Annotated in this window: 52 protein-coding genes (1 of these 52 running past the window's edge); 37 read left to right on the top strand and 15 right to left on the bottom strand. The window is 58.3% G+C overall.

Annotated features, from left to right (window positions below; translation table 11 throughout):
- The 3 genes from JSY17_RS20875 to JSY17_RS20885 all read left to right on the top strand — a co-directional run.
- The coding region (locus tag JSY17_RS20875; protein WP_206402855.1) for a hypothetical protein at positions 1 to 231 on the top strand (231 nt) is incomplete at its 5' end.
- Between the two features lie 238 nt (positions 232 to 469).
- On the top strand, positions 470 to 1,354 hold the full coding sequence (gene rhtA, locus JSY17_RS20880) for a threonine/homoserine exporter RhtA (protein ID WP_206402856.1): 885 nt from the start codon (positions 470 to 472) through the stop codon (positions 1,352 to 1,354).
- Between the two features lie 194 nt (positions 1,355 to 1,548).
- Positions 1,549 to 1,863 carry a hypothetical protein gene (locus JSY17_RS20885; RefSeq protein WP_025259460.1) on the top strand — a complete coding sequence of 105 codons (315 nt, stop codon included), beginning with the start codon at positions 1,549 to 1,551 and terminating at the stop codon, positions 1,861 to 1,863.
- 24 nt (positions 1,864 to 1,887) lie between these two features.
- Here the strand turns inward: JSY17_RS20885 and JSY17_RS20890 are convergent, their stop codons facing one another.
- Together JSY17_RS20890 and JSY17_RS20895 are read right to left on the bottom strand one after the other, a co-directional pair.
- Entirely contained in the window at positions 1,888 to 3,687 is a 1,800-nt protein-coding gene (locus tag JSY17_RS20890; protein ID WP_206402857.1) for an aminopeptidase P family protein, read from the bottom strand.
- A 54-nt stretch (positions 3,688 to 3,741) separates the two neighbouring features.
- Positions 3,742 to 4,920, bottom strand: a complete 1,179-nt coding sequence (locus JSY17_RS20895) for a cysteine desulfurase family protein (protein ID WP_122370683.1) — start codon at positions 4,918 to 4,920, stop codon at positions 3,742 to 3,744.
- Between the two features lie 827 nt (positions 4,921 to 5,747).
- Here JSY17_RS20895 and JSY17_RS20900 point away from each other — a divergent pair.
- The 16 genes from JSY17_RS20900 (at position 5,748) to ssuE (ending at position 23,866) form a co-directional block, all read left to right on the top strand.
- Positions 5,748 to 6,533, top strand: a complete 786-nt coding sequence (locus tag JSY17_RS20900) for a hypothetical protein (RefSeq protein WP_117186331.1) — start codon at positions 5,748 to 5,750, stop codon at positions 6,531 to 6,533.
- A 62-nt stretch (positions 6,534 to 6,595) separates the two neighbouring features.
- On the top strand, positions 6,596 to 7,720 hold the full coding sequence (locus JSY17_RS20905) for a DegT/DnrJ/EryC1/StrS family aminotransferase (protein ID WP_117186330.1): 1,125 nt from the start codon (positions 6,596 to 6,598) through the stop codon (positions 7,718 to 7,720).
- Between the two features lie 5 nt (positions 7,721 to 7,725).
- Positions 7,726 to 9,240, top strand: coding sequence for a lipopolysaccharide biosynthesis protein (locus JSY17_RS20910; protein WP_117186352.1), 1,515 nt, complete (start codon positions 7,726 to 7,728; stop codon positions 9,238 to 9,240).
- A 3-nt stretch (positions 9,241 to 9,243) separates the two neighbouring features.
- Positions 9,244 to 10,176, top strand: coding sequence for a glycosyltransferase family 2 protein (locus JSY17_RS20915; protein WP_117186329.1), 933 nt, complete (start codon positions 9,244 to 9,246; stop codon positions 10,174 to 10,176).
- Positions 10,166 to 10,618: a low molecular weight protein-tyrosine-phosphatase gene (locus tag JSY17_RS20920; protein ID WP_117166190.1), complete on the top strand. Its 453-nt coding sequence runs from the start codon at positions 10,166 to 10,168 to the stop codon at positions 10,616 to 10,618. The genes JSY17_RS20915 and JSY17_RS20920 overlap by 11 nt, the downstream gene beginning before the upstream one ends.
- Entirely contained in the window at positions 10,619 to 12,835 is a 2,217-nt protein-coding gene (locus JSY17_RS20925; RefSeq protein WP_206402858.1) for a polysaccharide biosynthesis tyrosine autokinase, read from the top strand.
- 47 nt (positions 12,836 to 12,882) lie between these two features.
- Entirely contained in the window at positions 12,883 to 13,671 is a 789-nt protein-coding gene (locus JSY17_RS20930) for a WbqC family protein (RefSeq protein ID WP_206402859.1), read from the top strand.
- Between the two features lie 4 nt (positions 13,672 to 13,675).
- Entirely contained in the window at positions 13,676 to 14,185 is a 510-nt protein-coding gene (gene rfaH / locus JSY17_RS20935) for a transcription/translation regulatory transformer protein RfaH (protein ID WP_122372207.1), read from the top strand.
- Between the two features lie 87 nt (positions 14,186 to 14,272).
- Complete coding sequence (locus JSY17_RS20940; protein ID WP_206402860.1) at positions 14,273 to 15,274, top strand: glycosyltransferase; 1,002 nt, start codon at positions 14,273 to 14,275, stop codon at positions 15,272 to 15,274.
- Positions 15,271 to 16,506 carry a glycosyltransferase family 4 protein gene (locus JSY17_RS20945; RefSeq protein ID WP_206402861.1) on the top strand — a complete coding sequence of 412 codons (1,236 nt, stop codon included), beginning with the start codon at positions 15,271 to 15,273 and terminating at the stop codon, positions 16,504 to 16,506. Before JSY17_RS20940 ends, JSY17_RS20945 begins: the two co-directional genes overlap by 4 nt.
- Positions 16,507 to 16,573: 67 nt before the next feature.
- A complete protein-coding gene (locus tag JSY17_RS20950; RefSeq protein ID WP_117183733.1) occupies positions 16,574 to 17,896 on the top strand; it encodes a hypothetical protein in 1,323 nt (440 codons plus the stop codon).
- Between the two features lie 61 nt (positions 17,897 to 17,957).
- Positions 17,958 to 19,073 (top strand): glycosyltransferase family 4 protein, encoded by a 1,116-nt coding sequence (locus JSY17_RS20955; protein ID WP_117183734.1) that lies wholly within the window; start codon positions 17,958 to 17,960, stop codon positions 19,071 to 19,073.
- Positions 19,074 to 19,150: 77 nt separating this feature from the next.
- A complete protein-coding gene (locus tag JSY17_RS20960) occupies positions 19,151 to 20,377 on the top strand; it encodes a glycosyltransferase family 4 protein (RefSeq protein ID WP_206402862.1) in 1,227 nt (408 codons plus the stop codon).
- A 12-nt stretch (positions 20,378 to 20,389) separates the two neighbouring features.
- Positions 20,390 to 21,802, top strand: coding sequence for an undecaprenyl-phosphate glucose phosphotransferase (locus JSY17_RS20965; RefSeq protein ID WP_206402863.1), 1,413 nt, complete (start codon positions 20,390 to 20,392; stop codon positions 21,800 to 21,802).
- A 163-nt stretch (positions 21,803 to 21,965) separates the two neighbouring features.
- Complete coding sequence (locus JSY17_RS20970) at positions 21,966 to 23,054, top strand: polysaccharide biosynthesis/export family protein (RefSeq protein ID WP_201013440.1); 1,089 nt, start codon at positions 21,966 to 21,968, stop codon at positions 23,052 to 23,054.
- Between the two features lie 230 nt (positions 23,055 to 23,284).
- On the top strand, positions 23,285 to 23,866 hold the full coding sequence (gene ssuE, locus JSY17_RS20975; protein WP_117166268.1) for an NADPH-dependent FMN reductase: 582 nt from the start codon (positions 23,285 to 23,287) through the stop codon (positions 23,864 to 23,866).
- A 638-nt stretch (positions 23,867 to 24,504) separates the two neighbouring features.
- Here the strand turns inward: ssuE and JSY17_RS20980 are convergent.
- From JSY17_RS20980 to JSY17_RS20990, 3 genes are all read right to left on the bottom strand, one after another.
- Positions 24,505 to 25,113: a LysE family translocator gene (locus JSY17_RS20980; protein ID WP_117183739.1), complete on the bottom strand. Its 609-nt coding sequence runs from the start codon at positions 25,111 to 25,113 to the stop codon at positions 24,505 to 24,507.
- A gap of 135 nt (positions 25,114 to 25,248) precedes the next feature.
- Positions 25,249 to 25,530: a hypothetical protein gene (locus tag JSY17_RS20985; RefSeq protein ID WP_206402865.1), complete on the bottom strand. Its 282-nt coding sequence runs from the start codon at positions 25,528 to 25,530 to the stop codon at positions 25,249 to 25,251.
- Between the two features lie 68 nt (positions 25,531 to 25,598).
- Positions 25,599 to 26,507: a LysR family transcriptional regulator gene (locus JSY17_RS20990; RefSeq protein WP_206402867.1), complete on the bottom strand. Its 909-nt coding sequence runs from the start codon at positions 26,505 to 26,507 to the stop codon at positions 25,599 to 25,601.
- A gap of 115 nt (positions 26,508 to 26,622) precedes the next feature.
- Between JSY17_RS20990 and JSY17_RS20995 the strand changes: the two genes are divergently transcribed.
- The 8 genes from JSY17_RS20995 to ribD all read left to right on the top strand — a co-directional run bounded on the left by JSY17_RS20995 (position 26,623) and on the right by ribD (position 34,326).
- On the top strand, positions 26,623 to 27,324 hold the full coding sequence (locus tag JSY17_RS20995) for a CoA transferase subunit A (protein ID WP_206402869.1): 702 nt from the start codon (positions 26,623 to 26,625) through the stop codon (positions 27,322 to 27,324).
- Positions 27,325 to 27,392: 68 nt separating this feature from the next.
- Entirely contained in the window at positions 27,393 to 28,058 is a 666-nt protein-coding gene (locus JSY17_RS21000; protein WP_117183742.1) for a CoA transferase subunit B, read from the top strand.
- Positions 28,059 to 28,461: 403 nt separating this feature from the next.
- Positions 28,462 to 28,908, top strand: coding sequence for a DMT family transporter (locus JSY17_RS21005; protein ID WP_117183743.1), 447 nt, complete (start codon positions 28,462 to 28,464; stop codon positions 28,906 to 28,908).
- A 40-nt stretch (positions 28,909 to 28,948) separates the two neighbouring features.
- Positions 28,949 to 29,695 (top strand): class I SAM-dependent methyltransferase, encoded by a 747-nt coding sequence (locus tag JSY17_RS21010; protein ID WP_117183744.1) that lies wholly within the window; start codon positions 28,949 to 28,951, stop codon positions 29,693 to 29,695.
- Positions 29,696 to 29,764: 69 nt separating this feature from the next.
- Complete coding sequence (locus tag JSY17_RS21015; protein ID WP_117183745.1) at positions 29,765 to 30,781, top strand: formylglycine-generating enzyme family protein; 1,017 nt, start codon at positions 29,765 to 29,767, stop codon at positions 30,779 to 30,781.
- A gap of 59 nt (positions 30,782 to 30,840) precedes the next feature.
- Positions 30,841 to 31,440: a GTP cyclohydrolase II gene (locus JSY17_RS21020; RefSeq protein WP_206402870.1), complete on the top strand. Its 600-nt coding sequence runs from the start codon at positions 30,841 to 30,843 to the stop codon at positions 31,438 to 31,440.
- A gap of 88 nt (positions 31,441 to 31,528) precedes the next feature.
- Positions 31,529 to 33,217 carry a WD40 repeat domain-containing protein gene (locus tag JSY17_RS21025; protein WP_206402871.1) on the top strand — a complete coding sequence of 563 codons (1,689 nt, stop codon included), beginning with the start codon at positions 31,529 to 31,531 and terminating at the stop codon, positions 33,215 to 33,217.
- Entirely contained in the window at positions 33,214 to 34,326 is a 1,113-nt protein-coding gene (ribD, locus tag JSY17_RS21030; protein WP_206402872.1) for a bifunctional diaminohydroxyphosphoribosylaminopyrimidine deaminase/5-amino-6-(5-phosphoribosylamino)uracil reductase RibD, read from the top strand. The genes JSY17_RS21025 and ribD overlap by 4 nt, the downstream gene beginning before the upstream one ends.
- On the opposite strand, the gene JSY17_RS21035 is transcribed toward ribD, so the two are convergent.
- Positions 34,305 to 35,228 carry a LysR family transcriptional regulator gene (locus JSY17_RS21035; protein WP_117183749.1) on the bottom strand — a complete coding sequence of 308 codons (924 nt, stop codon included), beginning with the start codon at positions 35,226 to 35,228 and terminating at the stop codon, positions 34,305 to 34,307. The two genes, ribD and JSY17_RS21035, sit on opposite strands and share 22 nt — an antisense overlap.
- A 60-nt stretch (positions 35,229 to 35,288) precedes the next feature.
- Here JSY17_RS21035 and JSY17_RS21040 point away from each other — a divergent pair, with 60 nt between their 5' ends.
- From JSY17_RS21040 to JSY17_RS21055, 4 genes are all read left to right on the top strand, one after another.
- A complete protein-coding gene (locus JSY17_RS21040) occupies positions 35,289 to 35,702 on the top strand; it encodes a VOC family protein (RefSeq protein ID WP_117183750.1) in 414 nt (137 codons plus the stop codon).
- A gap of 22 nt (positions 35,703 to 35,724) precedes the next feature.
- Positions 35,725 to 36,867: an efflux RND transporter periplasmic adaptor subunit gene (locus tag JSY17_RS21045; protein ID WP_117183751.1), complete on the top strand. Its 1,143-nt coding sequence runs from the start codon at positions 35,725 to 35,727 to the stop codon at positions 36,865 to 36,867.
- Positions 36,864 to 39,932 (top strand): MexW/MexI family multidrug efflux RND transporter permease subunit, encoded by a 3,069-nt coding sequence (locus JSY17_RS21050; protein ID WP_206402873.1) that lies wholly within the window; start codon positions 36,864 to 36,866, stop codon positions 39,930 to 39,932. The genes JSY17_RS21045 and JSY17_RS21050 overlap by 4 nt, the downstream gene beginning before the upstream one ends.
- Before the next feature lie 196 nt (positions 39,933 to 40,128).
- Positions 40,129 to 41,553 (top strand): short-chain fatty acid transporter, encoded by a 1,425-nt coding sequence (locus JSY17_RS21055; protein ID WP_117166217.1) that lies wholly within the window; start codon positions 40,129 to 40,131, stop codon positions 41,551 to 41,553.
- Here JSY17_RS21055 and JSY17_RS21060 read toward each other — a convergent pair.
- The 4 genes from JSY17_RS21060 to JSY17_RS21075 all read right to left on the bottom strand — a co-directional run bounded on the left by JSY17_RS21060 (position 41,523) and on the right by JSY17_RS21075 (position 44,246).
- Positions 41,523 to 42,023 carry a MarR family winged helix-turn-helix transcriptional regulator gene (locus JSY17_RS21060; protein WP_206402874.1) on the bottom strand — a complete coding sequence of 167 codons (501 nt, stop codon included), beginning with the start codon at positions 42,021 to 42,023 and terminating at the stop codon, positions 41,523 to 41,525. The two genes, JSY17_RS21055 and JSY17_RS21060, sit on opposite strands and share 31 nt — an antisense overlap.
- A gap of 95 nt (positions 42,024 to 42,118) precedes the next feature.
- A complete protein-coding gene (locus JSY17_RS21065) occupies positions 42,119 to 42,454 on the bottom strand; it encodes an antibiotic biosynthesis monooxygenase family protein (protein WP_117186313.1) in 336 nt (111 codons plus the stop codon).
- Complete coding sequence (locus tag JSY17_RS21070; protein ID WP_206402875.1) at positions 42,451 to 43,185, bottom strand: CTP synthase C-terminal region-related (seleno)protein; 735 nt, start codon at positions 43,183 to 43,185, stop codon at positions 42,451 to 42,453. The genes JSY17_RS21065 and JSY17_RS21070 overlap by 4 nt, the downstream gene beginning before the upstream one ends.
- A 128-nt stretch (positions 43,186 to 43,313) precedes the next feature.
- Positions 43,314 to 44,246: a 2-hydroxyacid dehydrogenase gene (locus JSY17_RS21075; protein WP_117166221.1), complete on the bottom strand. Its 933-nt coding sequence runs from the start codon at positions 44,244 to 44,246 to the stop codon at positions 43,314 to 43,316.
- A gap of 176 nt (positions 44,247 to 44,422) precedes the next feature.
- Here JSY17_RS21075 and JSY17_RS21080 point away from each other — a divergent pair, with 176 nt between their 5' ends.
- Complete coding sequence (locus JSY17_RS21080; RefSeq protein WP_200999500.1) at positions 44,423 to 45,577, top strand: glycerophosphodiester phosphodiesterase; 1,155 nt, start codon at positions 44,423 to 44,425, stop codon at positions 45,575 to 45,577.
- Between the two features lie 134 nt (positions 45,578 to 45,711).
- Positions 45,712 to 47,055, top strand: coding sequence for a CDP-diacylglycerol--serine O-phosphatidyltransferase (gene pssA / locus JSY17_RS21085; RefSeq protein WP_206402876.1), 1,344 nt, complete (start codon positions 45,712 to 45,714; stop codon positions 47,053 to 47,055).
- A 59-nt stretch (positions 47,056 to 47,114) separates the two neighbouring features.
- Here pssA and JSY17_RS21090 read toward each other — a convergent pair whose 3' ends face one another.
- Genes JSY17_RS21090 through ku form a run of 3 tightly spaced genes read right to left on the bottom strand, consistent with a single transcriptional unit; the run spans position 47,115 to position 51,505 of the window.
- A complete protein-coding gene (locus JSY17_RS21090) occupies positions 47,115 to 48,089 on the bottom strand; it encodes an aldo/keto reductase (protein ID WP_117186309.1) in 975 nt (324 codons plus the stop codon).
- A complete protein-coding gene (gene ligD / locus JSY17_RS21095; RefSeq protein ID WP_201013448.1) occupies positions 48,086 to 50,599 on the bottom strand; it encodes a DNA ligase D in 2,514 nt (837 codons plus the stop codon). The genes JSY17_RS21090 and ligD overlap by 4 nt, the downstream gene beginning before the upstream one ends.
- 21 nt (positions 50,600 to 50,620) lie before the next feature.
- The gene (gene ku, locus JSY17_RS21100; RefSeq protein WP_117186308.1) at positions 50,621 to 51,505 is read right to left on the bottom strand and encodes a non-homologous end joining protein Ku; all 885 of its coding nucleotides are present in this window, start codon (positions 51,503 to 51,505) and stop codon (positions 50,621 to 50,623) included.
- 239 nt (positions 51,506 to 51,744) lie between these two features.
- Here ku and JSY17_RS21105 point away from each other — a divergent pair, with 239 nt between their 5' ends.
- The 3 genes from JSY17_RS21105 to JSY17_RS21115 all read left to right on the top strand — a co-directional run bounded on the left by JSY17_RS21105 (position 51,745) and on the right by JSY17_RS21115 (position 55,210).
- Positions 51,745 to 52,545 carry a hypothetical protein gene (locus tag JSY17_RS21105; protein ID WP_206402877.1) on the top strand — a complete coding sequence of 267 codons (801 nt, stop codon included), beginning with the start codon at positions 51,745 to 51,747 and terminating at the stop codon, positions 52,543 to 52,545.
- Between the two features lie 419 nt (positions 52,546 to 52,964).
- Positions 52,965 to 54,104, top strand: a complete 1,140-nt coding sequence (gene ssuD / locus JSY17_RS21110) for an FMNH2-dependent alkanesulfonate monooxygenase (RefSeq protein WP_117183762.1) — start codon at positions 52,965 to 52,967, stop codon at positions 54,102 to 54,104.
- On the top strand, positions 54,104 to 55,210 hold the full coding sequence (locus tag JSY17_RS21115) for a sigma-54 interaction domain-containing protein (RefSeq protein WP_122370489.1): 1,107 nt from the start codon (positions 54,104 to 54,106) through the stop codon (positions 55,208 to 55,210). Before ssuD ends, JSY17_RS21115 begins: the two co-directional genes overlap by 1 nt.
- On the opposite strand, the gene JSY17_RS21120 is transcribed toward JSY17_RS21115, so the two are convergent.
- Positions 55,199 to 56,626 carry an FAD/NAD(P)-binding protein gene (locus tag JSY17_RS21120; protein ID WP_117186306.1) on the bottom strand — a complete coding sequence of 476 codons (1,428 nt, stop codon included), beginning with the start codon at positions 56,624 to 56,626 and terminating at the stop codon, positions 55,199 to 55,201. The genes JSY17_RS21115 and JSY17_RS21120 overlap by 12 nt on opposite strands.
- 38 nt (positions 56,627 to 56,664) lie before the next feature.
- Complete coding sequence (locus JSY17_RS21125) at positions 56,665 to 57,234, bottom strand: helix-turn-helix domain-containing protein (protein WP_117186350.1); 570 nt, start codon at positions 57,232 to 57,234, stop codon at positions 56,665 to 56,667.
- Between the two features lie 108 nt (positions 57,235 to 57,342).
- On the opposite strand from JSY17_RS21125, the gene JSY17_RS21130 reads away from it, so the two are divergent.
- Positions 57,343 to 57,671, top strand: partial view of a DMT family transporter gene (locus JSY17_RS21130; protein ID WP_200980477.1) — the beginning only. Its footprint extends 598 nt past the window's final position; 329 of the gene's 927 nt are visible here — the first part of the coding sequence; the start codon lies at positions 57,343 to 57,345; its stop codon lies off the right edge, out of view.

Genomic DNA, 57,671 nt, shown 5'->3' on the forward strand with positions numbered 1-57,671 from the left:
TCAACCGAGGCGCGCATTCTACAGCGACCTCAGAATCTGTCAAGCGGTTATTTCAACAAGTTTCAAAGTTTCCTTTGTAACTTCAACCACTTGCGCTTCGATCAACTTAGCATTGCTCGTCAGCGGGAGGCGAATTCTACAGCACCCGAAGATGGTGTCAAACCCTTTCTCGCACCGCTGTCGATCCAACCGCGACCGAAGCCCTTCCAACCCGACTCAACGAACCGTTAAACGCTTGCAAACTATTGATTTACAAGGTTTTTTCAGTTCCGTCTGCGCCGGAAGTGGGGCGAATTATAGAGAGATTAAATCGCCCGTCAACCGTTAATTTTGATTTCAGTAAAACAACCTTCCCAAACCCTCCCCCTATATAGAAAGGCCTCTCAACTGCGCAATATATTGCGCACCCCCTGATTATTAAGCATCATATCGACCTCACCACCCCGCTCATCCTGGATACACACCTGAAATGACCGATAAACCCCGCCTCGCGTCCATCATCTTTCCGCTCGGATTGCTGATGATTGCGATGGCTTCGATTCAAAGCGGCGCATCGCTGGCCAAAAGCCTTTTCCCTGCCGTAGGCGCACAGGGGACGACAACGTTGCGACTGATATTTGCCAGCCTGATCATGCTGGTGATACTGCGCCCCTGGCGAGCGCGCCTCACTGCCAGCTCATTACGTACGGTGGTCATTTACGGAATCGCTCTGGGCGGGATGAACTTCCTCTTCTATATGTCCCTGCAAACCATTCCGCTGGGTATTGCCGTAGCCCTTGAATTCACCGGACCATTGGCCGTCGCCCTGCTATCTTCACGAAAAGCCATCGACTTTCTCTGGGTGGTACTGGCCGTTGTCGGTCTGTTGCTGCTCATCCCGGTCGGCCAGTCGAGTTCCAGCATCGATCTTCTCGGTGCAGCCTACGCCCTGGGTGCCGGAGTGTGCTGGGCGCTTTATATCCTCTTCGGTCAGAAAGCCGGTGCAGATAACGGGGTTCAGACCGCAGCGCTGGGGGTCATCATTGCCGCGATCTTCATCGCTCCGATTGGAGCGGTACACGCTGGCTCGGCACTGCTCGACATTTCCCTCCTCCCTGCGGCTCTGGGTGTCGCGATTCTTTCCACTGCATTGCCTTACAGTCTGGAAATGGTCGCTCTGACCCGCATGCCCGCACGAACCTTCGGAATGCTGGCCAGCCTGGAGCCGGTGTTCGCGGCCTTGTCAGGCATTATCTTTCTGGGCGAGCGCCTGACACTGATCCAGTGGCTGGCAATTTCAGCAATCATAATGGCATCCATTGGTGCCACATTGAGCTCGACGCCAGGCAAACCACAACTCGTGCCTGCAGATTGAGCTTCAGGAAAGCGGATATGCTTTTGCGCGACAGAGCACTAGCATTTGTCACGCGCATGAGCCATGTTTATGCCTTTGTGATATCTCACTTTGCAGACATTGCCATCGAGATACCACGTCACAAACGTCATTATGTGATCACAAGAACCAAAGCCAGACACTGGCTTCGATAATGACCAGCTTTAAGGAAGGGCATGAAATACATCTTTATCGTACTGGCGTTACTCGCCGTGGCCGGATGTGCGACAACGTCCAACCCTGTCAAGCAAGGCAAGCGCGGTATCCACATCAATTGTTCGGGCCTGTCTTCATCCTGGGAAAAATGCAACGAACTGGCTACCAACGCCTGTGAGTCCAGGAGCTACAAGGTCATCGCCAAGTCCGGCGATGTCGTGGAGGACCCGGGCGATTACCCGTTCGGCCTGAACCCGGCAGGCTATACCAGCCGCAGCATGATCATTGTTTGCCGCAAAAGCTCGCCTATAGGCCAGGCAGCGTCGAAGCCCTGAGGCTTCGACGTTTCAACACAGGTATCAGACCGCCGCAGTGCGGATCTGCAACCACTTCAGCGCAGCCCCCTGCAGCAGCGGGCTCAGGCGTTCATTGACATGAGCATGATAGTCATTGAGCCACTTGCGCTCATCCGAGCTCAGCATTGAAGTTTCCAGACAGCGCGTATCGATCGGACACAGCGTAAGCGTCTCGAACCTGAGGAACTCACCGAACTCGGTCTTGCCCGCCTCCTGGTTGATAACCAGATTCTCGATTCGCACTCCCCAGCGCCCCGGCCGATAAGTACCCGGCTCGATAGACGTGATCATCCCCGGCAACATTGCCGTCTGTGGCGTAGCTGCCGCCTGATAGGCAATAACCTGCGGCCCTTCATGCACATTCAGGAAATAGCCGACACCATGCCCGGTGCCATGGCCGTAATTGACTTCGTCGGCCCATATCGGTGCCCGGGCAATGGAATCCAGCAATGGCGACAGAATCCCCTTCGGAAAGCGAGCTCGTGACAGAGCAATCACCCCCTTGAGCACTCGGGTACAGTCCTGCTTCTGCTCGGAGCTGGGCGTGCCCACAGGAACCATGCGAGTAATATCGGTGGTGCCGCCCAGATATTGCCCGCCGGAATCGATCAGCAGCAGGCCGTCCCCCTCGATCTGCGCATGCTCTTCTTCACTGGCACGGTAATGCGGCATTGCCCCGTTGGCGTTGAATGCGGCGATGGTAGAAAAGCTTGGCGACACATAACCTGGACGTCTCTGACGAGCTTCTGTGAGTTTTTCGTCAATGGTCAGCTCACTGATGGGCTCACGCCCCGAGGCCGCGTCAAGCCAGGCAAAGAATTCGCACAGCGCAGCACCGTCCTGCTCCATGACCTGACGAATGTGCCGTTTATCCGCTTCGGTTTTCCGGGATTTGAACAGAGTGCTCGGATTCAGCCCTTCGACCAGCGTCACTTCACTGTCCAGATAATCGAGCAGGCCACAGGTCACCCGCGCCGGGTCCACCAGCAGGCGCGCATCCCTGGGCACTTCACGCAATGCTGCGCCGATCTGTGTGTACTCCAGCATATTGATACCGTCGCGCACGAGGCTCAGGCGCACATCATCGCCCACCTTGTCCGAAGCTACGAACAAGGTGACGCTCTGAGGTCCGATCAGCGCAAAAGAGATGAAGACAGGGTTATAGGGAACATCGGTGCCACGCAGATTGAACAGCCAGGCGATGTCATCCAGAGTCGCGATGAAATGCCAGTCGGCCCCACGCTCAACCATGGTCTGGCGCACCTGGGCCAGTTTCTCGCTCCGTTCCAGGGTGGCGTGTGGCGGCAGATGTTCGAAGACGGGATTGGCCGGCAAGGCAGGACGGTCTTGCCATAGCTCATTGAGCAAGTCCATGTCCGTGCGCAATCTGGCTCCACGGGCATACAGCTTGCTGGCCAGGCTGCGGGAAGAAGCTACCGCCAGCACAGCACCGTCGACGGCAACCACACTCTCGGCCTCGGCCTGTTCCGCCAGCCATTCCAGAGGTCCTTGCTGACCGGGAAGCAGCTTGACCAGCTCGATGCCGCTGCCCGCCAGTTCCTTGGTCGCCTGCTCCCAGTAACGACTGTCGGCCCAGACACCGGCGAAATCCTGAGTAATGACCAGCGTTCCCACAGAGCCATGGAAACCGGAGAGCCATTGCCGACCTTGCCAATAGCCAGGCAGATATTCGGAGAGATGAGGATCTGCCGATGGCACCAGATAGGCATCGATCCGTTCCCGACTCATCAAGGCGCGCGTCTGCGCCAGACGTTCTGCCACTCCCGTGGATTGCGTACTCATTGACTCTCCTGACCCGATTTAATCGCTATATCGGGTCAGATAATGGAGCACCAATCAAGACTGAGCAACCGCCCAGAACGCAGGCTGGATCAATGAGGCGCGAATCAACTCGACGGCACGGTCGATATCCTCTTCACGGGTGAAACGCCCCAGACTCAGGCGAATGGTCTGACTCGCTGCCTGCGGGCTGTGTCCCAGCGCCAGCAGCACGTGCGAAGGCGTATTCTTCGCAGAGTTGCAGGCCGAAGTGGATGAGAAAGCCAGACCGTTGCCAAGGGCAGCGATATTGAGGTCGCTCTTGCCGAAAGTCAGGCTCAGGGTATGTGCAATGCGCTGATCAGGACTGCCATTGATTCGCACACCTGGAATATCCGCAAGATGCTCACGAAGACGAAGATTCAGACGCTCGATATGGGCGATTTCCTGCTCCAGCGAATCGGCAGCCAGGGCGAAGGCTGCGCCCATTCCGGCAATCTGGTGGGTCGCAAGGGTTCCTGAACGCAGACCGCATTCATGACCACCGCCGTGGATCTGGGCCAGAACACGCTGCTCGGCACGCGGACCGACATACAGGGCGCCAATCCCCTTGGGACCATAGGTCTTGTGCGCCGAAAACGACATCAGGTCCACGGCCAGTTCCGCAAGGTTGATGGCCAGCTTGCCAGCCCCCTGGGCGGCATCCACATGAAACAGCGCGCCGTGTGCGCGTACCCGCTCGCCGATCGAGGCGATGTCGCTGACGGTTCCCAGTTCGTTGTTGACCAGCATCAGCGACACCAGAAAGGTGTCGTCGCGCAGGGCTGCACTCACAGCCTCGGGAGTGATCAGGCCATCGGCGTCGGGTGCCAGGTAGGTCACCTCGTAGCCACCGGCCTCCAGTTGCTGGGCAGTGTCGAGAATGGCCTTGTGTTCGATCTGGCTGGTGATGATGTGCCCGCCGGATTTTCCTGTACGCAAGGCATGTTCCTGTGCAACGCCCTTGAGCGCCAGGTTATTGGACTCGGTCGCACCGGACGTCCAGATAATCTGCCCGGCCTGGGCACCCACCAGTCCGGCCACCTGCTCGCGTGCATATTCGACTGTCAGGCGCGCCTGCTGGCCATATGAATGAGAACTGGAGGCGGGATTGCCGAAATTGCCCGTTACCCCCAGACACTTGACCATCACCTGAATCACGCGTTCATCCACGGGCGTGGTGGCAGCGTAGTCGAAATACAGCGCAGAATTTTGCATGTACAGCCCTCTGAATTGCCCAGCCCGGCATCCCGAACTGCTTACATGATCGATATATCCCTTCGATCCGGTTCAAACCCTGAGACGGTCCTCAAAGCCCGCTACGTTACAGATCACATCGGCAATATTGCATGAAATCACATAGAACCAAAAATTATATATTATTATTTATATATTTCTATTTAGAATATAAGGGTGTGAGCCACGACCTGCAAACATCCCGAGAACGCCTATGCTCAGCGCTCCGGCTCTTCTTGTACAAATTTTACACCCCGTGCTCTGTAAACATGCCCAAAAAATGACACTGCCCTCTTGTGAGGCACGAGTTATATTTTTGACACTCTTTGGAATCAATGACTTATTTATTTCATGAAACGGTTTATCAAGTTTTTAACAGAAAGCTGACGAAATAATTTGACAGATTGGCTGACGCTACCAATATATAGGACTGTCAGCCCCATCCTGGACTGTACGTAAATACCACAGAGCACAACGCAGGATCGGGTCAAGCCGTAGCTTTCTTGTTCTGCCCACGATGTTAGTTGTTTCCACGGAGCCTTGCCCTCGCCCCGCTGGATGTCTGTTGACTCATGAACCCCCTTGAAATTACTGAACACGTTCGGTGTGGCGGTAGCTTTGTCTGAAGCAATGCTCAACCGCAGCGGATTCGTTCAATCAGGCTGGCGTGGGTGTCATTTGAATGAATGCAAGATCCGGACCCCGAGGATTCGGGCGGTAGCGTGCCCGGACACCCGGTAAATCCAATAACCAGGCCAGCAGTTTCGCTTTTGGTTTTTCGCCTCCACCTGCCCAAAGGTGTAATTGAAATGCCACTGATCCCCGCTCTCGACGCCCAACAGATTCAATCCCTGGCCAGTGATATAGATGCAAATGGATTCACCACGCTCAAGAACATAGTGAGCAGCTCCGACCTGGAGCAGTTGCGGGCCTTCACCGACAGCCGGGCGTCGAAGCATCCGGGCGAATACTTTGCCTACCATGGTGAAAAGAATCTGAGCGAAAGCCTGCTGGCCAGTTTCTGGTCAGACCCGGCATTCAAACAACTCATGGCCAGCCTCTATCGGCATGCCGCTCTGCAGGAAAGCCCCAGCGAACAGATATTCCCTGTACTGCGCTGCATCCAGGGCTCCCGGGGGGTGCGCGAGTCCAACTGCTTTCACTTCGATGCCAGCCTGGTCACCGCATTGATTCCGATCTACATCCCGGTCGATGGCGAACAATGCGGCGATCTGATGTTGTTCCCCAACATACGCAAGCTGCGCAGCAACGTCGTGCGTAATGTCCTGGAAAAGACCCTGCTGCAAAACCGCTTCAGTCGCTGGCTGACCTGTGTCGCCATCAATCGTGGCTGGCTCACTCCGACAGTCCTGAAACTGCAGCCCGGTGATATCTATCTGTTCTGGGGCTATCGCTCCTTGCACGCCAACCAGCCATGCAGTCCAGGCCTGAAAAGGGCCACCGCCATCCTGCATTTCGGCGATCCCCACAGCGGCAGCACAGCCACTCGCCTGATTCTGGGCATGAATCAGGGCCGGGCGGCACGTGTCAGCGCGCAAACCCGCTCTTCGCCTCCAGAACCGACCTCTCCCTAGCTCCGGCAAGGAACAGGCGCCCACTGCAACAGAACGATCCGACGACCGACATGGAGGTTTCGATGATTAACGTAACCAAGACTTACCTTGGTGATATCGACAAGTTCAAGACATATGTCGAAGGCATCTACGCACGAGGCTGGCTGACCAATCACGGGCCACTGGTAGGCGAGCTGGAAAGCCGGCTCAAGGAATACCTGGGGGTCAGGCACATCATCCTGACCAACAATGGCACCCTGGCATTGCAAGTCGCCTATCGCGCCCTGGGTCTGAGCGGCAGCGCCGTGACCACGCCCTTCAGCTTCGTGGCGACCACCAGTTCCCTGCAATGGGAAGGTATCCGGCCGATCTTCGCGGATATCGATCCCCATACCTGGAACATCTCGCCACAGCACATCGAAAGTGCGATCGCCGAAGACACCAGTGCGATTGTCGGGACCCATGTGTTCGGCAACCCTTGCGCCGTCGACGCCATCGAGCAGATTGCGCGCAAGCACCGGCTCAAGGTGGTCTACGACGGCGCTCACGCATTCGCAGTGCGTCATGGCGGTCAGTCCGTACTCAACCGGGGCGATATCAGCACCCTGAGTTTCCACGCGACCAAGCTGTTCCATACCATCGAAGGCGGCGCGATCATCACCAACGATGACGAACTGGCCAGGCGTATCTACCTGCTGTGCAACTTCGGTATCGCCGATGTGGACAAGATCGACGGTATTGGCATCAACGCCAAACTCAACGAATTCTCGGCCGCCATGGGGCTGTGCATTCTGGACAATATCGAGAATATCCTCGAAGAACGCGCCGAAATCGCCCATCGCTACAGCTCGCGCCTGGAAAGCTATCTGGATCTGCAGCAACCCGAGCCCGACAGTGAACTGAATCACAGCTATTTCCCGGTCGCCCTGCAGGACGAGCAGCATCTGTTCAGGGTGCGTGCCGCACTCAACGCCCGCAGCATCAACCCGCGCCGCTACTTCTACCCTTCTCTGGACACCCTCGAATACCTCCAGCCGCAGCCGGGACAAACCGTGTCACGGGCCTTGAGCGAGCGGGTACTGTGCCTGCCCATTTATCCGGGCCTGTCCCATGAGGATCAGGATCGGGTCATTCATACCCTGATCGAAGAATGCAGCCTGGGCAGTGCCAGCTATCAAAGCCCTGTCATTGCTGCTCAGGTCATCTGATGCCCATGTTCAGCAAACGCTCCGTGATCGCCAATACCGCGCTGAATTATGCCGGGCAGGCTTATGTGATGCTGGTGGGCATCGTGATCATGCCGTTCTACCTCAGCCATCTGGGTGCAGAGGCTTACGGCCTGATCGGGTTCTTCACCGTCATGCAGGCCTGGCTGCAATTGCTCGATGCCGGCATGTCACCCAGCCTGGTGCGTGCCGTGGCCCGGCATCAGGGCTCGCCAACCGGCGAAAGGCATCAGGGACGGATCCTGCGCTCGTTCGAGATCATGTTTCTGCCGATGGCGCTGCTCAGTGCCCTGGGGGTCTATGCCGCCAGCACCTGGATTGCCGTGCAATGGCTCAATGCCCAGGAGTTGGCACCTCAGACGCTCGTCAACTGCATCGACCTGATGGGCGTGGTCATCGCCCTGCGCCTGTATTCGACACTGTACAAGAGCGGCATTCAGGGGCTTGAACAGCACGCCTGGCTCAATGCGGTCAACATCCTCATCGCAACCCTGCGCTACTTCGGCGGGCTGGTGCTGGTGAGCAGTCTTTCTCAGGACCCACAGGATTTCTTTGAATTCCAGATTGCCGTCGCCCTGCTCGAAACCCTGATATTCGCCACCCGGGCCTGGCGTCAGATGCCTGTCGCCCACTGGTACACCGGGATCGACTGGCAACTGGTCAAACCCATCCTGCCGTTCGCCGCCAGCATCTCGTTGAGCAGCGTGCTGTGGATCGTGCTGACTCAGGTCGACAAGGTACTGCTTTCGGAAATACTGCCGCTGGATCAATACGGGTATTTCTCGCTGGTCGCGCTGATCACCACCGGCATCATGATGCTGACCAACCCGCTGGTGCAGGCCCTGCTGCCACGCCTGACGGTCCTGGTGGCCGAAGATCGTCAGCAGGACATGCAGAACCTGTTTCTGGCAGCCAACCGCTTTGTCTGCACCTTTCTGTTTCCACTGGCCGCCATTGTCGCCCTGCACGCCGAGCCACTGCTCTACGCCTGGACCGGCGATCAGGCCGCAGCCCAGTGGGGACGCTCAATCCTGTGCTGGTATGCCCTGGGCAGCGCCATCATGGCGGCCAGCGCCTTCCAGTTCTATCTGCAATACGCCTACGGGCAGATGCGGCTGCATATCTGGTACAGCGTCATTTCTGCCGTGATCACGGTGCCGGTGATGTTTCTGGCGATTCAATACCAGGGAGCCTATGGCGCTGCCCTGGCGTTCTTTTCCCTGCGGGCAGTGTCGTTCGCGATCTGGCCGATGATCGTGCATCAACGCCTGGCACCGGGCATTCACGGGCAATGGCTGCGCGACATTCTACGGATCAGCGCCATGACCGCCGTGGGGCTGGTCTGCAGCGAGCCGGTGTTTCGCATGATCGAGCAACAGAACCGCACGACTGTGCTTCTGGCCCTCGCCGCCAGTGGCCTCATCACCCTGGCGCTGGTGGCAGCAAGCTACAAACCCTTGGCGATGAAGATCTACGTCCTGTTCAGCAAACCGAGTACATGAGCCATGGATGCCACTGTGAAAAATACGCGCCCTGACAACGCCGAACCGTTATTGAGCATCGTTTGCCCGGCCTACAACCAGGAGGCGTTCATCACCCAGACACTGGATGGCTTTCTGTCCCAGCAGACCAGCTTCAGCTACGAAATCCTGATCCATGACGATGCCTCCACCGACAGTACGGCACAGATCATTGCGCAATACGCCAAGCGCCATCCGACGATCATTCGCCCCTTTTATCAGGAAGAGAATCAGTATCGCCAAGGCAAGCCCTGCGTCCCGGCACTGTTCGGCAAGGCCCGCGGCCGCTACATCGCCTATTGCGAAGCCGACGACTACTGGACCGATCCGCGCAAACTGCAGTTGCAGGTGGACTTTCTGGAGAGTCACCCCGATTACGTCATCACCTATCACGACGCTATTGCCTTCGACGAGCACGGCCAGTATGGCGTCCAGTTGCAAGGCAAGTTACGCGCCGACGCCACGGCCCTCGAACTGCAGATGGCCAGGCCGCTTTCCACCCTGACGGTCTGTTTTCGCAACCTGTTCTCCAGCATGCCGCCGGAGCTCAAGCCACCGATCGCGCCGCTCAACGACCTGTGCTGGTGGTCGCTGCTGGGCGCCTTCGGCAAGGGCAAGTTCATTGCCGAGATAAAACCCGCTGCTTACCGGCTGCACCCCGGCGGGATCTTTTCCATGCGCAGCAACAAACGAAAGATCCACATGAGTCTGCTGACCTTTTCAAGCCTGGCCAATTATTACAACCGGCTGGGCAATCAGCAGTTGTATGAGCACTTCCTGATGCAGGTGGTCAGCCTGTCGCTGGCGGCACTGGTGCCGCGCAACAAGTTCCAGGCACTGCTGATGGTGGCGCGCAACGTCATCGTCAATCTGGGCAAGAGGCTGATGCCTGCAAGCGGCAAGCACCATGTTCAGTAATGTGCTCATCGTCTGTGTCGGCAATATCTGCCGCAGTCCCATGGCCGAAGCCCTGCTGCGCCATCGCCTGCCGTCATCCGCAGTGCAGATTCATTCGGCAGGGATCGGCACGATGCCGGGTTCATCCATCGACCCGCTGGCCAGGGCCGTATTGCAGATCCATGGCGTCCCGACACGCCGCCATGAAGCTCGTCAGGTGAATCGGCAACTGCTGCGTCAGGCAGACCTGATCCTGCTGATGGAGCAGCCCCACATTCTCAACATTCTGAAACTGGCACCGGAAGTCCGTGGCAAGACGTTTCTGATCGGCAAGTGGCAACACCAGCAGGAAATAGCCGACCCCTACCGGGGGCCCCAGTCAGCCTTTGAAAAGACCTATGAGCATCTTTCGCGATGCGTTGACGACTGGCTTCCTTACCTTCAGTCAGGAGAAACAAGATAAATGACCGTCATGAACCGTTCTTCCCTGGATTACTACCAGGACACCCGGGTCGATTTGGCAACTATCTTGCGCATGCTGTTCGACCACAAGGGTCTGATCATCTGGATCGTCAGCCTTTTCTTCATGGTCGGCCTGGCCTACGCGATTCTTGCCACGCCGGTTTTCCAGGCCAATGCCATGATCCAGATCGAACCCAAGAAAGTGGGGATCGAAGGCACCCCCGAAGTCAGCAACAAACCCATGTCGGTTTCCCAGGCCATGACCGAGATCGAACTGATCAAGTCACGGGCTCTGCTGGGCAAGGTCGTCGACGACCTGAAGCTCAATATCATCCAGAAACCCAAGGTCCTGCCGGTCATTGGTCCTTACATTTATCGAACCTTCAAACCGGAATACGAAGGCGCCCTGGCCGAGCCGATGTTCGGGCTGGAGCAATACGCCTGGGGCGGCGAGAAGATCGATATCTTTCAACTGGAAGTCCCCGAAGACCTTCTGGGTGAAGACCTGACACTGGTGGCAGGCAAGCCGGGCACCTTTGCTCTTTATGACAAGGACCATGCCCTGCTGCTCAGCGGCGCCACCCACCGGACGGTCGAGGGTCACGGCGTCAAGATCCAGGTCGCGGATCTGCAGGCCCGCCCGGGGACCGAATTCACCGTCTCGCGGCTGCGCACCCTGAGCGCGGCACTGATTTACCAGAAACGCCTGAAGATCACCGAAGCCGGCAAGGATTCGGGAATCATCTACCTGTCCATCGAAGACGAGGACGCAAAACAGGCCAACGAAATACTCAATGAAATAAGCCGTCTTTATGTCCGGCAGAACGTCGAACGCAGCTCCGCCGAAGCGGCTCAGCGCCTGGAGTTCCTGCGTTCGCAATTGCCGATGGTGCGCAAGCAACTGGAAGAATCGGAAGTGGCCCTGAACAACTTCCAGACCAGCGCCAAGTCGGTAGACCTGAGCATCGAAACCAAAGGCGTGCTCGATCAGGTGGTCAAGCTCGACTCCATGCTTTCGGAACTCAAACTCAAGCGTGTCGAGCTGGAACGGCTCTATACCCGTGAGCACCCGACCTACCGCAGCCTGATGAACCAGATGACCCAGCTGGAACAACAGAAACAGGGCCTGCTGAAAAAGATCGAAGCCTTGCCGCTCACCCAGCAGGAATTGCTGCGCCTGACCCGCGACATGCAGGTCACCAGCCAGACCTACACCCTGATGCTCAACAAGAGCCAGGAGCAGGACATTCTGCGCGCCGGCAGCATCGGTAACGTGCGGGTGATCGACAACGCCGATACCAACGTCGAAAAACCGGTCAAGCCGATGAAAACACTGACGGTGCTGATCGCCACGCTGCTTGGGGGACTGGTGGCCATTTCCATCATCTTTTTACGCCAGGCGTTCTATCGCGGCGTGGAAAGTGCCGAGTTCATCGAAAACATCGGCATGCCGGTCTACGCCTCGCTGCCCTACTCCCGTCAGCAGGAACGCTTGGAGAAGACACTGCAAAGCCGCGTCGCCAGCAAGGACTCGAAACTGCTGAGCATCGCCGCGCCAACCGAGCTGGCCATAGAGTCCCTGCGCAGCCTGCGTACCAGCCTGCACTTTGCCATGCTCGAAGCCCGCAACAATGTGCTGATGATTTCCAGTCCATCCCCCGGAGTCGGCAAGTCGTTTGTCTCCAGCAATCTGGCAGCCATCATCGCTCAGACCGGCAAGCGGGTGCTGTTGATCGACGCCGATATGCGCAAGGGTTATCTGCACCGGGTATTGGGGTTGCAGCCCAAGCACGGCCTGTCCGACACGCTGGCCGCCCGCCTGCACTGCACCGAAGTCATCAACCATACGCAGATTCGTCACCTGGACTTCATTTCATGCGGTTTCGCAGCGCCCAACCCTTCAGAACTCTTGATGCATGACAACTTCAACAAAATGCTCAACGAGCTTTCACCGCTCTACGACCTGATCCTGATCGACACCCCGCCCATCCTTGCCGTGACCGATGCGACCCTGGTGGGCCGTCAGGCGGGCACGTGCCTGCTGGTCGCTCGCTTCGGCGTGACCACCATCAAGGAAATCGAAGCCTGCAAGCGTCGACTGGGGCAGAACGGGATTCTGATCAAGGGCGCCATTTTCAATGCCGTGGTGCGCAAGGCATCGAGTTCCGATTACGACTGTGCAGCCTATGGATACAGCTACAACCCCGTTCACAAATAACCCGAGCCCCAACGCCTACTCACGCCATCCACTTAAAGGAGTTACACATGGCCAGGACCATAGCAATGATGCAACCATACCTGTTCCCTTATCTGGGTTACTTTCAGCTCATCGCTGCCGCAGATGTCTTCGTCCTGGGTGACGATCTGCAATATATCCGTGCAGGCTGGGTCAACCGGAACCGGATCCTGTGCAACGGCGAAGCCCGACTGATTACCTTTCCACTGAAAAAGGATCACTTCGCGCTGCCGATCATGCAGCGTCAGTTGGCGGACAACTTCAGCGAGGAAGCCAGCCGTGTCATCAACCTGATGACCCAGTGCTATCGCAAGGCGCCTTATTTCGCTCAGGTCATGCCATTGATCGAACGCCTGATTCGTTTCCCGCAGCAGAACCTTGCCCTGTACGTCGAACATTCGATTCGCGAGTTGTGCTCATACCTGCAGATCATCACGCCGATCCTGCGCGGTTCCGATGTGAAACTGGCGTCCTGCACGGACAAGCAGGACCGGGTCATCAATATTGCCCATACCTTCTCGGCGACGACCGTTCTCAACCCCATCGGTGGCATGACGTTGTACGACCGCGATCACTTCGCCCACAACGGCCTGCTGCTGCGCTTTTTCAAGATGGACCCGATCGTCTATCCGCAGTATGCCGATCCTTTCGTGGCCAATCTGTCGATCATCGATGTGCTGATGTTCAACAGCCTGGAACGCGTTCAGGAACTGCTGACCCGTTACAGTGACAATGAAAGTGTTGCCGCCAACGATGCCTATATCCAGATCGGGGCGGAAGCGGTATCGACCCTGTCTCCACAACTTGCAGTGGAGTGAGATCATGTCCGATTCCCATGGCAGCGCCCGCTGGTATCTGATCCAGACCAAGCCCCGACAGGAAGGCCGTGCCCAGGAGCACTTGCAACGCCAGCATTTCGAGTGCTACCGGCCACTGACCGTCAGTGACAACAGAAAGCGCATCGGCAAGGCCGAAGAAGAATTGTTTCCCGGCTACCTGTTCATTCGCATGCATCAGGTTCATGACAACTGGTACCCGATTCGTTCGACCCGTGGTGTGGCGCGCATCGTGACATTCGGTGGGCACCCGGTGCCCGTTCAGGATCATCTGATCGAACAGATCCGCCAGCGCCTGATGCAGCCCAGGCCCAGAACGACGTATACCCAGGGTGAACATGTACGGGTGACGGCGGGTGGTTTCTGCGATGTCGAAGCGATTTTCCTGGCAGCCGACGGGACCGAGCGCGCAGTGATCCTGCTCAACCTGCTGCAGCGTCAGCAGAAAGTGGTGATCCCCCTCAGCAGCCTGTCACCGATGCAGGCCCGAGCCTGAATCCAACAATTCCAGGAGCGGACTTATCCGCGAATGAAGTCTGTTCGCGAATGAATTCGCTCCTGCACAGTCGCCTGGAACCTCACCATGATCAACCGAACCACGCTGGTGACGCTCACCTATGGTGATCGTTTCAAATACCTGCACACCCTGGTCAGCCGCTCGCTGGAAAGCCCGCAGATAGAACGCGTCATCATCGTCAGCAATGCTTCAGTAGCACCTCTGCAATCCTTGAGCGAGAAATGGCCAGGCCAGGTACAGGTGATCTATCTGCCCGACAACACCGGCTCGGCCAATGGCTATGCAGTGGGTATCCAGGCGGCGCTGGATGCCGGGGCCGAATATATCTGGCTGATGGACGATGACAACGCGCCGACCATCAATGCCATTGCGGTCCTGCACAAATACCTGCACCAACAAGAGCAGATCCACGGCAAGGACCAGACCGCCATGCTGGGCTTTCGTCCGACCCACCAGGCCGATATCGCTTCAGGCGTACCGCAGCGTTTCGCCATTCAGCGGCGTTCGAGCTTTTTCGGTTTTCATATCGCGCAACTGCCCTACAAGATCTGGCGACGCCTGCCCTGGGGACGGCCTCAAGCCCTGCAAGGCGCGCCGCATATGGTGCAATTGCCCTTTGCAACCTACGGCGGCCTGCTGGCCCATCGCAGCCTGTACCAGAAGATCGGACTGCCACTCGATGCCCTGAAACTGTACACCGACGACAGCGAATACACCTGGCGTATCACGGCGGGCGGCGGGCGGATCTTTCTGGTGCCCGAAGCCTTGCTCGACGATCTGGAAGACTCCTGGAACATCAAGGCCCGCAGCAGCAATGTCTATGAAAATTACCTGCTGGGCGGCTCGGATCTGCGTGCCTATTACGGTGCCCGCAACCAGGCCTGGTTCGACAAGAATGTCTGGGCTTCGTCATCGCTGCTCTATCGGCTCAACCGCTGGATATTTTTCTGCCTGCTGCGGCTGATCGCCCGCCGCTGCGATGCAGAGCAACGCCTGAACCTGATCGAAAAAGCCATACGTGACGGAGAAGCCGGCGTGCTGGGCCTGAACAGGAGGTATCCACTATGAAAATCCTGTTTATCAGCAGTCTCTATGCCCCCGACATCGGTGGTGGTGCCGAGATCATCCTGCAACGCATGGTCGAAGGCCTGCAGCAGCGCGGCCACGGCGTGACGGTACTGTGCACCAGCGCCAGGGCCGGGTTGCACATGGACGCAGTCAACCAGATCAAGGTCTATCGTGCCGGCCTGCACAACACCTACTGGCATTTCACGGCACAGCGGCCGGGACGCCTGGCCCGGCTCGGCTGGCACCTGCGCGATCGCTACAACCCCGGCATGCGCGGCCATGTAAAGCGCGTGCTGGCCCTGGAGCAGCCCGATCTGGTGATGTGTCACAACCTCACCGGCTGGTCCGTCTCGGCCTGGGATGAGATCAGTCAGGCCAGCATTCCCGTCGTGCAGGTCCTGCATGACATGTACCTGCTTTGCCCCAGCAGCACCATGTTCAAGAAAGGCCATAGCTGCCGGAAACAGTGCGGACTCTGCACGCGGTTTCGCACAGGCCACGACGAACGCTCTTCGCAAGTGGACGCCGTGGTGGGTGTCAGCCGTTTTCTGCTCAATAGCCTGCAGGAAAAGGGTTATTTCAAGGGAGCGAAAAGCCACGTCGTCTATAACGCCAGCCCGTGCCCGGCCAATGATTCTCATACCCGTGCAACCGAGCCCGATGCACATCTGCGCTTCGGCTACATCGGCACCTTGTCGGACCCCAAGGGCGTGGGCTGGCTGATCGATCAGTTCCAGCATCTGCCGTTCAACGCCACCCTGCAGATCGCCGGGCGCGGGCAGATCGATGACGAACAGCGATTCAAGGCAATGGCCACCTCACCGAATATCAGCTTTGTCGGTTACCAGAACCCCGAGACGTTCTATGACCGGATCGACGTCGCCATCGTGCCCTCCCTGTGGAACGAACCGTTCGGCATGGTCGCGGTAGAAGCCTGTGCCCATTCACGCCCGGTCATCGCCAGCCGCATGGGCGGTCTGACCGAGATCATCAAGGATCATGTCAACGGCCTGCTTTGCAGCCCCGACGACCCGGACTCGCTGGGACTGGCCATGCTCAAGCTGTATCAGCAACCCAGGCTGATGGCACGTCTTGGCGCTCAGGCACGCAACAGTGTTGCCGACTTCCTGAACCTGGAACTGATGCTGGATCAGTATGAAAACATTCTGCTCCAGACCCTTCAGGAGCGGATCGCAATGCCCCGGCTGCATTCCCTGCCCGATACCGCGTAGTGACATCCATCGGCCCGTGCCCCACTGAGCAAGCGCTCCGGACCGTGCCTCTTCATTGAGACAACCCATGCCCAGAACACCTGCATCCTGTTGGCGAAAACTGTTGATGGTTTTCCTGCCGTGGTTGCTTTCGATCCGTATCGCACAGGGAGAAGAGCCATTCATCATCGGCGTCGACACCCAGTTGATGAACGACAATGGCACTTCGGCCAAGGTCTTGAGATTACTGGAGGAGGCAGGCGTCAGTTCGGTTCGCGACGATGCCTACTGGACCACTGTCGAACCCCGGCGCGGCCTGATGCGTATCGACCCTGCCTGGCGCGAGTATTTGAGCAAGGCTCAGGAACACCGCTTGCGCCCTCTGCTGGTGCTCGGCTACGGCAATCCGTATTACGAAAACTATGCCAAACCACGGCATCCTCCTGTCAGCCTTGCATTCGGCAACTACGTCAGCTTTGTCAGCCGGGAACTGGCCGACAGCGTCGACCTCTACGAAATCTGGAATGAGTGGGACCGGGACAACCCCGTCGATGCATGGGCTACCAAGGACTACAACAACCTGGTCGAGGACAGCGTCGCCCGCATCCGTAAACAGAAGCAGCCAGTGACCATACTGGCAGGCGCGGTGACCAGCCTGGGCATGGACCTCGGGTTTGCCGACAGACTGATCCAGAACGGCATCCTGAATCAGGTCGACGGCTTGTCGCTGCATCCTTACGTGCATTGCCGTCACGAAGAACGCCACACACCCGAACGCTGGATCACCTGGCTGCGCTGGATCGATGCCGACCTGCGCACTCTGGCCGCACGCCCCGTGCCTCTGTACCTGACGGAAATGGGCTGGCCCACCAATACGGGCAAATGCGGCATCAGTGAACAGACCCAGGCGGCCTTCCTGGCCCGCAGTTTTTTCCTGGCCCAGACCGTGCCGGATATCAAGGGCCTGTGGTGGTACGGCCTGATCGACAGTGGTCGGGACGGCAATGATCCTCAGCAGAACTTCGGTCTGCTCAAGTACGACCTGAGCCTGAAGCCGGCCTACCTGACGCTCAAGGCCATCAGCAGCACGATTCAGGAATACCGCTATGACGCTGAAAAAAGCCGCGAGCTGGACAGCACTTACCTGCTGAGATTCGCCAAGGGTGCAGAACAGATACTGGTGGCCTGGACTACCGGTGTACCGAGGCTGACGCATGTGGAAGCCAGCAGCATGCAACACGGCACGGTACGCATCATCGACAGTGGCCAGCCCGAAAGAGGTCAGTTCGACACCGATATTCCCTGGAGCTGCAATGACGCGCGCTGTTCGGCACAGGTTCCGATCAATGAATTTCCAAAAATAATCAGCCTGGGCACAAGACCCGCGCTATTCGCTCACGACGCGCACTGAAACGACAACCCGTGCGTTAAGCGAACACACACATCACCCACTACCTTGCAGGATGCACTTAATGATTTTTATCAATGCCCGGTTTCTTACCCAGGAAATAGGCGGGGTCCAGCGCTTCGCAGAACAGTTGTGTCTTGCACTCAAGGAGATACGCAACGATCTGGTTTTTGTCGCCCCCCACGGGATCAAGCGCCATGAAAGCGCCAAGGCACTGGGGGTGCGTTGCATCGGGCGCAACAGCGGTCACCTGTGGGAACAACTCGATCTGCCCCTGTACCTGCGTCGCCAGGGCAGCCCCCTGTTGCTGTCGACCTGCAGCACCGGGCCGGTTCTTTACAGCAATCAGATTGCGACCCATCACGACATTACCTATGCACGTTTCCCGCAGAGTTACACACGAACCTTCAGGACCGTCTACCGGATCATCACGCCGATCCTGCTCTCGCGAATCAAGACCCTGGTGACCAGCAGCAGTTTTTCCAGGGGCGAGATTTCCCGGTTCTACGGTTTTCCGGAAAAGAAGGTTCTGGTCCTGCCCGCTGCCGTCAGCGATGCCTTCATGCCCCAGCCGCCTGCCGAAGAATCCGGGAAATACCTGTTGGCGGTGTCATCGCCCAGCGCGCACAAGAATTTCCACCGGATGATTCAGGCCTTCATGAGCCTGCGCGGCCATGAAGATGTGCAGTTGCACATCGTCGGCGGTGCCCACGGAGTCTTTGCCGACCCGGACCTGCAACGCCTGGCCTGCCGGGACCCACGGATCCGCTTTCTGGGGCGACTCAGCGATGCCGAACTGATCAGGCAATACCAGGGTGCAACGGCCTTCGTGTTCCCTTCGCTGTACGAAGGCTTCGGCATTCCACCGCTGGAAGCCCAGGCCTGCGGTTGCCCGGTGCTGGCGGCCAATGCGGCATCGATCCCCGAAGTGCTGCAATCCAGCGCCCTGTATTTCGATCCTCTGGATGTCAGCCACATGGCTGCCGCCATGCAGCGGGTGCTGATCGATGAGCCGTTGCGCAAGGCATTGCGTACCCATGGCCTGAACAACGTGACGCGCTTTTCATGGGAAGGCTCGGCCAAGCGCCTGTCACAACGCATCGATGCCCTGCTGGGCTCATGCCCTCAAAGCGCTGCCAGTGTTCGTCCCGTACCGGAAACCCCTTCGGGAAAAAGCTGAATCCCAATAAAACTGCCACGCCAAGACGCGATCAGCCTGCGCCTGAAGTAGAGCGAGCTCCAGAGCAAGGAATCTCCATGAAAATCGCTATCGTCCACGACTGGCTGGTGACTTACGCCGGTGCCGAGCGCGTGCTGGCTTCTCTGATCAATATCTGGCCCCAGGCCGACCTGTTTGCAGTCATCGACTTTCTCGGCGACGAAGATCGCGTCCATCTGGGCGGCAAGGTCGCCACGACCACCTTTATCCAGAACCTGCCGGGGGCCAGAACCCGCTATCAGCGCTATCTGCCGTTGATGCCACTGGCCATCGAGCAACTGGATCTGTCCGGCTATGACCTGATCATCAGCAGTAGCCATGCCGTGGCCAAGGGCGTACTCACCGGTCCCGATCAGTTGCATGTCAGCTATATCCATTCACCTATCCGCTATGCCTGGGACCTGCAGCATCAATACTTGCGCGAGTCGGGTCTGGACAAGGGCTTCAAGGGCAAGCTGGCACGGCTGGTGTTGCATTACATGCGTATGTGGGATCAACGCACGTCTACCGGCGTCGATGATTTCATCGCCAACTCGCGCTTCATTGGCGCAAGGATCTGCAAGGCTTACCGCCGTGAATCCACCGTGATCTACCCGCCGGTGGACACCCAGAACTTCACCTTTGAGGAAGGGCCGCGACAGGACTATTACTTCACCGCCTCACGCATGGTGCCTTACAAGCGTTTGCCGATGATCATCGAAGCCTTCGCCGCCATGCCGGACAAACAACTGGTGGTGGTAGGCGATGGCCCGGACATGGCCAAGGCCCGGGCCATCGCCAGCCAGGCATCCAACGTCCGGCTGCTGGGCTTTCAACCGGCAGCAGTGCTGCTCGAACACATGCGCGCCGCCAAGGCGTTCGTGTTTGCGGCCGAAGAGGATTTCGGCATCAGCCCCGTGGAGGCACAGGCCTGCGGCACGCCGGTGATTGCCTTCGGCAAGGGGGGCGTGCTGGAAACCGTTCGCGGGCTGGATCATCCGCAGCCCACCGGTGTGTTCTACAGGCAGCAGAACGTGGCCTCGCTGATCGCTGCCATCAGCGAGTTCGAGTCTGCGCAGTCGCTTATCAGCGCCCAGGCCTGCCGGACCAATGCCGAACGGTTTTCGGTGCGGCGCTTCGAGCAGGAAATCCGCTCCTTCGTCGAGAACCGCATGAACGCAGCGCAGCTGAGCCGAATGCCGCCCCGGCAGTGGCTGGGTCCGGGCAGCTCGAGCCTGATCAACAGCGAAGTGTCATCCCGAGTCGTTCCAACCGAATCCGTTTGAGCGAGCCCCTCAATGCGCACCCCAGTCCGCGGCATCCTGCACGCCCATCAATCAGCCCTGTCAGTGGCCCATCGTCTGCTGGACCTGACCATCATTGTGTCGACCGGCTATTGGCAGAGTCAGCATCAACCGGCAGCCAGTACCGCCGAAATCTGGTTTCAGATCATTCTTGCCGTACTGGTTTTCCATTGGGTGAGCGAATTCCATCAGCTCTATGGCTCATGGCGTGGCGAACGCATCCTGCGCGAGCTGACCAAGGTCTTCAATTACTGGGCCCTGACGTTCGTCATTCTGCTGTGTGTGGACTACCTGCTGTTCAGCAGTTTCCGGATGCCCGATAACAGCCATATGACCTGGTTCGCCCTGGTACTGGCAGCCCTGTGTGGCTATCGGCTGCTGATTCGCAGGGTCCTGCATGGTTTGCGGCGTCACGGTTTCAACACCCGGCGCGTTGCGATTGTCGGCACCGGCCAGGTCGGTGCCCGGCTGGCACAGTCCATTTCCAGCGCGCCGTGGATGGGCTTGAATCTGCTGGGCTTCTACGACTCGCAACCCAGGCAGATGGAGCTCAACAGCAACGGCCATCATGTGCCGGTGCTGGGCAATCTCGAACAATTGATCGAGGACGCCCGTGCAGGCAAGGTCGACAAGGTCTATATCACTCTGGCCTTCAGTGGCGAACCCTACCTGCGCGAACTGATCACCGGGCTCAGCGACACCACGGCGTCGGTGTACCTGATCCCGGACATTTTCATGTTCGAACTGCTGCATGCCCGCAGCGAAAGCATCAATGGCCTGGCCAGCATCAGCATTTTCGATTCCCCCATGGACGGTGCATGGAGCCTGGTCAAACGGGCCGAGGACATCGTACTGTCGATCCTGATTCTGCTGCTTATCGCCTTGCCCATGCTGCTGATCGCCATTGCGATCAAGCTGACGTCGCATGGTCCGATCCTGTTTCGCCAACGACGCTACGGCCTGGACGGACGGCCGATCATGGTCTGGAAGTTTCGCAGCATGAATGTCCAGGAAAACGGCTCCGTCGTGCGACAGGCTACACGCAACGATGCGCGCATCACCCCTCTGGGTGCGTTTCTGCGCCGGACATCCCTGGACGAACTGCCGCAGTTTCTGAATGTGCTGCGCGGCGACATGTCCATCGTCGGCCCTCGCCCTCATGCCGTGGCGCACAACGAGCAATACCGCAAGCAGGTCAGCGGTTACATGCTGCGACACAAGGTCAAGCCGGGCATTACCGGCTGGGCACAGATCAATGGCTGGCGTGGCGAAACCGACACGCTGGACAAGATGCAGAAGCGTGTCGAATTCGACCTTGAATACATCGAGCACTGGTCGGTCTGGCTGGATCTCAAAATCATCCTGTTGACCCTGTTCAAAGGCTTTCTCAACAAGAACGCCTTCTGACTGACTCGACAGACCTCACCCCAAACCAAACGAAGGATTCCGGGCACCCGACGCCGGAGGGAGGTATGTGCGCGCACACGACATCAAGCCGCAGCGACATGTGGAACAGGGAAGCAATGAAATCATCGTGGTGCCAGATGCACCGTCAGCAAGGAACTCTCATATGAATAGAAACCTGGTTGTTATGATGCTCTGCGGTCTGATACTGCAGGGATGTGTGTTTGCCCCCGGCCAGCACATGACTTCAGAGGACGTCACGGCGGATGACCCGGATGGTCCCAAGGCTCAATTGGTGAACATCACCCCCCAGAGCCTGCAACAACAGCAACAACGCATCGCTTCCAATGCAGTGGCTCTACCCCCTGAACTGCTGAATTACAAAACCCCTGAATATACGGTCGGCCCGGGCGACACCCTGCTGGTGACGGTCTTCGAGCATCCTGAACTGACAGCACCGGGCTCACAGGACCAGCTGGACGCCAACACCCGGGAAGTGTTGAGCGACGGCACGCTGTTCTTTCCCTATGTCGGCAGGATCAGGGCGGGAGGCAAGACGGTCAGCCAGATTCGCGAACAACTGCGCATGGGGCTGGCACCGCAATACACCGAGGTCAAGGTGGACGTGAAAGTGCTGCGCTACAACAGCCAGCGCGTCCTGCTCTCGGGTTCGTTCAAGACGCCAGGCCCGCAATCGATCACCAATATTCCGTTGAGTCTGGTGCAGGCAGTCAGTACCGCTGGTATCGATCTGACCGATGCCAACCTGGCGGGACTGAGCCTCAGACGCGACGGTCGGGACTACCTGATCGATATCGACTCACTCAACCGTCAGGGCTCGCAACTGAGCAAGATATTCCTCAAGGACGGCGACTACCTGCACCTCAACAGCAACTCCAAGAACAAGATCTATGTGCTGGGAGAAGTGCGTAACCCACAGGTCATTTCCTTCGGCACCACCAGCGTGACATTGCTCGAAGCCTTGGGCAGCTCAGGCGGCCTGAGCCCGGAAAGCGCCGATGGCGACGCGGTGTATGTGATTCGTGGTGCCGAGAACCAGGCCAATGCGATGTCCACGGTCTACCACCTCAATGCCGAAAAACCCACCGCCTACCTGCTGGCCGGCCAGTTTGAACTCCGGGCTCAGGACGTGGTGTTCGTCGGACCTGCCAACATCACACGCTGGAGCCGGTTCATCAGTCAACTGCTCGGCTCGGCCAGTGTGGTCCAGACAGGGGCAGCATTCACAAACTGAACCTGCCAACAGAAAATCCCTGCACCGACCCGTGCAGGGATTTTTTTTTGCCCGCAGCAAGTGTCTGTCCAGCAACAGTGGATCAGCACTTGCCTGCCGATTCAGCATCGAGTGTCTGTGTGCCGATTGGCCAATCAAAAACAAACCCTTTAATTTCAATGCCTTGAGAAAAACACGAGGCTGGCACACATGCTGCTTTGCAGGTTTACGCTTATCGCAAGGAATTCAGCATGTTGGTCGTTTCGCTTTCAGGCAGCCCCTCCCCCAAATCCCGCTCCGGTGTAGTCCTGGCCCATGCCAGTCGCTGGCTTGAAAATCAGGGCGTCAATGTCACGACGCTGCGCATCCGTGACTTCAAGGCTGAAGAGCTGCTCTTCGCCCAGTTCGACAGCCCTCAGGTCCAGGACTTCATCGAAGCCGTCCGCCAGGCCGACGGTCTGCTGATCGGCACGCCTGTTTACAAGGCCTCGTTCTCCGGTGCCCTCAAGACCCTGCTGGACCTGCTCCCCGAACGTGCGCTGCTCGGCAAAGTGGTTCTGCCGTTGGCCACCGGCGGCAGCATCGCCCATATGCTGGCCGTGGATTACGCCCTCAAGCCGGTCCTTTCCGCACTGAAATCACAGGAAGTGCTGCACGGCATCTTTGCCATCGATAGCCAGATCAGTTACAGCGATAACGAACTGGGCGGTGAGCTGGACGAGATCCTCACCGAGCGCCTGCGTGAAGGGCTGGAACATTTCCTGCTGGGCTTGCAGCACCGGCTCCAGGCACGCAGAAAACAGCAAGGCGGGCATTTGCAGTTGGCGTTGTAAGATACCTCTTCGCGAATTCATTGGCTCTTGGTGTCTCTGTACAGCGCACTGGCAATGCCATGGGAGTTCGCCGCCGCGCTGTCGCGCAGCAAACAGTTGCCGTGTGGTTGCTGATTGAAGGTTCGGCTTGAGGCCGCCTTGCGCCTTTACGGCACCTCACGATTGCGGCAAAGAGCTTTTACGCTTGTGCTTGTCGCTTGCGCTTTTTAAAACCGAGATAGCCCAGACGCCGCCGATTGCGACGTAAGGGAAGGCCGAGTGGAGGTATTGCGTAGTGGGTTGCGAGGCAGGACGCCGAGCAAGCGCCGCAGGGCCATGGAAGGCCCTTCGGCGCGTACCCACGGAGCAATGCCGGAGCGAGGGAACCCCGGCTTGCCGGGGCCGAACCGGAGCCCATGGTTTTCCCCTTTTGCCGAAACAAAAGGGGCCGCCGTAAAGGCGGAACCAGTAGGATCAGCACATACCAACAATGGATATGTCCACCGGAGAACGGTTTTATCCCAAGAAAAATACGTTTTAATTCATGGTCTTGCGTCTTGTTTGATGAGAGGCAGCTTGCTGGAGACAACAAAAGTCGCCAGCAAGCTGCCTCCCACAGTCCTCTGACAGACTTGCAACACTAATACAGACAGAGCGAACTAGTGCTCAAGCACCAACGGATACAACGACACCACCAGCAAAACCGCCATCACGCCATTGAAGATCCGCAGCTTCAGGGGGTCGCGCAAGACGTTGCGCAGCAAGCTGCCGAATCCGGCCCAGATGCAGATGCAAGGCAGGCCAATCAGTGCAAATACCGCAGCAATGACCAGCACATTGATGAAATACCCTTCCACTGGCGTGTAGGTGCTGATCGCACCGATTGCCATGACCCACGCCTTGGGATTGACCCATTGGAATAACGCCGCAGCGAAAAAGCCCAGGGGTTCGCCACGCTGTTCATCGGAGTCGGAGGCCGGACCCGAGGTCGCGATTTTCCAGGCCAGATACAGCAGATAGGCCGCGCCCACATAACGCAGGATGGTGTAGAGCACAGGCCAGGTCTTGAACAGGCCGCCCAGACCAAAACCCACCGCCATTATCAGCACGAAAAAGCCGATACTGATCCCCGCCATATGCGGGATGCTACGTTGGAAACCGAAGTTGACGCCCGATGCCAGCAGCATCGTATTGTTGGGGCCAGGGGTCACGGAAGCGACGAACGCAAACAATGCGAAAGCCAGCAGCAGATCGAAAGAGAAGAACATCGCACTGTCCAGAAGAGGGTGAAGTCAGGCGGTCACCCTAACGGAGCATCACCTGCAAACACACGGACAGTGGGAGAAACTTTTACCAGTACAGTTTTATGAAAAATCGATTTCTGTAAAATTGTTAAGCCACTTTCAACCGCGACCACCCTCCAAAAAGGCTCCACGGTCAACGCTCGTTTCACCCGCTTTATCAAACTGGCGAATCTGCTGAATGGCAGGATCGGCCATCAGTTGCGCTTTATGCGCCTGATACTCGTCAAACGACAGGCCGCGACGGTTCAGGTCTTCAAGTGCCAGTTGATGAGTTTCCTCGGCAGTGTAGGGACGCAGTTCGACAGCGTGATGAGTGGAACAGCCGCCCAGCAGCACAGCGCTGAAGAACACGACAAGACCAAGAGCAAATATATGATTCATGGGAGCCTCCAGACTGACTCGCTTTCGGGAATGAACAAAGGTTAATCCCGGGCTCCCTGAGGCAAAAATCATCCATCGTGATAGTAGCTATCGACCTTTTCGGCGTACTGGATCAGTACCTCACGCAGCGCTTGGGCCGCCGCAGACAGTTTGTGATCGGCCAGCGTCATCAGGCCGATGCGCCGCTCGATGCGCGGTTCCACCAGAGCAATGCAACGGGCACCCAATTCCTGCATCTGCTCTATACACAAAGCAGGCACCGCACTGACGCCCAGACCATTGGCGACCATACGGCCGATGGTGGACAACTGATGACTCTCGAAAGCCACCGAAAGCTTGCCGTGCTGTGTTGCAATCGCCTCTTCCAGCAGCAGACGCACGGCCGAAGGACGTTGCAGGGCAATGAAATCCTCGCGCAACAGCTCCTGCCAGGTCAGTTGCCTGCGCCGGGCCAGTGGCGAATCCGCGGCGACCACGGCAACAAAACGGTCCATGTAGAACGGCGTGAAGAGCAGCGAATTGCCCGACTCTGGCTCGAAACCGATGCCCAGTTCGACCCGGCGATGGCGCACCATTTCCACCACCTGCTCGTTGATCACGTCATGCACCGCCACGTTGACCCGTGGATAACGCTCGCGAAAGACCTTCAATGCGCCCGGCAGCCGATTACCTGCAAACGAAGGCATCGCCGCCACCGACACTTTGCCCATCTGCAACGTGAAGCGCTGGCGCAGCAGTTCTTCGGTGTTGTCCCAATCGGCCAGCAGCTGACGCGCCAGCGGCAGCAGGGTTTCGCCTTCCGGGGTCAGACTGACCGTGCGCGTGGTACGCGTGAGCAGTTGGCCGCCAAGGTCATCCTCCAGGCTCTTGATGGTCAGGCTCAGGGCCGGCTGCGACAAATGCAGTCGCTCTCCGGCCTGGGCAAAGCTCAGGCACTGGGCGACCGCCAGAAACGCCCGAAGCTGTTTGACGTTCATATATTTGCTTTTCTTATCAATTCATCAGAAAAACAAAATTAACAAATCACTGATCGAGAGAGAAGATGCAGGTACAACGGTCCTTGACGATCAACAATAAAAAAGGCGAATCATCATGGCTGGACTCGATAAACGTGTCGCGACCTATGAAGAGGCCCTTGCCGGCCTGACCGACGACATGACGGTTTTGTGCGGCGGCTTCGGTCTGTGCGGCATCCCGGAAAACCTCATTGCGCAGATCAAGCGCATGGGCATCAAGGGCCTGACGGTGGTTTCCAACAATTGCGGCGTCGATGGCTTCGGCCTGGGCATCCTGCTGGAAGATCGTCAGATCCGGAAAATGATCTCCTCCTATGTCGGCGAAAATGCGTTGTTCGAGCGGCAGTTGCTCAGCGGCGAGCTGGAAGTCGAACTCACCCCCCAAGGCACACTGGCAGAAAAACTGCGTGCAGGCGGTGCCGGTATCCCCGCGTTCTACACCGCAACCGGCTACGGAACCCCGGTTGCCGAAGGCAAGGAAACCCGCCAGTTCAACGGGCGCAATGTCATCCTGGAAGAAGCCATCACCGGCGACTTCGCCCTGGTACGAGGCTGGAAAGCCGACCACTTCGGCAACGTGATCTATCGCCATACTGCGCAGAACTTCAATCCGGTAGTCGCCACGGCAGGCCGGATCACCGTGGTCGAAGTCGAGGAAATCGTCGAACCAGGCGTGCTGCTGCCCTCCCAGATCCATACGCCGGGCATTTATGTCGATCGGGTGATTCAGGGCACTTTCGAGAAACGCATCGAACAGCGCACAGTCAGGAAGTCCTGAGTTCGTCGCATTTACGGGCGTTTCCTCAAGACAGGAAGCAGCGCACAACAAAAAAGAGAATTCAGACCATGGCACTTTCCCGCGAACAAATGGCTCAACGTGTCGCCCGCGAATTGAAAGACGGTTACTACGTCAATCTGGGCATCGGTATCCCGACGCTGGTGGCCAACTACGTCCCCAAAGACATCGACGTGATGCTGCAATCGGAAAACGGCCTGCTGGGCATGGGCGAGTTTCCGACCGAAGAAACCATCGATGCCGACATGATCAACGCTGGCAAACAGACGGTGACCGCCCGCATCGGGGCCTCGATTTTCTCTTCGGCCGAATCCTTCGCCATGATCCGTGGCGGCCATGTGGATCTGACGGTGCTCGGAGCCTTTGAAGTGGATGTCGAGGGCAATATCGCGTCCTGGATGATCCCCGGCAAACTGGTCAAGGGCATGGGTGGCGCGATGGACCTTGTGGCAGGTGCCGAAAATATCATCGTCACCATGACCCATGCTTCCAAAGACGGCGAATCCAAACTGCTGCCCCGCTGCAGCCTGCCACTGACCGGTGCCGCTTGTATCCGCCGGGTACTCACCGATCTTGCGTATCTGGAGATCGAAAACGGGGCCTTCATTCTGCGCGAGCGTGCGCCGGGCGTCAGTGTGGAAGAGATCGTAGCCAAAACCGCAGGCAAGCTGATCGTGCCGGATGATGTGATTGAAATGTCTTTTCCATCGCCATGATTCATGGCCCTCGCCCTTAGCGGGCCGCTATTTTTACAGCGGCCCGCTACATGACATGAAATATTGAAACCTGAAAAACAGATCAACTTAATTAGTGGCGCATAGCCACTGATGTCATTTATATCCCCTCCTCGAGAATACTTGTCTAAAGTGTCATGACCGGAGCACGGAAACGTCGCCAGAGGTCTGACTGCGTTGGCTTTCAGAACAATAGACATGTACTTCCCGCTCCTCTGCTACATCGCAGGCTCAGCCGAAAACATCGTTGTCCAACCTGTTTATGGAGTTTGAATGTCAAACCGGCAGAGACTGTCATCGGCCTCACGAATACAGCCCATCAGAAACAAGAATTGGCTTATCACCATTCATAAAAGTAAAACTGACCAGAAGAGGAACCCAATTGATGAATGTATTAACCGCTATTGCTCTGAGTCTGGCCGCTGGTTTTGCAGTTCCGCTGCAGGCGGGCACAAATGCCAGGCTGGGCACATTACTGGGGCATCCCTTATGGGCTACAACTGTTTCGCTTCTGGTCAGTTTGATTGCGGTATTCGCTGTCATATTGATATTCAAAGTTGAAAAGCCGAACACCACGGCTTTACAAAGTGCGCCCTGGTGGGCCTGGCTGGGTGGAGTAGCCGGTGTTTTCTATATCACCATTGCATTGTTGATGGCCCCTCGACTGGGAACACTCAACTTCATGATGGCGGTTATTGTGGGACAACTGGTTATTTCATTATTGATCGATTACTTCGGACTGGTGGGTCTCCCACGCAGACCTGTCAACATTCAGAAGTTGTTCGGCGTTCTCGTTGTCATTATCGGCTTCTTGATTACTACACGCAGTTAATCCGAAGCCCTGGATTTTCACCACATAAAGGAAGTTAACAATGGCCGGTCAATCCGCAGCATACGATTCAATTGGCGAACGCTTCGAAGCGTTCACAGACAGCGCATCACAGCGTTCCGTCGAGACTCAAACCTTCTTTCACATGATGGGAGATGTGAAAGGCAAGTCCGTACTGGATCTGGCCTGTGGCTTCGGCTTTTTCGGCCGGGAGCTGTATCGCCAGGGAGCGAGCAAGGTAGTGGGCGTCGATATCTCCTCCTCGATGATCGAACTGGCCCGCAAGGAATCCGCGCGTAACAACGAAGCCATCGAATATATGGTTTCCAATGTTGCGGACATGGGGACATTGCCACAAGGGCCCTTTGACCGGGTCAGCGCGGCCTGGCTGTTCAACTATGCGCAATCGATCGATGAACTGGAAAAAATGTTTGCGGTGGTGGCAAAGAATCTCAAGCCCGGCGGCAGGCTGATTGCCTATACCGTTGATCCCGGCTTTCAACTGGCACAAGGGAATTTCACAAAATACGGTGTCCATGTGCTCAACGAGCAGCCTCACAAGGGCGGTTTTCGTTGTGACGCAGAGTTCGTCACCCAGCCCCCCAGCGCATTCACCTTCTATCGCTGGAGTCGCGAAGCTTACGAAACCGCACTGTCCAAGGCCGGTTTTTCTACCTTCGAGTGGCAGAAGCCGATCATCTCAAAAGCCAATCGTGACAAATTCCCCGCCGGTTACTGGGATGACTTCGAGCGCAACTGCCTGCAGACCGGCCTGGTCTGTACACGCTAGCGATCCGACTCGCAGCCCCTCAGACGGGGCTGGCGATACTCCGTGATTCCCGCAGGAGATACGTCTCAAATGGCGAAAAATCATTCATTCACCCACTGGCCGGTCTTTGAAGGGCCACTGACTCCTCAGATGACCGACAGGTATCTGATGGGACTGCCCGAGCACTTTCAGCAGACCCGCAACATGTCGCTGCCTCTGGCGACCTGGAAACTGCTGGCTCAGGAGCCCACGGATCGGCTGATCGAGCGCCTCCAGGATCCTGAAGCCACGTTGCAGGTCCGACTGGCAGCCGGCAAGTTGCTCGCGCAGACCGTGGACACGCGCATCAACGTATTCGACCCGCAGATGATTGATATCAGAGGCGGCAAGGTGTCCACAGGACTGGCGGCCGATGAGGTCGATGCGGTCATGCAGGAAATGAGCGGGCTTGGGCTTGATCGATCCTGGATCGAAAAGGAAGTACCTCGCCACGCCGTGACACTCCAGCCCTACCGTATCGGCAAGTTTCCGGTCACCAACCTGGAATACCGGGCGTTTCTGGAAGACTCGCAGCAACCCCGGATCCCGGATAACTGGCTTTTCGGGCAGTTTCCAACGGATCGGGCCAATCACCCGGTATTCGGCTTGACCGTCGAGGATGTCGAGGCCTACATCGACTGGCTCAACAGCCATACCGGACGTCAATTCCGTCTGCCACTGGAAGCGGAATGGGAATACGCCGCGGCCGGCCCCAGGAATCTGGTCTTTCCGTGGGGCAACAGCTTCCTGCCCGACCATTGCAATACGGCAGAGCTGGGGCTGTTCACCACCTCCCCCATCGGTGCATTCAGCCAGGGTGCCTCCGCGTTCGGCTGCATGGACATGGCAGGCAATGTCGAAGAATACGTCGCCGACGATTACGCCCCCTACCCCGGCGGTCAGGCGATCGAAGACGACCTGGTTACCGTTGTAGGAACTCATCGCGTCGCCAGAGGCGGGAGCTTCACCCGCTTCAGAGATCTGGCGCGTAATTGCCGACGCCACGGCAAATACCCTCGTCCCATCTATGTCATGGGGTTTCGCCTTGCAGAAACACCTTCGACTTGAACCGTTGCCCAAGTGCGCCATAAAAAAAATAGCCTCATCACACAGTAAGAAGGTTAATCATGAAAACTGTCAAAGTGCGTAATAAAGTTGATATTCCTCTTAATGAAGGTCAATGCCCTGGCACGTTTTTCACTTTTAGCGGACTCGATCCGAAACATGAACACATTTTGATCAAACTGGGACCCGACCGCCCGGAAAGTCCACTGGTACGTATCCATTCCGAATGCCTGACCGGCGATGTCTTCAGTTCCCAACGCTGCGATTGCGGACCTCAATTGACCGAGTCCATCAATCGCATGCATAAAGAAGGCGGCTATCTTATTTATTTGCGTCAGGAAGGACGCGGTATCGGCTTGTATGCAAAGCTTGAAGCCTATCGACTTCAAGATACGGGCCTGGATACATTTGAAGCCAATACACACCTCAGTTTCCCGGAAGATGATCGGGACTTTTCTCTGGCGGCCAGCATGTTGAAAGCCGTGGGCATTACTGATTGCCGTATTATTACCAACAACCCCGAAAAAGTGTCGGCTCTGGAATCAAACGGCATACATGTTTCAGACGTCATTCCTACTGGCGTCCTCATCACCGAACATAACCGAAACTATCTGCAGGCCAAGATCGACAAGAAACAACACCGTATCGCCATTACCAACTGACTGACTCTCTCTGACTGCCTGCCTTATATACAGGCCGACAGCGGCTGACTGAAATTCGGGTTTCCCAATTATCTAAAGGATATAGATCATGCGCCATTTCGGACCTATCAGTGGTATCAACGCTTTCAAGGATCGCTATGTAGCCACCGCCGGTTACGACAATCAGGTCATCCTCTGGGATGCCAAAACCAAAACCCCTATCCAGCGCGTACTGCATGACCACCTGGCCAATCAATGCGCCTTCAATGCCGACGGTACGTTACTGGTCAGTGCCAGCAGCGACTACACGGCCCGCGTCTGGGAAGTGCCCAGCCTGCGTCTCAAGGCCGTGTTGATCGGCCATGAAGATGACATCGAGATGGCCGCGTTCTCGCCGGATGGCCAGACCATCGCGACCAGTTCACGCGATCACACGCTGCGTCTGTTCGACCTGCAAGGGCATACCCGGCATATCCTCGAAGGCCATAGTGCCGATGTGATTTCGGTCAGTTGGTCTGCCGATGGCCGCACACTGGTTTCAAGCAGCGACGATGGCTCGATTCGCCGCTGGTGCGCCCAGACCGGCGTCCAGCTTGAACTCATCGATCTGGGCGGTGTGGAAACCGACACCGTTGCGCTGTCACGGGACGGAATCATTTTCGCCGGTGACGATGAAGGCAAGATTTCCCTCATCGATGCCAGCGGCACTCATCTGCATCCGGCCCATGCTGCCGGAATCAAGCGCATCATCTGGGATGACGAGCAGCGTCTGCTGGTCAGCCTGAGCTACGACCGCTGCGTCATACTCTGGCATCTGGATGAGCGCAACAACCTGGTCAAGACCGCCCAGACGTCCCTGCCCAGCATCATCTGGCCACGCAGCTGTACGCTGCTGGGAACCGACCGCATCGCCTTCGTGACCTTCGGCTCCCGCTACGCGACCTGGAACTTCAAGACACAGGTCTGGGACCTGGAGGGTATCGAGCCTGCGATCAGCCTCAATGCCGTGGCTGTCGTCAACGATGACATCTACAGCATTGGCGATGCCGGTATTCTGCAGATCAATGGTCAGGCCAGCACCCACGCCGGCAGCCTCTGCAACTTCCTGCTGCCATTCGGCGACAGCGTTCTGACAGGCGGGCAGATGGGCACCGTGTTCGACGCCCGTACCGGGGACACCCTCTATCAGCATCGCTCGCCCCTCAACTGTGGCACCACGTTCGAGAAAGACGGCCAGTTGCATGCAGCCATCGGGACCTACACCGGCGAGGCGCTGATTTTCGCTCTGGAAGCAGGACAGCCCCGCTTCGTCACCTCGGTACAACTGCATGAGAATGCCATCAAGGGTATCGCTGCCGACGAGACGTTCCTGTTCAGCGTATGCGCCACGGCCGCGGCGGCCTTTCACCGGATCAGCGACTTCGGCCTGGAGCGCTATCTGGACAAGGCTCATGCTCGTATCTCCAACGGCTGCACCCGTATTGAAGATGGTTTTGCCAGTATCGGCAGAGACCTGAAACTCCGCCTGTGGCGCAATGGTCAGGACGAGGTCTACGACACGCCTCATCAGCACTCGATCAAGTGCATCGCCATTTCCCCCGACCACACGCAGATCGCAACAGGCAGTTATGGCGGGACAGTGGCCATTTTCGATGTTGCCAAGCGTCGCTGGGTGGCTGTAGAGAAACCGACGGCCAGCGGTATCTCCTGCATCTCTCACAACATTGATGGCACAGGCTTCCTGGCCAGTGCCTATGACGGACGCATTTACCCGATCAAGGTTCAGGCGCAGGTATGAACCACTTTACTGAATGCGACTTCCAGCACATGCAGCATGCATTGTCGCTGGCCGCGCGTGGCAGTCACTCCACATGGCCCAACCCTCGGGTGGGCTGTGTGATTGCCCACGGCGCACAGGTGGTGGGAGAAGGCTGGCATCGCAGCGCTGGCGGGCCGCATGCCGAAGTCTTCGCGTTGCGTCAGGCCGGGGCACTGGCAAAAGGTGCCACGGCCTATGTAACACTGGAGCCCTGCAGTCATGTAGGGCGTACCGGTGCCTGCCATCAAGCCTTGATCGACAGTGGAATTGCCACGGTGGTCGTCGCCCATGAAGACCCTTTCGAAAAGGTCAACGGGCGGGGAATCGCGCAGCTCCGTGAAGCGGGTATCGAAGTCAAGGTGGGGTTGTTCAGGACAGCCGCCCGGGAACTCAATCGCGGCTTTCTGTCCAGTGTCGAACGACAGAGACCCTGGGTGCAGCTCAAGCTGGGGATGAGTCTGGATGGCCGGACGGCGCTGAGCAACGGTCGTTCGCAATGGATTTCCAGTCACCAGGCACGCAGCGATGTACAACTCTGGAGGGCGGCCAGTGCCGCTATCGTGACCGGCAGTGGCACTGTACTGGCTGATGACCCGCTGCTGACCGTACGCCATCTGTCTTCACCGGCAGCCTTGCCTCCGGTCAGGGTCGTACTCGACAGCAAGGCCCGGGTACCCGGCAACGCACGGGTATTCAACAGTCTGGCGCCCAGCCTGCATGTGATCGGGCTGGACGCTTCGCTGGACCCATCCACCACCACGGGCAACGAAGTACTGCGTTTGCAAAGTGACGAGAACGGAGTGGATCTTGCGCAGTTGATGCACGTGCTCAGCGAGCGTGGCCTGCACGATGTCTTCGTGGAGGCCGGTCCCACTCTGGCCGGTGCGCTGCTCATGGCCGGCCTGGTGGACGAACTGCTGGTCTACATCGCACCACGTCTGTTGGGCGACATCGCCCGGCCGATGGTCCATCTCCCGGAATTGACCAGCCTGCACGACAGTCTGAATTTCAGTCTGTATGAGGTGACCAGCATCGGACCGGACCTGCGTTTGCGGCTGCGGCCCGATCAGAACGAGACGGTGCGATGAGCGGCCGCCTGTGCGACCTGCTCGCGTAGCCATTGGTGGGCCGGGTCTTCATTGAACCGGTGATGCCAGATCTGTACGAACGGAAACGGCGGAATGGTCAACGGAGGTGTGAGTTGTATCAGCGAATCGTCAAGCAGTGCTTCATCCAGCGTGCGCGTGGCCACGGTAAGGATCAGGTCGGTATTACTGATCATGCCCGGCGCCGTACGCCAGTGCGGCACGCTGACGGCGATGCGTCGGTGCAGGCCCTGGGCACGCAACAGCGTGTCCACCTCTCCCACGCTCCCATCCATGGAAACGGAGATATGCGGACGCAACAGGTAATTCTCGAGATCGAGCGTTCCACCCGGCGGCAAGGTATTGCGGTCGAGCAGGCACGAAAAGGTTTCCTCGAACAGCGTAGCCTGGGCGATATCGGTCGGCAGGTTGGGAAACACACCAAGCGCCAGATCGATCTTGCCCTGAGCGACTTGCTCAAGCATTCCGTGGCGGCTGCTCTGAGTCACGACCAGGGTGGTATGGGGCGCTTCGCGACGAAAACGGACCAGCAGTTTGGGCAAGACGATTGCCGCACCGTAATCCGACATGGCCAGGTTGAAGGTGCGTCGGGACGTGGCTGGCTCGAAGGCAATCGAGCTGCCGAACAAGGCTTCGATCTGACTCAGCAGATTCTTGAGAGGAACCTGAATGCTGATTGCCAAAGCACTGAGAAACACCTCATTGCCCTTCCTGATCAGGATCGGGTCATCCAGCAGACTGCGCAACTTGCTCAAGGAGTGACTGATGGCTGGCTGACTCAGATGCAGTCGCTCCCCCGTACGGGTGACATGCTTTTCTGTCAGCAGAGCATCGAGAACCACCAGCAGATTCAGGTCGATATTACGCAATAAAACAGTTGCCATCCTTAGCCTTCCAACGTCGGGAGAGAGGGTGCTTCCTTGATTCCATAAGGAGAGCGAAATATGCCGCGACTCAACAGGATCATTGAGACCGCGCTTTATGTGAAAGATCTTACAGAAGCCAAGAATTTTTACTACAAGACGCTTGGGCTCGAAGTGATGGTGGAAAGCAACGTTCTGGTTGCCCTGAACGTTGGCGGAGCGAACGCCCTGCTGCTGTTCAAGCAAGGCGCCTCACTGGAGACCAAACACCTGAGCGGTGGAGAAATCCCGCCCCATGATGCCCGAGGCCGAATCCATGTCTGCTTTGCCATCGACACTGCAGACATGACGCCCTGGACCGAGCGACTCACCCAGGCAGGCATTCCCATAGAAGGCCGGACCCAATGGCCAAAGGGCGGGTCGAGCATTTATTTCCGCGACCCGGACGACCATCTTGTGGAACTGCTCACGCCGGGTTGCTGGCCGATCTACTAAAAGCCATTCAAGGAAGAACCCCATGATTGATGCAGGTGCAGCGAGGCGCCATCCCCTCATCCTTCTGCTGTTCTCGGGACTGGTCATTCTGGGCGGCCTCTGGACGTTTCGCACAAGCACGGCCCAGCCAGTGGAGGCTGCTGCGGTGAAGCCTGTGAAGGTAGCCGTTGCCCGGGTCGACAGCTCGCCTTTCACCGACTATCTGGAAGCCATCGGCGAGCTGGAAGCTTTCCAGGAGGTCAGCGTCCCTGCCGAGGTCGGTGGGCGTGTCATCGCCCTGCCCATCCATTCGGGGCAGCAGGTCGAGCGCGGCCAGGTGCTGGTGCGCCTGAACGATGCGCGCCAGCGCGCAGACCTGGTGCGCCTGCAAGGCAAGATGCAGAACAGCCAGGCACGCCTGCAACGCGCCCGCAAGCTCACCTCCCTCGACGCAATGTCACGCCAGGAAGAAGGCGATGCACAAAGCGAATACCTGGCGGCAAAGGGTGCCTTGCAGGCACTCGAAGCCGAAATCGATCAGCTCACCATCAAGGCGCCCTTTGCCGGCACCCTGGGCATTCGCCAGGTGCATCTGGGCCAATATGTCACGGCAGGACAAACCCTGATCAATCTGGTCGGCAACGAGGGTTTCTACGTCAACTTCAGCGTGCCGGAACATGCCCTGCCCCATATCCAGCCCGGTCGTCCGCTGGAAGTCGTGCTCGACGCTCTGCCGGACCAACCGATAACCGGCATGGTCACCACTCTGGACCCCATTCTTGACCGCTCGCGGATGGTCAACGTTCAGGCACGCCTGCAACACCCGCCCGAGGCTGCACTGCCGCGCATGTTTGCCCGGGTGAAAGTGCCTCAGGCACAGCCCAGGGATGTATTGACCGTACCGGAAACGGCGATCACCTATAACGCCTATGGAGAAGAAATCTATGTGCTCGAACCGGCACAGGATGACCGGCAGGCACCCAGGGTACGTCGGGTCGCCGTGAAGACCGGAGAACGCCGCGATGGCCGGGTCATCATCGAACAGGGCGTGTTGCGCGATGACCGCGTGGTGGTTTCGGGGCAGTTGAAGCTCAGTGACGGTGCCGTGATCGAACCGGTGGCCAAGAGCGTGCTCGACACCTCTGCCTCACACCTGCATGACACCTTCAAGGGAGCAGAGCTGTGAAGTTCACGGATGTCTTTGTCAAACGCCCGGTGCTGGCGCTGGTAGTCAGCCTGCTTATCGTACTGGCCGGGCTCAAGGCCTATCAGGACCTGACGGTGCGCCAGTACCCGCTTCTGGAAAGCTCGACCATTACCGTGAGCACAGAGTATCCCGGCGCTCCGGCCGAACTGATGCAGGGTTTCGTGACCCAGCCTCTGAACCAGTCCCTGGCATCGGTCCAGGGCGTCGATTACGTCAGTTCATCATCGGTCCAGGGACGCAGTCTCATCACCTTGCGCCTGGGGCTGAATCAGGACTCCGGCAAGGCCTTGAGCGAGGTGATCGCCAAGGTCAATCAGGTCAAGTATCGCTTGCCCGAACAAGCCTATGACCCGGTCATCGAACGCTCTGCCGGAGACGCCACAGCGGTGGCCTATGTGGGCTTTTCAAGCGACAGGATGGCAGTGCCCGCACTGAGCGATTACCTAGACCGGGTTGTTCAGCCGCTGTTTTCCGGCATTGACGGCGTGGCCAAAGTCCAGACATTCGGCGGCCAGCGTCTGGCCATGCGACTCTGGCTCGATCCCATACGCCTGGCCGGGCACGGTATCAGCGCCGAAGATGTCGAGCGGGCAATCAAGGCCAACAACTTCCAGGCGGCACCAGGCCAGATAAAGGGCCAGTACGTTGTCAGCTCGATCCAAGTCAATACCGACCTGAGCAGCCTGAAAGAATTTCGCGACATGGTCATCAGCAATCAGGCAGACCGTTTATTGCGTCTGCGCGATGTCGGCACCGTAGAGCTGGGTTCGGCAGCCTATGAAACTAGCGCCTTGATGGATGGCAAACCCGCCGTGCACCTGGGCCTTTATGCGACGCCGGACGGCAATCCACTGTCGATAGTCGCAGCCATCAGGCAATTGCTGCCTGAAATCGAAAAGACCTTGCCGCCGGGAGTGCATGTAGCCCTCGCCTTTGAAACCGCAAATTTCATTCACGCCTCTATCGTCGAAGTGATCGAAACGCTGATCGAAGCCACGCTGATCGTGGTTCTGATCATTTATCTGTGTCTGGGGTCCGTGCGCAGCGTGCTGATCCCCATTATCAGCATTCCGCTGTCCATGCTCGGCGCACTGGGATTGATGATGCTGTTCGGGTTCAGCATCAACCTGCTGACCCTGCTTGCCATGGTTCTGGCGATCGGGCTGGTGGTGGACGACGCCATTGTCGTCATGGAAAACATTCACCGCCATATCCGTGAAGGCCGCTCGCCCTGGGAGGCTGCGCTGATAGGTGCACGGGAAATCGCATCGGCGGTCATTGCCATGACCATCACCCTGGCGGCCGTCTACATGCCGATCGGCCTGATGGCGGGCCTTACCGGCGCACTCTTCAAGGAGTTCGCCCTGACGCTTGCCGGTTCGGTGCTGGTATCCGGGGTCATTGCGCTTACCCTGACTCCGGTTCTTTGCACCCGTCTGCTGCCCTCGGGGCAGAGCGAAGCGCGCATGAGCCAGCGCGCCGAGGCGTTTTTCCGACATCTGTCCCGACGTTACCAACGAGCGCTGATCGCCTCGCTTCGTCTGCGTGGAGCCGTCCTGGCCTTTGCTGCGCTGGTTCTGGTCAGCCTGCCCTGGCTGTATGGCATGGCCGCCAAAGAGCTGGCCCCCAACGAGGATCAGGGCAATCTGCTGCTGGCGATCAAGTCGCCACAGAACGCCAGCCTCGATTATGTGGAACGCTATGCCTACCAGTTGAGCGACATCATGAGCCAACTGGAAGAAGCATCCAGCACCTGGATCATCAACGGCACCGATGGCGTGGCCGCCAGTTTCGCAGGCGTCAACTTCGCCCCGTGGGCTGAACGCACACGCAGCGCCGTACAGATCCAGAGCGAGCTGCAACAGGCAGTGGATGCTGCCGAAGGCAATGCCGTCTTTGTATTCCAGTTGCCCGCCCTGCCGGCATCGAGCGGAGGGCTGCCCGTGCAGTGGGTCATTCGCACGACCCAGGACTATCGCGTACTGCACGAGACAATGGAGGATCTGAAGCAGCGGGCGCGGGACAGCGGCCTGTTTGCAGTTGTCGACAGTGACCTTGCATTCAATAACCCGATGGTCAGAGTACGTATCGACCGCAGCAAGGCCAACAGCCTGGGCATTCGCATGCAAGACATCGGAACCACGCTGATGGTGCTGATGGGCGAAAACTATACGAATCGCTTCGGACTGCAGGGGCGCTCCTATGACGTCATTCCCCAGACCTCGGCAGACCAGCGCCTCACACCCCAGGCCCTGAACAATATCTATGTCAGTACCGACCAGGGTCGTCAGGTCCCGCTTTCCAGTGTGGTCACGCTGGAACGTGACATTCAGCCCAATGCCCTCAAGCAGTTCAATCAGCAGAACGCTGCAACCTTCCAGGCTGTTCCGGCACCGGGCGTCAGCCTGGGCCAGGCCGTGGAGTTTCTGCAGGCCCAGGGCGAAAACCTGCCTGCCGGTTTCAGCCAAGACTGGCAGGCCGATGCCAGACAGTTCATTCATGAAGGCAACTCGCTGCTGATCGCCTTCCTGTTTGCCCTGGTGGTGATTTTCATGGTGCTGGCCGCTCAATACGAAAGCCTGATCGACCCGCTGATCATTCTGATCACCGTGCCATTGTCGATCTGTGGGGCGCTGATTCCTCTGGCCATGGGCCTGGCAAGCGTGAATATCTATACCCAGATCGGCCTCGTGACCCTGATCGGACTGATCAGCAAACACGGGATTCTGATGGTGGAATTCGCCAATGAGCTGCGGGTGCTCAGAAGTTGCACAGCGGCTACGGCGATCGTACAGGCGTCACGCATTCGACTCAGACCGATCCTGATGACTACGGCGGCAATGGTAGTGGGCCTGATCCCCTTGCTGTTCGCCAGCGGAGCCGGTGCCAACAGCCGTTTTGGTCTCGGCCTGGTGATCGTTGTCGGCATGCTGGTAGGCACCTTTTTCACCTTGTTCGTGCTGCCATCCATTTACACCGTGCTGTCACGCGCTCACACAAGCGGACTTGTTCGCGAAACAGCACCTCAAAACGCAACAGCATGAGTGAATGGAGTTCGCAGGAGATCACTTCCGCCTCGGCGTCACGCTGGCGCGCAGCAAACAGGAGCAACTGGCCTGAAAAACACAGGGATTTGCTAGCCTTGAGCGTGGACGCTCGCTGGCAAATCGACTGGCCTGATACCTGTGCGACGAATCAGAGAGCCCTCCTCCCATAACAATAATCAAAGGTACTCTCCACGTGACCACCCATATAGAAGAAAGCCGCTCTGCCCGCTTCGCCCTGCGCTGTGCCGCCTGGGCCGAACGCTGGTTTCCCGACTCCTGGGTCTTTGCCGCGCTGGCGGTAGCCATCGTCACCCTTGCGACACTGGCCATCGGTGCCAGACCGGCCGAAGCAGCCAAAGCGTTCGGTGACGGCTTCTGGAGCCTGATTCCCTTCACCATGCAAATGGCTTTCGTGGTCATCGGGGGCTATGTAGTCGCCAGTTCACCGCCTGCGGTGCGCCTGATCGACCGCCTGGCACGCATCCCGAAAAACGGTCGCTCCGCCGTGGCCTGGGTGGCGCTGATTTCCATGCTGGCTTCCTTGCTGAACTGGGGGCTCTCGCTGGTGTTCGGCGGCTTGCTGGTACGCGCCCTCGCCCGTCGTACCGACCTGCGCATGGACTACCGCGCCGCGGGTGCTGCAGCTTATCTGGGACTGGGCGCAGTCTGGGCGCTGGGGCTTTCGTCTTCAGCGGCACAACTGCAGGCCAACCCGGGCAGCCTGCCGCCGTCGATCCTGGCGATCACGGGCGTGATTCCCTTCACCGAAACCATTTTCCTCTGGCAATCGGGCGTCATGCTGGCAGCGCTGGTGGTCATTTCCCTGATCGTTGCCTACGCCACGGCACCCGGCCCCAACACCGCAAAGGATGCCAGGGACTGTGGCGTTGACCCGGCTTTCAATCTGCCGCCCTTGCCACCGCGCTCGCGGCCCGGCGAATGGCTGGAATACAGCCCGCTGCTGATTATTCTGATGGTGTTGCTGGGTGCCGGCTGGCTCTTCAACGAGTTTTCGACCAAGCCGGCGATCACTGCGATTTCAGGGCTGAACACCTATAACTTTCTGTTCATCATGCTCGGCGCACTGCTGCACTGGCGTCCCCGCAGCTTTCTGGATGCGGTGACCCGTGCCGTGCCGACCACCACGGGCGTACTGATCCAGTTTCCACTCTACGGCTCCATTGCCGCCTTGCTGACGACCGTCAAAGGCAGCGATGCCCAGACTCTGGCGCACCATATATCGACCTTTTTCACCAGCATTGCCACCCACGACACCTATGCCGTGCTGATGGGCATCTACTCGGCGGTACTGGGGTTCTTCATTCCGTCGGGTGGCGGCAAGTGGATCATCGAAGCGCCGTATGTGATGCAGGTCGCCAATGAGCTGCAATATCACCTGGGCTGGGCCGTGCAGATCTACAACGCAGCCGAGGCGCTGCCCAACCTGATCAACCCGTTCTATATGCTGCCGCTGCTGGGCGTGCTGGGATTGAAGGCCCGGGACCTGATCGGCTTCTCGTTCGTGCAACTGCTGGTGCATACACCGCTGGTGCTGGTATTGCTGTGGGCACTGGGCACAACGCTGACCTACACCCCGCCGATGATGCCATCGCCGTAATCGGCCACCGGGACCATGCCCAGCAACTGACGCAACTCATGAGCCCGCTCGGTTCCCAGAGCGGTCTCATAGCAACGCTGGGCCTGTTCCCACAGGGCCTGGGACTCAAGCAGTTTATCCACACCACTCTGGGTCAGCCGCACTCGTCGACTGCGTCGATCTTCAGGGTCCACTTCGACCAAGACCAGCCCTTCACGCTCCAGTGGCTTGAGATTCTGGGCCAGCGCCGAGCGGTCCAGCACCAGCAACATGGCCAGCTCGGTCATGCTCAGGGCCTGATTGCGAGCGATCTGCATCAGGATCGAACGCTGGGTCGAACGCAAACCGCAGGGTGCCATGATTGCGTCATACAACTGGCAGATACGCCGGCTCGCCCGGCGCAGGCTGGTGGCATGACAGATCACCTGGGCCGGGACCTGCAAGCCTTCGGGGATACGCAACACGGCAGGCTGGACCGTTTTTTCGTTCATGAGGGCTCCACACAAAAGCGGCTTTGTGGCTGAAAGAGCACAATGCTGGCATATCCCCGCAGATTCAGACAGGGCCAAAGGGCCGAATCATTGTTTCAGCATGTCTGGGCCTCGAAGGCATAGTCCCGCTCGACCTTGCAGACTCTGGTGGTACAGGCCTCATACCAGTGCGCACGTCCCAGCTCTCGCACCCGGGCATGTTCGATATGCTGCTTCCATCCCAGGATGGCCTGCTCGTCCGTCCAGTAGGAAACGGTGATTCCCAGGCCGTCAGCATCGCGAGCCGACTCCACGCCCAGAAAACCCGGTTGCTCCCTGGCCAGTTCGACCATCCTGTGGGCCGCCACTGCATAATCATGGGCACCCTGGGCCGTGCGCAACGAGGAGAAGATCACTGCGTAATAAGGCGTTGGAAAGCAGGCGGCGATCATGGACAGATACCTTCAGCACGACGGGCGCAAGCCCTGACGAAAGCCGCAACCAGCGCCGGAACCACACCCTGCAGGGCCGCCCGCTCTGGCTGGAACAGTGTGGCGACAAAAAACGGATGGCCTTGCAGCTCGATACTGCGAATATCCCCTTCCGGTCCGCGACCGCTGACCTTCAGCCCATGGCCGAACATCGAGGCCTCCAGCTCAGGACGCAGGCCGTAGCGGCATCGATAACGCTCGGCAATTTCAGACGTGCCGTAGGCTTGAGCGATCAACGAATCGGGCAGCAGTTTGATCGCCGCCGTGGTTTCAACCAGCGAACAGCTCAAGGGAGTAATGATGGTGCGAGGCGAGTCCGGTGAGGTTTCGGCATGCTCGGCGTCCTGCCAGCCCAGGCAATTGCGGGCATATTCGATCAGGGCATGCTGAAAACCGCCGCAGGTGCCCAGAAACGGTATCTGCCGCTCCCGGGCAAAACGAATGGCGGTCAACGCTCCCTGCATATCCCGATAAGGACTGGCGGGCACACACCAGATACCGTCGAAACCGGTCAGGATTTCCCCCTCCCCGATCTCCGGTGTCGGCAGCCATTGATGCTGAACTTGAGGGCTGTCTATGACGGCCCCCATGTCCAGTGCCAGTGGAATCGCCTGATGCGCAGGCACCTCTGGATCGAAATCCCCTACCAGACCGATTCGCAGCGCCTTGCCGTTACCGTCCTGCATGTCCATGTCCCTCCCATGTGTGTGGTCGGGACTATAAGCGTGCCTGAGTGCAATCAGAATTGGCGTTGCAGCAAGCATTCAATGCCTGAATGCACACTCGGTTTTACTCATTGGAGAGGACGGAGTGAATCGCCTCAACCATGAACCGGTGTCAGAACCGGCTGCCCGGAGAAGAACGCCAGCAGGTTCTTGTTGACCATCAGGACCATGTCCTTCGATGCCTCGGGAGAAAGCCCGCCCACATGGGGGGTCAGCACCACATTGTCGAGGGTCTTGAAGACATCCGGCACTTGCGGTTCGTCATCGAAGACATCCAGGCCCGCACCGGCAATCCGGCGCTGCTGCAGGGCTTCGACCAACGCCTGGGTATCGACGACGCTGGCCCGGGCGATATTCACGATATAACCCTGCGGCCCCAGGGCCTCGAGCACCCGGGCATCGATCAGATGCTGCGTGCCATTGCCGCCCGGCGTCGAAATGATCAGGAAGTCCGAAGCCGCCGCCAGTTCGAGAACGGTCGCGTACCACAGGTAATCCACATCGCTGCGGGCCTTGCGGTTGTGATACTGGATCGACATATCGAATGCCTGAGCCCGCTTGGCAATGGCCAGCCCGACCGCCCCCAGACCGACAATCCCCAGGCGCTTGCCGGCGAATGACGGGCACGTGACCTTGCGCCATTCACTGCGCCGCACAGACGCATCGTTCTGAGGGATATCGCGCACGATCGCCAGCAGCAATGCCATCGTATGATCAGCCACGGTCGGCGCATTGACCCCGGCCCCATTGGTTACGGTGATGCCGCGAGCCTGGGCAGCCGCAAGGTCGACCTTCTCATAACCGGCCCCCGACACACAGATGATCCGCAGATGAGGCAAAGCGTCCATTTCCTCGGCAAAGAAACCCAAGGGGCCGCGAGTCATCACAGCGGAAATTTCCTGACCATGTTCGGCAATGGCCTCGGCCCGCAAGGCCGCCGTGGGCGCACGGATCAAGCGAAAACCGCTGCTCTCCAGAATCGGCAAATATTCATTAACGCTCTCGACCAGTACCAGTACCGTCGTCATGCACTTTTCCTTAACGGGTCATGAAAGGACTGACAGTAACGCGACTTGGGGTGCTTGGGCAGGGGGCAATGAAAGATGCACGATTTGAATCGTCACATCACTTCCTGTAAATGTGGTCAATGCTTCATGCCGTGGCTTCGTCATGACCCTTCATGCACACAAGGAACAAGCAGATCATGCAAGGATTTTCCCGATTTCCGTTTCACAAGAACCCGTTGGCCCGTTGGTTGGCAACCGCAGTCATGGCCGGTGTGATGCTGTCCACAGGCACGGCATCGGCAGCCGACGCGCCGGGCAAGGTCATCAGTGAGAAGAACGGCCTGCCCTGGCCGGCAGTGATCGCCCATCGCGGGGCTTCGTTCGATGCACCGGAAGAAACCATTCCGGCCTATACCCTGGCACGGGATCTGGGTGCGGACTATCTGGAAATGGATATTCAACGCACCAAGGACGGGGTATTGATTGCCCTGCATGACGACACGCTCGACCGCACCACCAATATCGCCCAGGTCTATCCCAAGCGCAGCAAGGACCCGGTCAGCAGCTTCACGCTGGCCGAACTCAAGGAGCTGGATGCCGGCTCCTGGTTCAACAAGGCCTACCCGTCCCGGGCTCGCGACAGTTATGCCGGCCTGCAGATTCTGACTCTGGATGAAGTGATCGATATCGCCGAAGGTGGCGCGAACAAGCCGGGTCTGTATATCGAGACCAAGGTCCCGACCCAGTTTCCGGGCATCGAGGCCGACCTGAAGAAGGCCCTGGCCAAGCGCGGCTGGCTCAGCCCACGCCCGGCAGCAGCGGCTGGCCATGTGAACGTCGCCCAGTCACCGGGGCGCGTCGTCTTGCAGACCTTCGACAAATCCAGTCTGGTACTGCTGCAGAAGGAAATGCCCAAGGTTCCCAAAGTGCTGTTGCTGTGGATCGGTGAAGGCTCGATAGAACCCAAGTCCAATGTTCCTTTCAAGGACTCCGGATTCAAGGACAAGGCCAGCTATTACGCCGCACAGGAAATCAAATCCCAGGAAGAGTTCGTGGCCTGGATCGACTGGGCAAAGGCTCATGGCGCCATAGGTACCGGCCCATCCTCGCAGCTCACCAACGGCGGCGACCAGAGCTACATGGACCTGGTCAAACCCTGGATGAACAACATAACCCACGACAAGGGCATGGTGGTTCATCCCTATACCGTGGATGAAGCTGTGGACTTCAAACAGATCAGCGCCGCAGGTGCCGACGGTTTCTTCACCAACCGCACCACGGAACTCCTCAAGTTCTATGGCCGGCCTGCCAAAGACAGCATCGATGCGATTCTGAAACGCAACGGTTACTGATCGAACGTACAGACCGCGTTGCCTGACGCGGTCTGTACATTACAAACAGACATCATTGAGACAGACTTCAACGGCGACCTCGTGTCGAGTCTGGTGTAAGCTCGTGCGCTGCCGGTTATCCCTTCGAGAGGCTTATGCAGTCCAACTTCCGACGCTCGACCCTGGCCACGCTTCGCGGTTTTGCCTTGTCCGACGATGCCATCACCATTGTTCCCTCTGCCGCTGAATACCGACGCTGCCTGCTGGAGAAGATCGCTTCTGCCACCCGGCGCATCTACATCATCGCCCTGTATCTGCAACAGGACGAAGCCGGGCAGGAAATCCTCGACGCACTGTATGCCGCCAAGGCTGCACGTCCCGAGCTGGATGTCGTGGTGCTGGTCGACTGGTTCCGTGCCCAGCGGGGGCTGATCGGGGCGGGTCGTCAGGCAGGAAACTCGGCCTGGTATCAGGCGCAGAATCTGGAATACGACGAAGAAGTCCCGATCCATGGCGTGCCGGTGCAGACCCGCGAGCTGTTCGGCGTACTGCACCTCAAGGGCAGCATCATCGACGACTGCGTCATCTACAGTGGCGCCAGCATCAATAACGTCTATCTGCACAAGCTCGACAAATACCGTCTGGACCGTTATCACCTGATCCAGAACAGACAACTGGCCGATGCCTTCGTGGACATGGTGCAGCGCGAAATCCTGCCATCGCCAGCCGTCCACCGACTGGACCTGCAATCGCCCCCCGACTCACGCAGCCTGCGTGGCGAGATCAGGGCCTTTCGCAGCAACCTGAAACGCGCCGCCTATGAAACCAGTGCTGGCGACAAGGAAAACGGCGAGCTGCGCATCATGCCACTGCTGGGCGTCGGCCCGCGCAACCCGCTCAACCGGGCCATCTGCGACCTGATCGCTGCCAGCAAGACGCAACTGACCATCTGCACGCCCTATTTCAACATGCCGGTGGCAGTGACCCGGGAAATCAATCGCGCCCTCAAGCGCGGCGTGAAAGTCGACATCATCATCGGCGACAAGACCGCCAACGACTTCTTCATTCCTCCCGAAGAGCCGTTCAAGGTCATCTCTGCCCTGCCCTACCTGTATGAAATCAGCCTGCGTCGCTTCGCCCAGAAGCACAAGAAGGCCATCGCCCAGCACCGGCTAAACCTGCATCTGTGGAAACACGGCGACAACACGTTCCACCTCAAGGGCGTCTGGGTAGACGAGCGCTATACCTTGCTGACGGGCAACAACCTCAACCCTCGCGCCTTCAACCTCGATCTGGAAAACGGCCTGTTGATCGATGACCCGAAAGGCCAGTGGATCCAGCCGCGGGAAGCAGAGATTCAACAGTTGATGCAGAACACCCAACGGGTTGGCCAGTACGACGAGCTGGATACCCTGGCCAATTACCCCGAAGGCGTGAGCAAGTTTCTGCGCCGGGTCAGCCGGGTCAGGATCGAGCGGTTGCTGTACCGGATTCTGTAACGGGTGGCTTTCGCGACTGAAGTCGCCCCTACCGTAGGAGCGATTTCAGTCGCCAATCGTCAGCCCACCAACGCAATCAACTGCTGCCTCTGGGCATCGGTCAGCATCGGGCCGAATCCTGCACCGGCATTCTCGGCCATATAGCGCGGGTTGCCGGTGCCGGGAATCACGCAGGTCACCGCCGGATTGGCCAGCAGGAACTTGAGCGCCAGTTGCGGCCAACTGGTCACTTCCACCTGTCCGGCCCAGCCGGGCAAGGGTTTTTCCTTGAGTCGCGAGAGCAGGCCTCCGCCGCCAAACGGCCGGTTGCAGATCACCGCCACACCGCGCTCCCGGCACAGCGGCAACAGGCGCTTCTCGGCGTCGCGATCATCCAGCGCATAGTTGATCTGCAGAAAATCCAGCGGCTCGGCCTTGAGCACGGCTTCCACTTCGTCATAAGCCGACGAGGTGTAATGGCTGATACCGATGTAGCGAATCCGTCCCTGCTCCTTCCACTCCCGCAGGGTCGGCAGATGGGTTTTCCAGTCCAGCAGATTGTGAATCTGCATCAGGTCAATGCGCTCGGTCTGCAATAACCTGAAGGACTCTTCCATCTGCTCGATACCTTCCTTGCGCCCACGGGTCCAGACCTTGGTCGCCAGAAAGGCCGGAGAACGGGGTTCGTGGATAGACAGCAACTCGCCTGTCGTCTGCTCGGCACGGCCATACATGGGCGAGCTGTCGATAACGCTGCCGCCCGCCGCAAACAGCGCATCGAGTACGGCACGCAATTGCCTGTAGGCGGGGCTTGAAGTCGCCACATCAAAACCGCGATAAGTGCCTAGCCCGACGACGGGAATGGGTTCGTCACTGGAGGGGATCGCTCGGGTCAGCATAGTCTTGCCTTCCTGGGTCAGCTTCGAGGGTGAAGACGGCGAAAGAATGGTCGGTGGCTTTTCGTTCGCAGCGGCGCTGTCGAACGCCAGTGCAGCCGCCGTTCCAGCAGCCAGAGTGAGCAGCCGCCTGCGGGTGAATCCGGTCGATGAGGTCATGGCTTTCTCCTGGTTGGTTCGGCCCCCAGTTGCTTCCACATCTTTTGCGTAATGCGCTGTCTGTTCTGATACCCCGCCCAGGGATCGGCCCCGAGCTGGCGCAAGCGCTGCTCAAGATTACCAATGTGCCACTGCCGGGAGGATTGCAACCCTTCCAGCTCATCACGACGGATGGGCACCGATACCGGAAGCCCGGGCCTGGCGCGCACGGAATAAGCGGTAACCGTACTGCCGCCTCGTGTATTGCGCAAATAGTCGACGAAGATCCGGCCGACACGGTTTTTCGGTCCCATCACCGCTGTGAAGCGCTCTGGCAACTGTCGGCTGACGAATTCGGCGATGGCCCTGGCAAACGCCTTGACGCTATCCCAGTCGGCCTGCCGCGCCAGAGGCACGATGATATGCATGCCTTTGCCACCACTGGTCTTGAGAAAAGCCTCAAGCCCCAGTTCTTCGAGCACCGCCAGAAGCATTTGCGTGGCTTCGATCATGCTGCGCCAAGGCAAGGCCGGATCGGGATCGAGATCCAGAACCATATGATCCGGGGTTTCGATCCGCTCGTGGGTCGCGCCCCAGGTATGGAATTCGATGGCGCCCATCTGGATGGCACCGATCAGTGCCTGCACTGTATCGATCTCCATCAACGGAGCATGGCCGGGGTCCAGGGCCGGGTCCAGTTTATGGATGTGCGGGATGACCAGCCGCTCGGCGTGCTTCTGAAAGAACTGCTCGCCCTCGACACCTTCAGGACAACGCAGCAAGGCAACCGGGCGGCTGGCCAGATGCGGCAGAATCCAGTCGGCGATGGATTCGTAGAAATGCGCCAGATCGATCTTCTGCGCCTTGCTTTCCCGGTCGATGTCCCGCTCAGGATGGCTGATGCCGATACCTGCCACATTGACCTTTTGGGCAGTCCTGGAGGCACTGGGCGCAGTAACCTGCTGCGGATACTCGCGAACGATATCGCTGGCAGGTTTATCGCTGCGCAAACCCACGAATGTCGCCTGGCGCAGAATGCCCTCACGGGTCCACTGGGCGAACTCCACTTCACAGACCAGTTGCGGCTCGATCCACTTGACGCTACGGCTCTGCGCCGGGTTGAGCGGCCTGGTCAGAGGAGATGTATCGCGCCACAAAGCCTCCAAGCGCTTATGCAATTGCTTGAGCAGAGCCGCACTGAAACCCGTCCCGACCCGACCGGCATACACCAGCCCCGCATCTTCGTCATTGACTGCCAGGAGCAAGGCCCCAAACCCGCTGCGGCTGCCCTGGGGAGCGGTATAGCCGACAATCACGAACTCCTGACGCAACCGGCACTTGAGTTTGATCCAGTCAGCATTGCGCCTGCTGACATAGGGGCTGCCGACACGCTTGCCGATCACCCCCTCAAGCCCCATAGCGCTGGCACTTTCGATAATGTCCCGATGCCCGGAGCGAAACGCATCGGAGTAGCGCAGCAAGCGGCTGCGCTGCTTGTCGAGTACTTGCCTGAGCGCTTCGCGTCGCTCCTCCAGAGGCGTATCGCGCAGGTCCTGCCCTTTCAAAAAAGGTGCATCGAACAGGTAATAAAGAATGTCCTTGCTGCGTCCGGTCTCGAAGGCATTCTGCAGCGCCTGAAAATCCGGCAACCCCTCTGCATCGAGAACCACCACCTCACCATCAAGCCAACTGTCCTTGAGTTTCATGGCCTTGAGCGCAGCCACCAGTTCCGGCATGCGCTCGGTCCAGTCATTGCCGTTGCGAGTCAACAGCTGCACCTCACCGCCATGAAAGCGGGTGAGGATTCGATAGCCGTCGAACTTGATTTCGTAGCGCCAGTCACCTTCGGGAGGCGCCTCTACCAAAGTCGCCAATTGAGGCGAAAGCTGTTCGGGGAAGGTGGTCTGCTTCGTGGGGCGGGGCTTTTTCGCCGTTTTTTTCTCACTGACGGTCCGCGTCACGCCCACTTGATTGCCGCTGATCACGCTTTGCGGCTGTTCGCGAGTGATGTCGTATTCGGCAGCAGGCCGGGAGACGGCATCCTTTTCCTTGATCAGCAGCCATTGCTCCTTGGCACCGCTGCCTTTGAGGCGCGTACGCACCAGTGCCCAGTCGCCGGTCAGCTTCTCCCCGGTGAGGGTGAACTTGAGCTTGCCCTGGCGATAGGACTCTTGCGGATCGCCATGGGGTTGCCAGATTCCCCGATCCCAGACAATCACGTCCCCGCCACCATATTGTCCTTTGGGAATACTGCCCTCGAAGCTGGCGTAACCCAGAGGATGGTCTTCCACATGAACCGCCAGACGTTTCTGTGTCGGGTCCAGACTCGGCCCCTTGGGCACGGCCCAGCTTTTGAGGGTCCCGTCGAGTTCCAGGCGGAAATCGTAATGCAGGTTGCGCGCATCGTGTTTCTGAATCACGAAACTCAGTGCCCGTGTACGCGCCTTGCCTTTCCTTTGCGGCGTTTCAGCAGGTTCGGAGGTGATTTCAAAATTGCGCTTGCGGGTGTATTCGCTGACGGACTTGACCATGATCAATTATCTCCGGAGCGCTCAGGAAGCCTTGCTGGCTTTCCTGGTAGCCGGACGCTGCTTGGCAGGCTGCCGGGGTTTGCCTTTGCTGGCCGGTTTGCTGCTCTTCGTTGTGCTCTTGCCCGCGAGGCTGCGCCTGAGCAGATCGGTCAGATCGATAACATCGGCACTCTGACGTTCCTCTTCGGCGGTATCGGTCCCCACCTCTTCGAGGTGACCTTCCCGGGCCTTGGTTTCGACCAGGTGCATGATCTTTTCCTGAAACGTGTCGCGGTACTCGTCGGGCTGCCAATCGGCACTCATGTCCTTGACCAGACGCTTGGCCATGTCACGCTCGCTCTTGGTCAGAGAGACATCCGTCACCGCTTCGGTCAGTTCGAGTTCGTCCAGACCTCGCACATCGGCTGGCCAGCGCAGGATCACCAGCACCAGTGCCGAGTCCAGAGGCATGACCGCGGCCAGATGCTCACGGGTATGGAGCACCACATTGGCCAAGGCTACCTTTTGGGTGTCTTTCAGGGTTTCGCGCAACAAGGCATAGACCTTGCCGCCCCGCTTGTCCGGGGCCAGGTAATAAGGCGTGTCGATGTTTTGCAAGGGAATCTGCTGGCTGTCGACAAAACCGAAAATCTCGATGGTCTGTGTCGCTCGCGGGTGAGCAGAGCGGATTTCCTCTTCGCTGAGCACCACATAGCGGTCCTTCTCGTACTCCACGCCCTTGACGATGTTCTGGCCGGTCACCTCCTTGCCCGTCACCTTGTTGATGCGCTTGTAGCCAACCGGGTCCATGCTGCGCTTGTCGAGCCAGTCGAAATCGACACCCTGGGACGAAGTCGCCGATACCAGCGCCACCGGAATATGCACCAGCCCGAAACTGATTGCTCCTTTCCATATTGCCCTTGCCATTACCTGTCTCCCGTTGCTCATCGTAAAAAATGACAGGGCTGCGCAGGCAAAAGTTTCGCCTCAGTGACGGGCGTTGCGAGTCAGGGAGAAAACTCGGCCCCGACGGGTGTTCATGCCTCAAGAGAATGCAAGTACTAATGATTGCAACAGTGCAATGATGAAAGATAAAAGTTCGAACTCAAGAAATCGGGACTCAAAACGTTATATTCCGCATCAATATCCGAATGAGTAGTCATTGAATGAATCAAGGGAATACCTGGCGTGAGGACATCCTTCCGCTTGTCAAACAACTGACCAGTTGGATAGTAGGCAAACCAAGTAAAACGTTAATCATGGTGGGCATCATGTTAGTGATACCCGGAACGACAGAGCTTATTATTGCCCTGCTTTCTCAGGTTTTTCAGGCACACCTTGGGCACCCACCATCAACTACATCAGCAAATGATGTCGGTTACTCACAAATAACGGGAGGCGTTTTACTCTTGATTGGCGTTGCCATGACCCTTTACGAATGGTGGCTACCCCATTCTGACAGGCGTAATCAGAATAAAACCTCGGCTGCTGCTGCGCGTCTTCAAGATCAGAAAAATCTGCGCAACAGCTACAAAACCGACAGCAATGCCGATCTGCAGACTAATTTTCAGCAGGCTTGGGGGCCAGTCGATGCAGACCCGCAACAAATTTTCAATGTACTGGACTATAAAGCCGACCCTGGCAAAGCGGTAAGGAGATTCATCAAAGGAATGGCACTCGTAAAAACAGAAAGTAACTGGTTTGCGCTGAAGCACAAATGGATACCGGCAGCATTCTGGATCTATTTTTCATTCTGTATTCTTTCGTTGGTAGTCAGTGCGCTTAATCTGGTTATCATCGCCGCTCACTTCGCTCCAGGCATGCCTGCTCTGTCGCCCGAAAAGGAATGGACCTTGGCAGTGCTGGGGATTACTGGCGTGCTGACGCTGATCACATTCAAATCCTTTCTGGATCTGATGCTTGAGTTCGGTAGTGCTGTCAATCTTTGCAAGATGCCTCCTCCATAACATAGCCCCCTCGCAGGCGCTGTGAAACCAGACGCCTGCCAGCAATTCGCAGCCCAATCCACCCAGTGAAATGCTGCGGCGCTATCTGCGTTAAGTGTTGCAAGTCCGTCAGAGGACCGTAGGAGGCAGCTTGCTGGCGACGCCACCGTTGTCGCCAGCAAGCTGCCTCCTACAGCATCATTACCAGCGCTGTACCAGCCCCCCATAACACTTAACGAGGACAGAACCAATGCTGCCTCAGAAACAGCTCGCCCCTTTATATTCAATAAAGATATAAAAATATATATTTCAGTTCTTTTACGGAATAAATCGCAGCCTTTATAACTGGCACCACTCCCGTGCTGTGAGCCAACTGTCTGCGAGGCAACAGTAGGTACTGTCCAGCGATCAACACTGCCTGATCTTCCCAAGGAATTGTCATGAACGTTTTCTGGTTTCTTCCCACCCACGGCGATGGTCATTTTCTGGGTACGACCAAAGGCGCACGCCCGGTCACTCTCAATTATCTGAAGCAGGTGGCGCAGGCCGCCGATGACCTGGGCTATCACGGTGTGTTGATTCCTACCGGCCGTTCCTGCGAAGACTCCTGGGTCATCGCTTCGGCGCTGGTGCCGCTGACCGAACGCCTGAGGTTTCTGGTGGCGATTCGTCCGGGAATCATTTCACCGACGGTTTCAGCGCGCATGGCTGCGACACTGGATCGCCTCTCAGGCGGTCGCCTGCTGATCAACGTGGTCACCGGTGGCGACCCGGATGAAAACCGTGGCGACGGCAGCTTCCTCGATCACAGCGAGCGTTACGAAGTCAGCGACGAGTTCCTGAAAATCTGGCGTCGCGTGCTGCAGGGCGAAGCCGTGGATTTCGAGGGCAAGCATCTGCGCGTGCAGAACGCCAAGGCGTTGTATCCGCCTATCCAGAAGCCTTATCCGCCGCTGTACTTTGGTGGTTCTTCCGACGCCGCTCATGATCTGGCTGCCGATCAGGTGGATGTCTACCTGACCTGGGGGGAGCCACCCGCTGCCGTGGCCGAGAAACTGGCCGATGTCCGCGAGCGTGCAGCCCGCAAGGGCCGCACCGTCAAATTCGGTATCCGCCTGCATGTGATCGTGCGCGAAACCAGCGAAGAAGCCTGGAAAGCCGCCAGCACCCTGATCGAACACATCAGCGATGAAACCATCGCTGCCGCACAGAAGTCCTTCGCCCGCTTCGACTCCGAAGGTCAGCGCCGCATGGCTGCCCTGCATGACGGTCGTCGCGACAATCTGGAAATCGCCCCGAACCTGTGGGCAGGCGTGGGCCTGGTACGTGGTGGTGCAGGGACGGCTCTGGTGGGCAATCCGCAGGAAGTCGCGGCACGCATCAAGGAATATGCGGATCTGGGCATCGAGAGTTTTATCTTCTCCGGCTACCCGCATCTGGAAGAAGCCTATCGCTTCGCCGAGCTGGTTTTCCCGCTGCTGCCTGAGCCTTATGCCAGCCTGGCAGGACGCGGCATCACCAACCTTACCGGCCCCTTTGGCGAAATGATCGCCAATGATCTGCCACCGCAGGCCAAGTGATGTCTGTGCAACTGCTGACCCTGCCGCCCTCGCCGGCCCTGGCGACTTCGATCCGGGCCACGGCCCAGGTTTTCGAGGACCCCAAATCCCGAGACTTGCTGGCTCACGTGCAGCAAGTGGCACCCAGCGATGCCAGTGTGCTGATCATCGGGGAAACCGGCACCGGCAAGGAACTGGTGGCTCGACATCTTCACGAACTCAGTCACCGCCGCGACAAACCTTTCGTGGCGGTCAACTGCGGTGCGTTCTCGGAATCCCTGATCGAGGCCGAACTGTTCGGCCACGAGAAAGGTGCCTTTACCGGTGCCCTGAGCGCCAAGTCCGGCTGGTTTGAAGAGGCCGATGGCGGCACGCTGTTTCTGGATGAAATCGGCGACCTGTCCATGCCTCTGCAGGTCAAGTTGCTGCGTGTCTTGCAGGAACGCGAGGTAGTACGCCTGGGTTCACGCAAAAGCATTCCCATCAACGTGAGGGTGTTGGCCGCGACCAATGTGCAACTGGAAAAAGCCATCAATGCCGGACATTTCCGCGAGGATCTGTATTACCGGCTGGACGTGGTGAATCTGGAATTGAGCCCGCTGCGCGAGCGACCTGGAGATATTCTGCCGCTGGCCCGGCACTTCATCGATATCTATAGCCAGCGCCTGAACTACGGCCCGATACGCATCAGTCCGGAAGCCGAACTCAAGCTCAAGAGCTACAGTTGGCCGGGTAATATTCGCGAGCTGGAAAACGTTATCCATCACACCTTGCTGGTCTGCCGTAACGGGGTTATCCAGCATGAAGACCTGCGCCTTTCGAACCTGAGGATCGAGCGTCAGGAAGAGGTGCCAAGAGGCGATGAGTCAGCGGAAGAACTGCTCAAGCGTGCCTTCCAGAAGCTGTTTGAAGAACAGGCCGGTGCGCTGCATGAAAAAGTCGAAGATGCCCTGCTAAGAGCAGCCTATCGCTTCTGCCATCACAATCAGGTGCACACCGCCAACCTGCTGGGCCTGACCCGCAATGTCACCCGGGCGCATCTGATCCGCATCGGCGAACTGGCCGTCAACAAACGCCGCCCCGGTGAAAACCTGCAAGGCGAGCAGATGCTGCACCTATCGGTCTGAGAGCAAGGCGGTCAGGTGCAGGGCCAGGGCCTTGGACTGGATCGCCACATCGGTCACCGCGGTACTTTCCCACCACATGCCCCGCAGCGGCGGGCCCATGGCAAACAGACGCGGTGAACGTCGTCCTTTGGCATCGAGAACCGCTCCGTCGCGCTCGGCGGCAATTCCCAACGCCAGAGGCCCTGGCTGAATCAGGCCCCGGGCCAGCAGTTGACGTGGCAAGGGACGGTCTACCCGACGCCAGTCGTATTCGATACCCGTGGAGTTGATCAGGGCATCTCCGGCAACCAGTGACGACTGGCTCTGACCGCGATGCCGGATCTGAATGTGCACCCGCCCCTGAGACAGGGACTTCACCCCTTGCAAAGAGGCCGCCTGAATGGTCAGCCGCCCCTGTTGCACCAGGTCTGCAAGCAGCGCAGCACTGGGCGGCGGCGAACGATGGTGATGGCTTTCCCACCAGGGCCGAACATGCCTGACGAACTGACGGCGCTGGCGATCGGAAGCCTGGTTCCACAAACGGCCGATATTGGCCCGTACCGTATCCAGAGGTGCTTGCCAGTCGATACCGCTTTCGATGGCCAGCTCACACTGTTCGCGCACCTTGCGTACCAATTGCCGGGTGCTGCGAATACTGTGGTCCTGTTCGAGGAAGTCGGCCCACTCCGGCGGCTGACGGCGGACATGAGGCAGCAGGCCATGGCGGGAAAACACCCGGATGGGGCCACGGTGCCCGGACTGCTGCAAGGACACCACGGCATCGACCATGGTCAGCCCGGAACCGATGATCAGAACCGTGGACTGAGGATCCAGCCGGCGCATGGCCTCGACATTCCAGGGGTCGAGCGCTGCCGCATTGAGGCCATTGGAATGATGCTGAGGCGTACGTGAGGCCGCGTACATGCCCGTTGCCAGCACCGCGAAACGGCCCTGCAATTCTGTCCCGTCGGCCAGGGTGACAGTGACACCCGACTCTTTGGTCAGCAGATCGACCGCTTCCCCGCGAACATGCTCGACGCTGGAGCCGTGAACCTGTCCGGCCGCCTGAGCCTCCCGCAGACGCTGCTGCACATACAACCCGAAGACGCCCCGTGGCGGAAACATCACCGACACCGGCACCGACTGCTCCCTTGATTCAGGCCAGCCGCCGTCGGCCAGGTACTGGGTCAGCCACTGGGTCAGGTCATCAGGATTATCGGGATCGGCACTCATGCGGGCAGCATTGCCATTGAGGGTATGTCCCGGCTCAGTGGCGCTGTAGGCTTCTCCCCTGCCCAGTTCGGCCCGGGGCTCGACGATCAGGATTCGTCGCATGCCGGGCTGGCGCAACAACTGGACTGCCAGCATGGTGCCGCTCAGGCCTCCACCAATGATCAGGACATCGGCTACGGCAGGCAGGATCTTGTCATCGCGCATCGAACATCGCCTCGGGCTGATTGCTGGGAAGTCTGTATTTACAGCACCACATTGCGTACGAAACGCAGGGTAATCTCACCTTCATTGCGATAAGTGTGTGGCTGGTTGCTGGGGAACATGAAGAATTCGCCAGGACCGACCCGATGCTGCCTGTCACGCTCGGCAAAGCTTACGGTCAGATACCCTTCGACGACGTAGACCTGCTCGCTCCAGCCTTCGGGATCGGCCTCGGATGCGTAGGCATCCCCGGGCTCGAGCGTGAACTCCCACAACTCGACCTCGCGCCGGGCAAGGGCCTTGGCCAGCAGCACAGCCTTGCTGCCCGGTCGGGTGCCTTCCCAGGCCAGTTCGTTGATACGGCTGTGATCCGCCAGCTCGGGTGCCTGAATCAAGTCGCTGAAGGCCACCTCAAGCGCCTCGGCCACCCGGTCCAGCGTTGCGAGGCTGACATTCTTCTCTCCCGCCTCGATAGCCACCAGCATGCGGCGGCTGACGCCGGACTTTTCCGCCAGAGCGCTCTGGCTCAGCCCTGCCCCATTACGCAGACGGCGAACGTTATGGCTGACATGCTGCAGCACGGGGGCACGCTGGGAATTTTCTTTGTGCACGATATTGCTCATCTGAACCCTTTGCGCATTATACTGCCCACATTTTGCGACGCATTGTGTGTTGCGTATCCCATTGCATGCAAGGCTTTAAAAGCCTGGAAAACCCTCATGACCTCCATTCGCCGAGTACCGCGTGTCAGCAAGGCTGAAGCGGTACTGATCCTGATCACTGTCCTGTGGGGCGGCACCTTCCTGCTCGTCCAGCACGCCCTGACCGTCAGCGGGCCGATGTTTTTCGTGGGCCTGCGATTTGCCGCCGCGGCCTGCATCGTAGCGCTGTTCTCGATGAAAACCATGCGCGAACTGACTTTGCTTGAACTCAGGGCCGGTATATTCATCGGCATTTCGATCATGCTCGGCTACGGGCTGCAGACCATCGGCCTGCAGAGCATCCCCAGCAGCCAGTCGGCGTTCATCACCGCATTGTATGTCCCTTG

Origin of the sequence: Pseudomonas capsici (assembly GCF_017165765.1) — a bacterium.
Classification (GTDB): domain Bacteria; phylum Pseudomonadota; class Gammaproteobacteria; order Pseudomonadales; family Pseudomonadaceae; genus Aquipseudomonas; species Aquipseudomonas capsici.

What these genes read in the sequence shown, in the direction of transcription:
- rhtA (WP_206402856.1), top strand. Translation starts at nt 470, where the DNA reads ATGACCGATAAACCCCGCCTCGCGTCCATCATCTTTCCGCTCGGATTG.
- JSY17_RS20885 (WP_025259460.1), top strand. Translation starts at nt 1,549, where the DNA reads ATGAAATACATCTTTATCGTACTGGCGTTACTCGCCGTGGCCGGATGT.
- JSY17_RS20890 (WP_206402857.1), bottom strand. Translation starts at nt 3,687, where the DNA reads ATGAGTACGCAATCCACGGGAGTGGCAGAACGTCTGGCGCAGACGCGC.
- JSY17_RS20895 (WP_122370683.1), bottom strand. Translation starts at nt 4,920, where the DNA reads ATGCAAAATTCTGCGCTGTATTTCGACTACGCTGCCACCACGCCCGTG.
- JSY17_RS20900 (WP_117186331.1), top strand. Translation starts at nt 5,748, where the DNA reads ATGCCACTGATCCCCGCTCTCGACGCCCAACAGATTCAATCCCTGGCC.
- JSY17_RS20905 (WP_117186330.1), top strand. Translation starts at nt 6,596, where the DNA reads ATGATTAACGTAACCAAGACTTACCTTGGTGATATCGACAAGTTCAAG.
- JSY17_RS20910 (WP_117186352.1), top strand. Translation starts at nt 7,726, where the DNA reads ATGTTCAGCAAACGCTCCGTGATCGCCAATACCGCGCTGAATTATGCC.
- JSY17_RS20915 (WP_117186329.1), top strand. Translation starts at nt 9,244, where the DNA reads ATGGATGCCACTGTGAAAAATACGCGCCCTGACAACGCCGAACCGTTA.
- JSY17_RS20920 (WP_117166190.1), top strand. Translation starts at nt 10,166, where the DNA reads ATGTTCAGTAATGTGCTCATCGTCTGTGTCGGCAATATCTGCCGCAGT.
- JSY17_RS20925 (WP_206402858.1), top strand. Translation starts at nt 10,619, where the DNA reads ATGACCGTCATGAACCGTTCTTCCCTGGATTACTACCAGGACACCCGG.
- JSY17_RS20930 (WP_206402859.1), top strand. Translation starts at nt 12,883, where the DNA reads ATGGCCAGGACCATAGCAATGATGCAACCATACCTGTTCCCTTATCTG.
- rfaH (WP_122372207.1), top strand. Translation starts at nt 13,676, where the DNA reads ATGTCCGATTCCCATGGCAGCGCCCGCTGGTATCTGATCCAGACCAAG.
- JSY17_RS20940 (WP_206402860.1), top strand. Translation starts at nt 14,273, where the DNA reads ATGATCAACCGAACCACGCTGGTGACGCTCACCTATGGTGATCGTTTC.
- JSY17_RS20945 (WP_206402861.1), top strand. Translation starts at nt 15,271, where the DNA reads ATGAAAATCCTGTTTATCAGCAGTCTCTATGCCCCCGACATCGGTGGT.
- JSY17_RS20950 (WP_117183733.1), top strand. Translation starts at nt 16,574, where the DNA reads ATGCCCAGAACACCTGCATCCTGTTGGCGAAAACTGTTGATGGTTTTC.
- JSY17_RS20955 (WP_117183734.1), top strand. Translation starts at nt 17,958, where the DNA reads ATGATTTTTATCAATGCCCGGTTTCTTACCCAGGAAATAGGCGGGGTC.
- JSY17_RS20960 (WP_206402862.1), top strand. Translation starts at nt 19,151, where the DNA reads ATGAAAATCGCTATCGTCCACGACTGGCTGGTGACTTACGCCGGTGCC.
- JSY17_RS20965 (WP_206402863.1), top strand. Translation starts at nt 20,390, where the DNA reads ATGCGCACCCCAGTCCGCGGCATCCTGCACGCCCATCAATCAGCCCTG.
- JSY17_RS20970 (WP_201013440.1), top strand. Translation starts at nt 21,966, where the DNA reads ATGAATAGAAACCTGGTTGTTATGATGCTCTGCGGTCTGATACTGCAG.
- ssuE (WP_117166268.1), top strand. Translation starts at nt 23,285, where the DNA reads ATGTTGGTCGTTTCGCTTTCAGGCAGCCCCTCCCCCAAATCCCGCTCC.
- JSY17_RS20980 (WP_117183739.1), bottom strand. Translation starts at nt 25,113, where the DNA reads ATGTTCTTCTCTTTCGATCTGCTGCTGGCTTTCGCATTGTTTGCGTTC.
- JSY17_RS20985 (WP_206402865.1), bottom strand. Translation starts at nt 25,530, where the DNA reads ATGAATCATATATTTGCTCTTGGTCTTGTCGTGTTCTTCAGCGCTGTG.
- JSY17_RS20990 (WP_206402867.1), bottom strand. Translation starts at nt 26,507, where the DNA reads ATGAACGTCAAACAGCTTCGGGCGTTTCTGGCGGTCGCCCAGTGCCTG.
- JSY17_RS20995 (WP_206402869.1), top strand. Translation starts at nt 26,623, where the DNA reads ATGGCTGGACTCGATAAACGTGTCGCGACCTATGAAGAGGCCCTTGCC.
- JSY17_RS21000 (WP_117183742.1), top strand. Translation starts at nt 27,393, where the DNA reads ATGGCACTTTCCCGCGAACAAATGGCTCAACGTGTCGCCCGCGAATTG.
- JSY17_RS21005 (WP_117183743.1), top strand. Translation starts at nt 28,462, where the DNA reads ATGAATGTATTAACCGCTATTGCTCTGAGTCTGGCCGCTGGTTTTGCA.
- JSY17_RS21010 (WP_117183744.1), top strand. Translation starts at nt 28,949, where the DNA reads ATGGCCGGTCAATCCGCAGCATACGATTCAATTGGCGAACGCTTCGAA.
- JSY17_RS21015 (WP_117183745.1), top strand. Translation starts at nt 29,765, where the DNA reads ATGGCGAAAAATCATTCATTCACCCACTGGCCGGTCTTTGAAGGGCCA.
- JSY17_RS21020 (WP_206402870.1), top strand. Translation starts at nt 30,841, where the DNA reads ATGAAAACTGTCAAAGTGCGTAATAAAGTTGATATTCCTCTTAATGAA.
- JSY17_RS21025 (WP_206402871.1), top strand. Translation starts at nt 31,529, where the DNA reads ATGCGCCATTTCGGACCTATCAGTGGTATCAACGCTTTCAAGGATCGC.
- ribD (WP_206402872.1), top strand. Translation starts at nt 33,214, where the DNA reads ATGAACCACTTTACTGAATGCGACTTCCAGCACATGCAGCATGCATTG.
- JSY17_RS21035 (WP_117183749.1), bottom strand. Translation starts at nt 35,228, where the DNA reads ATGGCAACTGTTTTATTGCGTAATATCGACCTGAATCTGCTGGTGGTT.
- JSY17_RS21040 (WP_117183750.1), top strand. Translation starts at nt 35,289, where the DNA reads ATGCCGCGACTCAACAGGATCATTGAGACCGCGCTTTATGTGAAAGAT.
- JSY17_RS21045 (WP_117183751.1), top strand. Translation starts at nt 35,725, where the DNA reads ATGATTGATGCAGGTGCAGCGAGGCGCCATCCCCTCATCCTTCTGCTG.
- JSY17_RS21060 (WP_206402874.1), bottom strand. Translation starts at nt 42,023, where the DNA reads ATGAACGAAAAAACGGTCCAGCCTGCCGTGTTGCGTATCCCCGAAGGC.
- JSY17_RS21065 (WP_117186313.1), bottom strand. Translation starts at nt 42,454, where the DNA reads ATGATCGCCGCCTGCTTTCCAACGCCTTATTACGCAGTGATCTTCTCC.
- JSY17_RS21070 (WP_206402875.1), bottom strand. Translation starts at nt 43,185, where the DNA reads ATGGACATGCAGGACGGTAACGGCAAGGCGCTGCGAATCGGTCTGGTA.
- JSY17_RS21075 (WP_117166221.1), bottom strand. Translation starts at nt 44,246, where the DNA reads ATGACGACGGTACTGGTACTGGTCGAGAGCGTTAATGAATATTTGCCG.
- JSY17_RS21080 (WP_200999500.1), top strand. Translation starts at nt 44,423, where the DNA reads ATGCAAGGATTTTCCCGATTTCCGTTTCACAAGAACCCGTTGGCCCGT.
- pssA (WP_206402876.1), top strand. Translation starts at nt 45,712, where the DNA reads ATGCAGTCCAACTTCCGACGCTCGACCCTGGCCACGCTTCGCGGTTTT.
- JSY17_RS21090 (WP_117186309.1), bottom strand. Translation starts at nt 48,089, where the DNA reads ATGACCTCATCGACCGGATTCACCCGCAGGCGGCTGCTCACTCTGGCT.
- ligD (WP_201013448.1), bottom strand. Translation starts at nt 50,599, where the DNA reads ATGGTCAAGTCCGTCAGCGAATACACCCGCAAGCGCAATTTTGAAATC.
- ku (WP_117186308.1), bottom strand. Translation starts at nt 51,505, where the DNA reads ATGGCAAGGGCAATATGGAAAGGAGCAATCAGTTTCGGGCTGGTGCAT.
- JSY17_RS21105 (WP_206402877.1), top strand. Translation starts at nt 51,745, where the DNA reads ATGAATCAAGGGAATACCTGGCGTGAGGACATCCTTCCGCTTGTCAAA.
- ssuD (WP_117183762.1), top strand. Translation starts at nt 52,965, where the DNA reads ATGAACGTTTTCTGGTTTCTTCCCACCCACGGCGATGGTCATTTTCTG.
- JSY17_RS21115 (WP_122370489.1), top strand. Translation starts at nt 54,104, where the DNA reads ATGTCTGTGCAACTGCTGACCCTGCCGCCCTCGCCGGCCCTGGCGACT.
- JSY17_RS21120 (WP_117186306.1), bottom strand. Translation starts at nt 56,626, where the DNA reads ATGCGCGATGACAAGATCCTGCCTGCCGTAGCCGATGTCCTGATCATT.